Consider the following 48,703-nt stretch of genomic DNA (forward strand, 5'->3'; position numbering starts at 1 on the left):
GCGGTGGCGGCCGCCCGGATCGAAGGGGGAGGGGAAGCTTATCAAGCCGGCGACGGCCGGGCGCGAGCTACAGACGCTCTCGGCCGCGGTCGGTCACTGGCATCGCGAGTTCACGCTCCACGCCAAGCCCGTCATCACCCTGCCGACGAAGGCCAAGCCGCACGTCGACTGGCTGACCGAGGTCGAGTACGCGCGGCTCCTCAAGGTGACGCAGGGGTGGCGCTGGGTCTCGTCCGACCTGGCGACGCGCGAGCCGGTCTGGGAGCGGGCGCCGGACACGCCGTTCGTCGCCGCCTGGAAGGAGCGGGCAGGGGATGCCTACGTCCACGACGATCACCTGGAACGTGCCTGCGAGGTGGGCTTCTACTCGGGCACGCGGTCCGGCGCGATGCTGGGCCTGCGGTGGAAGCGGGACCGGATCGACGGCTGGATCGACTTCAACGGAGTGACGCTTTTCAGGGCCGGCCCGGAGGCACCGCCGAGCCGCAAGCGCCAGCCCCCGTGCCGGATCCACGACCGGCTGCTGCCCCGGCTCCTGGAATGGCGGAAGGCGGACATGGCCCTGGACCTGCGCGACGCGGAGGGCAAGCCGATGCCGGTGACCCACGTGATCCACGAGCGCGGCGTCCCGCTCGGCCGGATCGACGGCGCCTTCGGCCGGGCGGCTTGGCTCGCTGGGCTGGACCGCCGGGAGATCGACGGCTCGTGGCGGGTCGGGAACGAGGATCCGAACGACGACCTCGGCATGCCCACGCCGCACATCCTGCGGCACACCCGAGCGACGCTGATGCTCCGCGCCGGGGTGCCGCCGCACGAGGTCGGCGAGTACCTCGGAATGACCGTGAAGATGGTGCTGGAGGTGTACGGCCACACCCACGCGGAGTACCAGAAGCGGGCCGCGGCGGCGTAGCGGGATGTTTCCGACCCCGGGTCGGAAACCCCGGTTTCACGGGGCGCGATGGGATCGGACGGCGTTGCACGGGAACGCACCGCAAGCGACTGATCCGCCTCGGGAAACCGGCGGGTTCAGAGCTCAGCGCCGGGTCGACGTGAGTACGTTGACATGGTAGGGGTCACAGGTTCGATCCCTGTCGCGCCCACCATCCCAACATAATGTGGATGGTTCAAGTCTTCGAGGCCCCGGAAACGGGGCCTTTCTCGTTTCAAGCGGTACGGATCCGCCCGGAGCTTCGGCGACTCTGGGCGCGAGGACCGTGCCGGCCGACTGATCGGCCCGGCATCCCGCGCACGATACGGCACGAACCCGGACCCCGACAGATGCGCGTGCCGATCGCCTTCCTGGGCAGCCTCGAAGCCGCGGAGGAGGTCCGCTACCGCGCTGCCCTCACGGCGGCACTGCCCGATGAGATCATCCTTCCGTTCCGTGCGCTGACTGCTGCCGAACGGGCGGCGGTCGAGATCGCGATCGTCGCCAATCCTGATCCTGCCGAGGTCGCGCAGCTGCCAGGCCTCGTCTGGATCCAGAGCCTGTGGGCGGGGGTCGAGCGCCTCGTAGCGGATCTCGGTGCGGCGGCGGTGCCGATCGTGCGACTGGTCGATCCCGAACTGGCGCGCACCATGGCGGAAGCGGTGCTGGCCTGGACCTTCTATCTGCAGCGTGACATGCCGGCCTACCGGCGCCAGCAGGAGGCGGGCCTCTGGCGCCAGCGGCCCTATCGTGCCCCGGCCGATACGAGGGTCGGCCTGCTCGGACTCGGCGCGCTGGGCAGGGCGGCGGCCGACCGGCTCGTGCAGGCCGGCTTTCGTGTCGCGGCCTGGACCCGTTCGGCACCAGCCGGACGCGCCGAGAGTTCGGCCCCCACCGTCGAGACCTGCACGGGCTCCGGGGGACTCACCCGTCTTCTGGGGCAAAGCGACATCGTCGTCTGCCTGCTCCCGCTAACGGCGCAGACGCGCGGGCTCCTCGATGCGGTCCGCCTCGCCGAACTGAAGCCGGGCGCCGCCCTGATCAACGTCGCCCGCGGCGCGATCATCGACACCGAGGCCCTGCTGGCCGCCCTCGATGCCGGCCATCTCGACCATGCGGTACTCGACGTGTTCGAGACCGAGCCGCTGCCGGCCGCCTCACCGCTATGGCGGCACCCCGGCGTCACGATCCTGCCGCACATCACGGGCCCGACGAACCCCGTCACCGCGGCGGCGGTCGTGGCCGGCAACCTGCGCGCCTACCGGGCGACCGGGCGGATACCAGCAGCCGTCGACCTGGCGAGGGGGTACTGATCGGCCGTCGGGGCGCGGCCGCCGACGAGGTGGCGGTCGCGGCTGCTGCGAGAGCGGGCGAGCCGCGACGGCGCGTTCAGGTGTTGTAGGTCACCAGAGAGGCGGCCAGGGCGCCATGCTCCCGAACCGCGGCGCGCGCATCCGCATCGGTTGCCGAGGCTTGGCCGGAGCCGGCCGCGCCGATCTCGTAGACGTCGTACTGTGCGGCATCGCTGTCCGCCTTGACGTAGCCGAAACCGCGCGTGGCGCGCCCGACCTGCCGGTCGAACAGGCAGACCGCGTCAGCCGGCGAGACCACGTTGCCGTTGGAGCCGAAGCGGCCCGTATCGCCGTAAACGCGTCCGGTCTCGCGCTCGATCGCGATGAAGCGTGCCATCGTGGTCTCCTGGCTGGATCTTCGATGCCCATCAAGTGGGATCACGCACCCCGCACCGCAACATGCGGACCGGAACATCCTCAAGATGTCGAGCGCGGAAGCCGAGACTCACCCGGTCCCGGCTGTTACGGCAGCCATGGATCCTGGCAGCGGAACATTGGAAGTGTTCTGACTGGCGTGCAACGAGGTAATCAGGACCTAGAGCAGAATCGATCGGAAAAATAAATACCGAACGCAATAGATCTGTTGCCGCATTGAACCCCTATGCGTCAAGCTTGTTCCGTCATCAGAAGCCGCTACTCTCGGCCTACTACAGAATTGATCGACGGAATATCGGCCGCCCTGCCGCATGATTGTGACGATTTCCCAGATCCTTAATCTCGCCCCCGATGAAGCCAGCCGCAAGGGGGTCAGGATCAAGCCAGGCCGTCCAAGTGGTCCGGCCTCGGGCGGGCCGGGGCAGTGATCTGGGGCGAGATCAAGGGCAGCGGCGCGAGCCCGTACCGTACGGTGGCCGACCTTTCCGGGCCAGCCGCGAAATGCAGCTGCCCAAGCCGGAAGTTCCCCTGCAAACACGCGCTCGGGCTGAGGCTGGTCGATGCCGCCGCGCCGATCGACGAGGCCGCGGCGCCCGCCTGGGTCGAGGCCTGGGCCAAAGGCCGCGAGACCCGCGCCGCCGCGGCCGAGACGCGGGCGCAGGCCCCCACCAAGCCCGTGGACGAGCGCGCGCAGGCCAAGCGGCGGCAGGCCCGCGAGGGTCGGGTCGCGGCGGCCCTCGACGAGTTCGACCTTTGGCTGTGCGACTTGATGCGGCGCGGTCTCTCAAGCGCCAGAGCCGAGCCCTATGCCTTCTGGGATCGCATGGCCGGACGTCTCCTCGACGGGCAGGCGCCGGGTATGGCCCGCCGGGTCCGGGCGCTCCCTGGCCTCGTCGCAGCGGTGGCACAACCCGGGGCGCCCCGGCCCGAGGCGGCGCTCGGCCTCGGTCTCGGGCGCCTCGCACTGCTGGTCCGGGCCGCGCGCCGGCTCGACGCGCTGCAGCCCGAGCAGGCCGCGGGCGTGCGCACCGCGCTCGGATTCCCTGTCACCAACGAGGAGATGGCCGCTCGGCCAGACCACACCGACGACTGGGCGGTGCTCGCCCACAGCGTCGAGGAGGAGGACAAGCTCACCGTCCGCTCGGTCTGGCTCGTCGGTCGCGCCTCCTGCGTCGTGGCGCAGGTGCTCGACTACGGCACGGCCGCATCGCCGCTGCCGGCCGCCCCCACCGCCGGCCAGGATTTCTCCGGCGCGCTCGCCTTCCAGCCGGGCGACCCGCCGCTGCGCGCGGTCTTTCGCGACGGCCAAGCCGGCTGCGCCGCGAAGGTCGCCCTGCCGGGAGCGGCGAGCGTTGCGGCGGCGCGGGATGCCTTCGCAGCCGGAGTGCGAGCGCCCGCCTGGCTGCTGCAAGCGCTCGCCGGCCAGCGCGATACCCTGCCCGAGCCGATCGACCGTATCGCCGGGCCGGAATTCGCCTGGCTTGCCCGCGCCTGCGGAGAGGCTCCTGCCGAGACGGCCGACGCGTCGTCCGACTGGACCGTGGGTACGCTCGCCGAGCGCAGCGCCGCCTTCACGGCGCTGCGGGCACGCGACCCAGGGGCTGCGCGCGTCGCCCTGGAGCCGGTCTTCCGCAAGGAGAAGGCGGATCTGCGCAACACCCTGGTCAACGCCCTGGCGACCGGGCTGTCGGAGGCCGACGAGCCCTTCTCGGAATCCTGCCTCGACGACCGCGGCAGCGGCGTGCGACTGGCGGCGCAGCGCCTCCTGCCACTCCTGCCCGGCTCGCGTTACGCCAGCCGCATGTCGGGGTGGGCGCGGGCGGCGCTCACCGTCGAGAGCAAGAGGCGTCTGCTCGGCGGCACGACGCACGCCCTCGTCCTCACCCTACCGGAGGAGAGCCCCGAACTCGTCCGTGACAGCGTGGACGCGAACGCCTGGGAGAGCCGGAACGGCGGCGCCCGCTCGGCCCTGCTGCGCGCCATTCTGGCGCGCGCGCCGCTCGATGCCTTCGCAGACCATCCGCCGCGGCTCTGGATTGCGCTGGCGCTCGGTAGCGAGGGTCGGACCCGGTCTTCAACGGACTATACGCCACGGCCCGGCGCACCCGCGACCCGGACTGGACGGGCGCGATGGCCTAGGTTCTGGCCGATGCCTATGGCGAGACGATCAAGGGCGTGCGCCGGACCGCCCAGCTCCTCGGTCTCTGGGCGCAGGCTCTCGACCTCCTTCCCGATGCCGACTGGGAGGCGCGGGTCGCCGAGCTGATCCGGGGCCGCCGGATCGAGCCGGTGCTGGCTATGCTCGCCCAGGGGCCGGAGCGCTTCTCCGAGCCGTTCAGCGTCGCACTCCTCGACTGGCTTGCCGTCGTGAGCCGCAGCTCCGAGAGCCTGCGGAAGGAGCTGGGCAAGGGCTGGGTCGTCGAGCGTCTCGGCGAGCGTCTCTGGCCGAGCGAGAACGCCGCCGCCTCCGCCGCCGCCATCCTGGCGCGCCTCTCCGAGGAGGAGGGCGGGCGTTTGCGCAACCAGCTCACGACGCTCGCCGAGACGCTGAAGCTCCGCGCGGGTATGCGGCGGGATTTCGAGATCAGAACAGGGGAGGGCGTCCAGGCATGATCTCGAGCACCGGAGTGAAGGCCGCGCAGATGCGACAGGCTGCCGAGAACGCCTTCGCGGAGGAGATCGCGGCGCTGAAGGCCTCCGATGACCGGCCGCGCCCTTCGAATTGGCAGATGTCGCCGCAGGCAGTCGTCACCTATCTGCTCGGCGGAAAACTGGCCTCCGGCTTCGAGATCACGCCGTAATATATCGGCGACCGGCGCCTGATGGAGGTCGCGGTGGCGACGCAGGCTACCGACCGGGCCCTGCTGCTGCTGCTAGGGGTGCCCGGTACCGCCAAGAGCTGGGTCAGCGAGCATCTGACCGCCGCCATCTGCGGCACCTCGCGCCTTATCGTGCAGGGCACGGCCGGCACCAGCGAGGAGGCGATCCGCTACGGCTGGAACTACGCGCTACTCCTCGCCAAAGGCCCAAGTCGCGAGGCCGTGGTCGCCTCGCCCATCATACGGGCGATGGGGGAGGGCCGCATCGCCCGCGTCGAGGAACTGACCCGCATCCCCTCGGAGACGCAGGACAGCTTCATCACGATCCTGTCCGAAAAGACCCTGCCGATCCCGGAGCTGAACGAGGAGGTGGCGGCCCGGAAGGGCTTCAACCTCATCGCCACGGCCAACAACCGCGACCGCGGCGTCAACGAGTTGTCGAGCGCGCTCAAGCGCCGCTTCAACACCGTGGTTCTGCCGCCACCGGCCACGATCGAGGCCGAGATCGCGATCGTTGAGACCCGGGTGGCCGCGCTCGGCCGCGCCTTCGAGATTCCAGCCGAGCCGCCGGGCGCCGACGAGATCCGCCGCGTCGTCACGATCTTCCGTGAGCTGCGCGAGGGCGTCACGGTCGACGGCAAGAACAAGGTCAAGCAACCTTCCGGCACGCTCTCGACCGCGGAGGCGATCAGCGTGGTGGGCAGCGGGCTGGCGCTCGCCGCCCATTTCGGCGACGGCCGCCTCTCGGCCCACGACCTCGTCTCGGGGATCGGCGGCGCGGTGGTGAAGGATCCGGTGCAGGACGCCATCGTCTGGCGCGAGTACCTGGAGACGGTAGTGAAGGAGCGGGACGGCTGGAAGGACTTCTACAAGGCCGCCCGCGCCGGCGCCTGAGGGGCCTGCCATGCCTGAGATCCGCCTCTTCGGCATCCGCCATCACGGGCCGGGCTCGGCCCGCTCGCTCCAGGCGGCGCTCGACGCGTTCCGGCCCGACTGCCTGCTGATCGAGGGGCCGCCGGACGCGGACGGGCTGATCGAACTCGTCGCCCACGCGGAGATGGCGCCCCCGGTCGCACTCCTCGTCTACCGGCCGGACCGTCCCCAGACCTGCGCATTCTTCCCCTTTGCGGGCTTCTCGCCCGAATGGCTCGCGATGCGCCACGGGATCGCGGCCGGCGCGGTCGTGCGCTTCATCGACCTGCCGCAGGCGATCCAGTTCGCGGACGGGTTCGGCGCGCCGCGCGAGGGAGCGGAGGCGGAAGAGGCCGCACCGGACCCGCTCGCCGAGGGGGCCGAGACCCTGCTCAAGGACGGCCCCTGCCCAGTCCCCGCCGCGATCCGGCGCGACCCGCTGGGCGAGCTCGCCGAGGCCGCCGGCTACCCGGACGGAGAGCGCTGGTGGGACGCCCTGATCGAGAGCCGCACGGGCACGGACGGCGACGTCTTCGTCGCGATCGCCGACGCGATGGCGGCTTTGCGCGAGAAGGCCGAGCCCAACCCCGACGAGGCGTTTCGTGAGGAGGTCCGCGAGGCGCATATGCGCGCCGCCATCCGCAAGGCCGGCAAGGAGTTCGAGCGGGTCGCCGTGGTCTGCGGCGCGTGGCACGTCCCGGCGCTCGCCCGCTACGACGCGCGCGGCCAGTCGGGCGTCGACGACGCCCCGATGGCACTGATCCGGCGCCGCCTCGTCATCGGTGAGCGCCTGGGCGCCACACCGCCGGACAGCCCCGGTACCCCGGTCGAGGCCGATTTTGCTGTCCAGTGCAAACGCCTGCGCCTCAAGCCCGGCGGGGATGCGGGCGAGATCATGCTCGATCTGCGGAAAGATACGGACCTCGCCCGCAGCCACTTCCTCAACCGGCTGCAACTCTTGGGCATCCCCTGGGGCGAGCGGCGGCAGACGCGCGGGCGCGGCACCTTCAAGGAGGCGTGGTTTATCGCTTGGAAGCCCGAATGGGTGGTGGAGCTGGTGGCGGCCTCGGCGCAAGGAGGCACGGTGGCCGGGGCTGCGGCCGCCCGGGTGCGAGCCCTGGCCCATGCGGCCACCCGCGTCGCCGAGCTGTCCGGGCTGATCGGCACGCTCCTCGACGCCGAACTCGCCAGGGCGAGCACGGATGTGATCCGGGCCCTCAAGGATCGGGCGGCGGTCTCGGCCGACGTGTTCGACCTGATGGAGGCGTTGCCGGCCGCCTCGTCGTGACCTCCCGCGCAACCGGCGTGCGTGGTGAAGATCAGCGGAAGCGTCTGCCGCCCTCCATGAACTTGATCCGGAACGCCTCTGGACCGAGCGGATCGCCGTGGGGATCGATCACACTCACATCGGCGTAGCCGCGATCCTGCCAGGACCGAGCCAGGACGACTGCGCTCGCTGCCATCACCCGCGTCTGCTGAACGATGCCTTCGCGCGCCGTCGCAGTAATGACGTAGCGTGCGGCCGGGACTGGAACATGCGTCATGCAGCCCATCGTAGGCAGAATCGGCACGCGATCGCATTCTCCTGGATCAGCGAACCGGACGATACCGCCGTCCAAGCCCGCAGATCGGGTATCACTCCGAAGCCGATGTCAGGCTGAGCCATGTCGCTGCGGCGGCCGAGCTTGGCTGGCGGAGCAGGGCGGGCGCTCAGTCGGGCGTCCACCGCTCAGAGATCCTCGTGACCCGGTGCCGAGGAAGACAAGGGCTCGATCATCCAGGGCCACACAACGTTCTCGGCCCTCGATCACCGATCGGCCTTCGAAGCTCCGCGGTAGGCGGCCGGTGCCTCAGGCCGGGACGGCCTGGATCACGTTGCGCAGCGTCCCAATACCGGCGACCTCCGTCTCCATCACGTCGCCGGGCTTCAGGTACTCGGGCGGCTTGCGGGCGTTGCCGACGCCAGGGGGCGTGCCGGTGGCGATGATGTCTCCCGGCATCAGGGTCAGGCCGCGCGACAACTCGGCGATGATGCGAGGGAGCTTGAAGTACATCTGCTTGGTCGTGGCGTCCTGCTTGATCACGCCGTTGACCCGGGTCGTCAGACGGAGGTCCGAGGGATCGAGATCGGCCGCAGGCACGATCCAGGGACCGATTGGGCCATGCTTGTCCAGGCTCTTGCCCTTGAACCACTGTCCACCGTGAAGCTTGATCTGCATGTCGCGTGCGGTCGTGTCGTTGATGACGCTGTAGCCGAAGACGTGGCTCATGGCGTCGGCTTCCTGGATGTTGCGGCCCTGCTTGCCGATGATCACGGCGAGTTCCACCTCCCAGTCGATCGCCGTCGACACCGTCGCGTCGTAGGGGATCGGGTCGTAGGGTCCGTTGATCGTGTTGACACCCTTGGTGAAGAATACCGGATGGGCGGGGTACTCCGCCTGAGTGCCGCGGATCGCCTGTCCCTCCTCGAAGTGTTCGAGGTAGTTCCAGCCCACGGCGTAGATGTTGCGGGTAGGCTCCGGAATGGGCGCCAGAAGCCGCACCGTGTCGAGTTGTAGGCCCTCTCCGGCCGACGCCGCGCGCCGCACGGCGGCCAACGCCTCCGGTCCGGCCTCGATCAGCGAGACCATCCTGCGGGAATCGAAGCCCGGGAGCGCGGTACCCGTCAGGTCAACGACGCGCCCGTCCGAGCGCACGACGCCGAGTCGCGGAGAACCGTCTGCTCCAGATGTGAAGGTGACGAGGCGCAGGGCGTCGCCGCCAGCAGGGGGGATGGGCCGTCCCAGATCGGTCGAGGGCGCCTGCGCGGACGCAGGACCTGCCAGGACGCCGGCTGCCGTGGCCGCTGCGGACAGGTGCAGGAAATCGCGGCGTGTGCTCATGGATGCTCCTCCATTGCGCGCGTCCTTCGTTGGGGCGCGGCGCGCGGGAAGCTTTGGCCCAAGCCATCGCAAAGGCAATCGGGGCCGAGATCGGCGCCGCTCCGAAACGAGCCTGCGGGTCGCGCCCGAGCTGGAGAAATTCCTGGGACGAAGACAGCGCCAACGTCAGAGACAGAGCTGAACGCATCGGGCCGGACCGGATGCACGATCTATACATTGAACTGGCGAAAGGCTCAGAGCTGCGTCCGAACCTACTTCTCGAATACTGTAAGAAACCTCGGGATATTTGGTCGGAGTGGCAGGATTTGAACCTGCGACCCCCACGTCCCGAACGGTGCGTTCTCTTGCTAAGTCGTTGTAAAAACTAGTAGTGACGTCTCACCTGCCCACGCTTCGTTCGACGGGCGTACCCCTATTTCATGGGCCGAGCGCGCGGGGTGTCCGGCGGAGAATTGGCTAGGGCGAGACGCATTGATCGCATGGCCCAACGTATGACCATGATGACCACACCATTGCGGGCGCCGGGAAATGGGCCCAGACATGAGGCAGCCGGTCGCAATGGTGCCGGATCTCGAACGTGACGCCGCGCACATAGCGGCAGGGCATGGCGATCCGTATCCCGCGCTGATGCCCGTGCACCTCGCACCTACCGTGAGGGCAGCACGAGAAACGCGCCGGCACGGATGCCGGAGCGCTGAACCTGTGTTACAACGAGTGACATTCCGACAACCGATCGTGCGGCGAGACATTTCGGCGAACAAGATCCCTTTGATGCAGCCTCACTCCGCTGCCCTGTGCGCTTTTGGCGCAGCGTCCCGGAGCGCTCGAACATCTCGATAGTGAGCGTCGTGTCGACGGTTCGGTCGACGATTGCCGAGCTAGAAAAATCAATCGAAACAAGATCATGCCGCGATTTCTGAGCCGCTCGCCGCTTCCAAGAGGGCATGATGAACTCAAGTATGACTAAAAACAAACATAACATAGATCAATTATCGGAGCTTATATCCCTTATTTACTGAGAACTGGATCGGCTCTGCGAGGTTCAGACCGGGCAACAGCTACGTTGCTGGCCCTGATCAGGACCTGAACTATGGCGAATCTCAACGGAAACGACTTGCCCAACACCCTGGTGGGCACGGCCGCCGAGGACATCATCAACGGCGCTCCGGGTGACGATCTCATCCGCGGCGAGGACGGCTTCGATCGGCTGGACGGCCAAGCTGGCAACGACACGATCTACGGCGGCGGCGCGATCGATTTCATCGCAGGGGGCCCAGGCGAAGACCTGATCTACGGCAACGAAGGCAGCGATCAGATCATTGGCGAGATCGGTAACGACACCATCTACACTGGTGAAGGGGACGACTACGCCGCTGGCAATCCAGGCAATGACGTTCTGTATGGCGGCGCTGGCAACGACTTCTTGGTCGGCGAGCAGAATAACGACATCGTCTATGGCAACCAGGGCGACGATTTTGTAGCAGGCGGCGAAGACGATGACCTAGTATATGGCGGCCAAGGCAATGATCTTGTCGATGGCGACCTAGGCAATGACACTCTGTTCGGCAATCTCGGAGACGATGTTGTCAACGGTGACGTTGGCAACGACCTTGGCATAGCGGGTGCTGGAAACGACACCCTCCTCGGGGCCGCTGGCACGGATGTCCTCTATGGCGAGGAGGGGAGCGACGTCATCTACGGCAATCAGGACGCGGACATTCTCTTCGGCGGCGACGGCGCCGACATCCTCTTCGGCGGCCAGGGCGACGACTTCCTTGCGGGTGATAATGGCAGCGATACGCTGATCGGCGGCCTCGGAGCGGACACCTACGCGGCCGATCTGGATCCGGCCTCGGCGGATCTGGTCCTCGGCTTCGACCAAGCCCAGGGTGACCGGGTCAGGCTGGCGGCCGGTCAGACGTACTCGGTGAGTGGATCCGCTGACGGTAATGCGATTCTGACGCTGTCGACCGGCGGCACGATCGAACTCGCCGGCGTTCAGGCAGCGAGCGTGAACCAGAGCTTCTTCGCAACCTAACCTCACAGCTGGTCCGGCCTGCTCAACAGACTGGACGCAGGTCGGTCCAGCAAGGATCCGGTAAGGCTGCCGGGCCACAAGCCCGGCATGTCCGGGCACCTCGCCCCCGTCCCCACCTCCAACCTCTACACTTGGCGCTCCGGCGTCGAGAGCCTGAGCCCAGCGAAGAGCCCGTGCACCGGCCTCTACGGTGAGCAGTGGCAGAAGACGCACGCCGCGATGCTCGACTTCCTGGAGCGGTTCGGCGCGCAGGCGGTCGAGCTCGGCAGGACCGACCTCGAGCTGTTCGGGATCCATCCGGTGATCGGCACCGGTCGGGCCGACCACTGCGGCGCCCTGGTGCTGACCGGGCGACAGGTCGAGGCGATCGACGCGAAGACGGTGACCTACGGGAACCTGACCTACTACCGCCACGTGCCGGGCACGCCGCAGGGCATCCCAATCTGGGCGTTCAAGGGCTGAGCGCTACGTCCCCGCCATGGCCGATCAGAAGACCACCGGCGACCTCCGCAAGGCCGCCGAGACCACGGACGACGAGATCAACGCTGCGGTCGATGCGGTGCCCGCGAAGCCGGAGACCAAGCCCGGCTAGCGGCGCACGATAGCGCGGACCGCGATCCTGATGGCGCGGCCGGAGAAGGCATAGGGGCGATGGCCAAATCCGAGCACGACGAGGCAGCGGACGCGATGAACTGGGGGCCGCGATAGAAGTTAACATTTTCTTTCGGTAGACGAACTCTGCAGTCAGCGCCTCACCGGAGGGCAGATGAGCTCGGAAGCGCATTGCTATAATAAACCCGCATCCTGCTCCATCTCAGTGAGCGCTAGACGGTCAGTCAAATCGTGGCATGCGAGTGTGTTGGCAATGAATATATCGACTGCCGTAAGACCGCGCGGCGTCGGTGTGAAGCCTTGCCGATCCTGCTTGCTCTGGACTAAGAGATCCGCCGTCTCGGCCGCCTGCAGGATGTTGCGGATATGCGAGCGAGAGACGCCGAAGCTGTCCCGAAGGTGGGTTAGATCGCGTTCCCGTATGGGCTTTCCTGGGTCGGCTAATGCCAGATCTGTCAGTACCATCAGTATGTGGCAGCCCTGGTACATCTGATGGAACGGGAGCAGGTCGACGTTCCAGTGAAGGAACTTCCCGATCGCCGGAAAAACCACCAGGGCGCCTTTGCGGTGGGCTCGTTGGAACGTCAGATCGCATGCGACGGCCGGTCCGTATCCTGGTTCCGGGTAGAGCGCCTGCAGCACATCATAGTAGGATTTGAGCGTCTGCCGGTCCCAGGTCAAAAGCTTGTCCGTGGGGCGCAGTAGGCGAACGCGACCATCAGTTGCAACACGATCCAGAACGATGTCGCCCGTTCTGACGAGGCGACCGATGAAATCGTCGATCTGGCGAGTGCCTGCTAGGCTGAAGGCGGAAGCCAATTGTTTGAAACGAGCCACCGTAGGCCACGTCGTGCGATCGACTGGGTCGGAGGCCGACCAGAGGCAGACAAGCACGCCGATAGCTATCGTACGATAGGCCGCGGGCTGTATGTTGCCCGGAAAGCGTGCGAACTCGTAGTTGGCCATCGTGCCAACGACATAGCTTCGTCGCACAGTCGCGAAGGCCGGGTGCGAGAGCACCTCGCCGGCTGTGCGATGGTCGACATCGGGCATATATCGCCCGAACAGGTAATCCGGCAGCTGCGCGACCTGCCTGAACGTGCTGGCCTGCTGGAGCCGCAAACACTGACTCATGCGCTGAGGCCGGTGTTGCGACAGATCTGTTTTTCCATTGCCTACCCACACGCAACTGTCGGAAAGCAATTCACTCTGTCTTCGCAAGCAGTCAAGCAGTGCATCGCTTCAAGGCGTGACTTTTAGCATTGTATCTGTCTCACATTACAATCAAAGGTGGAACAAATCGTTGCATGCAACCTTAGGACAAAAACTTGCCGACGGATTAGATAAATGATCCACCTCGCCACGGCACTTCATGCCGCTATCAACGGGATCTCGCTCACCTGCGTCGGGTAGCGGGGGGCGCATCTCGAATTTCGTGCTCCAGCCCCGCTTCTCGAGCACGCCCGCGCGCGCCGGCACAACCATGATGACGGGCACGCCCGCGAGCTTGGGGTCGAACACCCGCTCGCACGAGCAGTAGAAGCTGTTGCCGTCGATCAGCGCCAGTGCCCGGCTCATCGGCCGGGCTGCCCGCGCACGAGGTGCCAGCGGATGGTGAAGCGGACCACGCCCCAGATCGCGGCCTCCTCCAGGTCCTCGACCGCGAAGGCGGGCAGATCCGGGTTGTCGAAGGCCAACCGCGCTTGGTTGCCCTTGATCACAAGCCGCTTGATCGACATCTGCCCGTTGACGACAGCCACCACTACGCAGTCGTGCCCGGCCTTCAGGCTGCGATCGACACAGGCGAGATCCCGGTCGAAGATGCCGGCGCCGCGCATCGACTCGCCGCTGATCTGCCAGAGGAAGGTGGCGGGTGGGTTCGGGACGAGCCAGCGCGGCAGCTCGGTCGCCGCCTCTAGGAAGTCGTCGGCCGGCGAGGGGAAGCCGGCGCAGAGCCGCTGTCCCAGCAGCGGCACGCGCACCGTGGACAACCCGTCATCCGGTAGTTCTGCGACCCGATGCAGACTCACCCCAGCGCCTCACCCCTGCTAGAACGTTTAGCGAACAAACACGGCGGGCGGTCCACGGGCAATCCGGCGCCCGGGGCGATCTTCGTCGCCTGTGCACGCCTGTGGATGGTGTCGGAAGCGCGAGCGGGAAGCGGGACTTACCGCCCTCGATCGCTGGGGAAAGAGGATCCAAGCATGGCACTGAAGACGAGCTTCATGGTGCAGACCTTCAGCATCCACCGGAAGCGGCTGAAGCCCGACCGGCCCGAACTCGCCTTGACCGAGAGTGGCGCGCTGAAGAAGGCCGAGGCTATGGCTGCGCGCATGCCCGGTACGGCGGCGATCCAGATCGTGGCAGACGACGAGACGGGGGAGTTGGAGAGCGCCACCATCCTCGGGCAGTTCGGCGAGGTGCCGGACGACTTCGCGGAGAGCCTGCAGGGCTGAGGGCGCCGTGGGGGAGGCGGATGAGGGCCGACGCGCGCTAGCCGCGGGTTACCTGCGCGGCCGTACGCTCGAGGAGGCTCTGGCCGCGTGGCGCTTGGACTATGAGGCGCCGACCTACCGCGAGCGCCGGCCGATGCTGACCCGGCTCGGCAACGTGATCCGCAGATTGGCTGCCGAGGGTGAGGCGCGAGAGGATGCCGCGACTGACGATCCGGGGCAGCGGAGACGAAGAGGCCCGCCACAGCGAACCGGGCGGTCCAAGTCTCGAGAGGAAACGCCATAAGGCGGCACCCTGCTACGCAAGTGGTATGCCAGAGGAAGCGGATTACTCCGGCGGCCGCCGCGCGGCTGTAGTGCAGGGTGTGCCACTGCAGGTGCCAGCATGCCGGTAGATCTGCCCGCCGTATGGTCGACGAGCGCCTGCCGCTACTCACAGCCTTCGGGCACCCCAACGCACCGCACGGGAAACATCATCGTGCGAGCTTGAGCGCCAGCCAGATACCGACTTAGAGTTGTGCCGTTAATCGGTTCGACCTGGACGCTTTGAGCCGCGTTCCAAAGGTGGGGAAGCGCACATGGTCACCTACGTCTCAAGCTCTCCGCTCGTCGCCAACGCGTCACCGACCGGCACCCAAACCGCGTCCGACATCGCTGCGCTGGCGTCGGGTGGGTATGTGGTGACGTGGGTCGATGGGCCTCCGTTTGGTGCGGGTTCCGTCTATGCGCGCGTCTACGATGCGAACGGAAACCCGACGACGCGCGAAATCCTGGTTGGGGCAGGAGGTCAGAGTTCCGTGACGGCTCTGCCCAACGGTGGCTTTGCTGTTGCCCTCACGCAGGGCTCAGTCGGGTCTAGCACGGGCTCGGGCATCAGCATGCGCTCGTTCAACGCTGGAGGGGTGGCCCAGACAGATCTAGTCTCGCTCGCGCGCGCACCGGAAGGTACCCCGACGCCTTCGTCGGTGGGGCTGCCTGAAATCACGGCTTTGGCTGACGGACGCTTGATCGCGGCTTGGCAGAGCAACGGCGGGGATGGTGGCAGCAGCAAGATCGTCGGCACGATCCTGTCATCGCACGGCAGAGTTTTGTCTGCCCCCCTACATCTAGGAACAGCAAGCCAGGGCTCCTTTGGGTTCAGCGAAATCTCGCTTTCGCCGCTCAATAATGGTGGGTTCGCAGTTGCCAGCGAAGAGCATACACGTTCGTCTATCGAGAGATTGGGTAAGATAAGGCCATATGGAAAGACATACTACCAGTTATTTGACAGCAGTGGCTCGACCTCTTCTAGCGTTTCTATCTTGAGCGAAGGCGAACTGACGCCTGTTTCCGCGGCGACCTTGATCGATGGCCGGGTTGCTGTTGGCTACAGGAACGGCTTCAACTTCGTTTTTCGACTAGTCTCGGCGGACGGGACCGTAGGCTCTGAACAGACGATCGGGGCATCTGCGCGGGTCGGCTTCACCTCCCGTCCAGATGTGGTTGGCGACCTCAACCTTTCATCTACAACTGATGGGAATATTTTAGCCCATTACGACAAAGATGTTACGCCATCTACGAGCTTTTTCGGTATAAGCTCTGAAGTATCTGAGCTTATCTCTCCAACTGGAGCTAAATTAAACAGCGTTTCGAGCTTAAATCCGGCCACGCTTTCTGGCTCAAGCCGCATCAGCTCTCAGCTCGCGGTAGCACTGATGACAGGCTCGGTCGGTACGGCACAGACGGTAAGCGTCTTTGGCGAGGACGACGTATTCACACGCGTGTATCAGCCGGCCGCATCAACAATTGACCCAGACGGCGCACCGCTCGTGAACGACGCGTTCTACAACGCGCACTACCCCGATGTGGCCGCCGCAGGAATCGACCCGGAACACCACTACGCAACCGCCGGCTGGATCGAGGGACGTGATCCCAACCCGCTCTTCAGCACGGCGGGCTATCGCTCGGCCAACGTCGACGTCGCCCGCGCTTCGGTTGATCCGCTGCAGCACTATGACAGCTCCGGCTGGCGCGAGGGGCGTGATCCCGCCATCGCCTTCGATACGCAGTTCTACCTCGCCCGTAACCCGGACGTGGCGGCTGCCGGAGTAGATCCGCTGGCGCACTACCTGCAGAGCGGTCAAGCCGAGGGGCGGGAGATCTTCCCCTCCATCGGGCGGCCCGGGAGCGTCATTCACGGCTCGTTCGACGCTGAGTACTACCTGCTGGCCAATCCGGATGTCGGGGAGGCGGCGCGCGGTCAGAGCGGCGACGTGTTCGAGACCGCCTACCGTCACTACAGCACCAGCGGCTGGCGCGAGGGGCGCAACCCAAACGCCTACTTCGATACCAACGCCTATCTGGCGGCCTACCAGGACGTGAAGGCCGCCAACGTCGATCCCCTGCTCCACTACGACACAGCCGGCTGGCGGGAGGGTCGGGATCCATCAGCTCGCTTCGACACCTCGAGCTATCTGACCGCCTTCCCCGACGTCGCAGCAGCGGGCGTTGATCCGTTGCGGCACTTCCTGACTGCTGGTGCGCTGGAGGGCCGGCCGCCCTTTGGTGATGGTACCTTCGACTGATGCTGTGAGCGGCCGACACGAAAAAGCCCCCCGGCGGGGTGGGCGGGCTGAGTTCCGTCTCTACGCTCGACGAGAATGGCGCGGTGCCGCCTTCCAGTCAGGCGCTCTTCCAGGGTATTCCGCACTGGCGCGCCACGTGCAGCGATTGCGCCGACGTGGTCGGTTCCGCCCGTCGGCAAGCTCTGGCTATGACGTGGCAGAAGCCCTGACCTCTGCGTCGAATATGCCACCGAGTGTGAGACCGCAGAGTGGTGCCTTCAGGGTCCGTAACCGTCGAAGCACAGGTACGAGGGCTCGAACTCGGCAAGCTCTTTCAGAGACTCGACGTCTGGGATCGTGACCCGGTGATTCGTCCAAGTGATCAGCCCCTCCGCACGAAGCGCCTGCAGAACACGGTTCACGTGAACGGCCGAGACACCCAGCGCGTCGCCTAGATCCGTCTGCGAGATCGGGAGCCCGAAGCTGTGCTCGTCCGCCAGTCCAATCACCTGCAGGCAAACGAACAACTCGCACAGGGTATGGGCGAGTCGCTGGTTGGCCGGGCGGGCGTCGTTGACGATCCATTCGCGTGCCCGGCTTAGCTCGCGCAGCGTCACCCACCAGATTGCCCGGCTGATGCCAGGGTAACGGGCGATCAACTCGATCAATCTGGATCGAGCGAGATCCGCGACGGTGCAGGGTGTCAGAGCGCCGACGCGGAGGTCGCGCCCGAAGGCGCCTGTGTCGTGCATGAAGCAGAGGTCGCCGGGCAGGACGAAGGAGACGATCCGACGGTTGCCGTTCTGCAGGGTCTTGTACCGGCAAGCGAACCCACCTGTGACAAGATAGACGCGATCGGAACTGCCGCTGATAGCGATGTCATCTCGCGCCAGCACGGTCCGACGACCCTTGATCAAAACCTGTAGCTCAACGCGCTCTTCGTCAGACAGCTTCCCTGCGCGTTCGAGCTTCTGCAGGAATGGATCGTCTGGCACGGCTCGGCCTCGGCCTCGTTTAACATTTGATAAGATACGTCATGGTCTACCGGTAACCCACCACAACCGTTGATTGAAAAGACGTCAACTCTTTTCGTGCGTGTGGGGTGTTCCTCGCCCCTGGAACGCTCCTCGCCCGGAAAGCGATCCTTCCTTTCTTGCAGCTTATGGTTGCTGCTCTCGAAATGGAGGTGCGAGCGGTCCGCCGGCAACCTTACGGTACGAGCCTGCAACTGCATAAGGCGGGCCGTTTGCAATACTGGCAAGCTCATGAGCGGGCGGATACTTTTGCAACCAGACCTGAGCCTTGCGTTCAAAGCGCCGCCGCCTCAGACAAGCGACCGCTTCGCAAAATATTGGCCAGACGAAGGCAGGGGCATGGATGGAAGCCGATGGTTGGCCTCTAACTGTTAGGAGCTTTATGCCGGTGTTCATCCAGGGTATGGCGCCTTCAAGTCAGCAGGAAGCTCGGCGCCCTGTTGGCGTGGGGGACTTCCGATGATACCACACTGTCTGGTGACGCTGCTTGGCGGCGTGATCACGTTCCTTTTCCTTCAGCCCCTCTGGGGCCTTGCTGCAGTACTCTGGGCTCCGCTCGGAGGAAGCCTTGCCTGTGTGTTTTTTGCCTTGATTTTATCCTGGCGCTTAGAAGCGTCGGACGAGAAGGCGCGCACGATTACTGATCTTCCGGCTGACAATTTAGGACAACCTCAGATGGATCATTGCTGACGATAAAAAAGCCCGCCCCGTTGGGCCGGGCGAGCTGAGGGTTCATGCTCTTGGGTATGAGCTGAACGCGCGGGCAGGGCCGGATCATGGCGGTCCGCGCGCGGCGACCACCCCGCCGACGATCAGCCCGACTAACAGGCAGGCCAGGGCGACGACGGCGCTGAGATCCTGATCGGGTGCCGGGCAGTTCACGGCATCCGCTCCCGCGGCAGGATCTCGAACTCTAGCGCCGGCAGCATCACCACGATCGACCAGCCACCAGCGGCGGGTGAGTTCGCACTGGCGCGTCCGCTCGCGGGCCGACCTGATCAGCAGCCGCTCGCCAATGCGGACCTGCCGGCCAGGGTTCGCGACCTCTCGCGCGATGACCCGCACCGGCGGCTCGCGGTCGATGACCATGCCGGCGACCCACGTCATGGCTGCCAGGATCACGGCCCAGTAGAGGTAGTTCAGCAGCCGCTCGTAGAGCGGGATCTGGCGCGGGGCGTGAGACAGGGCCAGGGCGCGCGCGTACAAGTCGATGTCCTCGGGCTTGGGCTTGAGGTGTGCGGGCGTCGGGACGTGCTTGATCATCGCGGGGCGATGCCTCCTTTCACGATGACGAGGCCGAGCAGCGCCACCACGACGGCTCCGATGATGATCTTCACCAGCCAGCCGATGTTGTTGTTGAGCTTTTCCACGTCGTCCCTGACGTTCTTCAGATCGGCCTTGCTCGCATAGTTGTTCTTTACCTCCTCGAAGAAGCGATCGAGCTTCTTGTCGAGCTGTGCGACCTGATAGGCGAGCAGGCGCACGTCGCTCTTGATGTCGCCCTGCCCGGACAGGACGGGCGTGTCGGTGGATTCCTCCGGCAGCGTTGGCATCGCGTTCCCGCTCGTGTTGTTGGGGTCGGCTCAGGGGCCATTCAGCGCCGCACCGGCTGCGGCGGGAGTGCGCCGGGCACGCCCGTCGTCCGCTCGTAGGTACGCTGGAAGCCCAGACCAAGCAGGCCGAGCAGCACCGGCCACAGGTCCGTCACCACGAGCGTGGGAGGGGCCGGGAAGGCGAAGGCGAACGCCACGCCGACGGGCGCCCCCAGCCACGTCACGATCGGCGCGAACAGGTACTGGTAGGCGAGTGCCGCCACGCAGACCCACGCCGCGGCCGGGCGCCAGCGGGACGAGAAGCGGTCGTTGCCCTGCGCCTCGGCAAGGTTGATCGCGTTCTGCGCCTCGTTCTGCTTCTGGATCGTCGTCTGGATCGCGGTCTCGCGGGCAGTCAGCACCGCCTCAAGTTCGCGCTAGGCCGCCGCCTTGTGGGCCGGGTCCGGGACGAGGCGGTCGACGAGGATTTTCGCCGATCCGCCACGGAGGGGAGCAGCCCGGGCAGGGCTGCGTTCACGATGGTGCCGATGATGCCGCCGGCCATGGGATCAGCCCTTCTGCCGCGGGGGATGAGCGGCGCGCAGCCGCGCGAGGACGCCAGCGCATAAGCCCGGCTTCTCGGCCTCGGGGTTGGTGGCGATCGGCGGCGGGGTGGCCGCGGGCGAGCCGCCGTTGCGCTGCGCGGGCGCGAACACGGGCCCGGCCGAGGGCGGCGGCAAGGGCTCTACGCCCACCGACACAGTCGGCGCCGCGAGTTGCGTCATTGCGAGCGCCTCGGCCCGCACGCCCTAAACCCGGCTCGACCAGCCCTTCCCGAAGATCGGCCAGGTCGAGAGCTTACGCAAGAAGGCGAGCCGGTCCGCGCAGATGCGTTCGATGGTCTGCAGCGCGGGCTTGCTGGTGGTCGCCTTCAGCGTGATCTCGCCGACCGCCCCGTGGTCGGCCACGCCGACGGCGCGCTGCAGGGACATGGCGCCCCGCTTCCGGCCTGAGTTTACGGCGATGTCGAAGACGCAGTAATCCACGCCGGAGGGCAGCCGGTCGGCCCGAACCGCGTCCCGGTAGTTCTTCTGGTAGATCAGCGCGACGGTCGCGCGGGTGAGCGCCCGGACCTCGGCCTTGGTCGCGGGCCGGCCCAGCCAGTCCGAGAGCGTGCCGATGGTGATGCCGAGGTTGGTTGCGCCGCCCGTATCCTTCGGATGGTCGACGTAGCCTCCTTCATGGACGAGCACGAGCGCAAGCGCCCGCTCGAAGTTGGCGGCTGCCATGGTCAATTCCTCTTATGTGATGGAGCTCACTGTCGGACCAGCATATTCGGCCCATGCCTCCATCCAGCTCGCGGCCGACTTACTGCTGGCCGGGGCCGGGAGGACGCCATGGACGGAGATTTACTGTTTGTCGGGCTGTCCGCGGTGGGCGGTACAGGTCTCGTCATTGCGCTCGGTCTTGCGATGCGGCCGAGGCGGTCGGGCGACTAGGCGGCGCACGCGGGGACGCAGCTGGATCTGGCAGCAGGCATCATCCGAAAGGATTACCCACCAACGCGATGTGGTGAGTGCTGCAAGCTTCGCTATTCAGTAGATCAGAACACGAAGCGGGGGTTGCGATGCGAAAGATCGGCAAGATTACGGCGGCGGCCGAGGTGTGGGGAGCATGGCGCGACCCGATCGAGGTATCGGTACTGCTATTTGGGGGGTGGCTGGCCGCTGGGCTGTTCGCCGGGTGGGCCGGCGCCGTCGTGTGAGGTTGCCAGGGTCAGCCCGCGCGGCTCAGTCGCCGGCTTTGCGGGGATCCGTGCCGGCCTTGCCCGGAGCGGCAGAGGCTGTGCGCCAGCTCCAGGCTCGACAGGCCGGCGATGGCGCGGCGGTTGAACGGGTGAAGCCTGCCCTTCAGGGACAGCTTTTCCTCGCCCTCGCCCGTGAACTCGCGGTCTGGGCGCCGCCCGAGCAGTTCCTTCTTCGCCCAGGACGCCGAGGCCTCCCGGGACCACTCCTCGATGTTGTACGGGCGCCGCGAGATGGTGAGCGGGCCAACCTGCCAGAGCATGGATCAGGCCTCCCCGGCCGAGGGCGAGTTCGCGAAGGCCTGCGCGACACGGCCGGTGCGCCCCATCGCGCCGCCCGCGTTCGCGGCCGCCGTGGCGAGCGAGTTGACATTCGCCGCTGCGCCGCCGGCGCCGCTGTTCACCTGCGAGATCAGCGCGAGGACGCGCCCGAGCTTCTCGATGATGCCGTCCACGGGTGCGCTGTTGACGCTCGGCGCGATGGTTTTCCGCCCAACCTCGTCAATCTTGGTCCCGACTTCGTCGAGCTTGGTCTGAGCGCCTTCGACCTGCGAGGTGTCGACCTTCGGCGCGATCGTCTGCCCCGGCCCAAGCGCGTCGTTCATGTCGCCGTAGATGTTCGGCAGGCTGGCCGGCCGGCGCGGTGGCAGCGGTGTCACGGAGGGCAGCGGCTTGCGGCCCGAGGTGTCGAGCGGGAAGGCCTCGCCGAACGCCGAGCCGAACCGCGAGCCGCCGCCCTGACCGATCGGGCCGGTCTGCCCCTGGATCGGCGCGGTCGGGTCCTGCAGCATGCTCGGCGGATCCTTCCGCAGGCCTGCTGTCTCCATGTCGAGGTCGCCCTGCGCGCGCTTGGCCGCCGCGAGCGCCGCCCGCTTCGACCGGAGCACGCCGTCGATCTGGTCCTGGGAGCGCCCGGTCTGCCGCATCCTTCGCTCGGTTGCCGTGATGTCGTCCTCGATCGCCTTGATCTGGCCGGCCTGCTCCTTCTTCCGCTCCGGCAGGGTCTCGGCGAGCTTCTCGCGCGCGGCGTCGCCGGGCAGATCCTTCAGGAACTTGCCGACGCCGAGCAGCCCTCCCTTGTTGTAGGCCTCGTTGATGCGCTCGATCGCTTGGGCCGTCGCCTCCAAGCCCGCCGCCGAGGCGGCGCTGGCTGTGGCCGACACCTTCGTAGAGTCGGACGAGCCGGAAGGCGACGAGGACGAACAACAGGACGAGGCGCTTGCCGCGCCCGCGATCAACCGCCAGAGCCCCGACTACCTCCTCGGCTACGAGGGCGGCATCCAGGGCATGCGGAAGGAGCTCACGGCCGACATCAAGGCCGACGTCGCGCGCCTCGCGCACTTCGAGGCCGGGCAGGCCGACGGCCGCGCCGAGGCCGCCCGCGAGCGCGAGGAGGCCTAACGGGTGGCCGCTCGCATCCCATGCCCGACTTGCGCTGGCAGCCTGTCCTTACTCGCTGTGGTCTCAGTCCGCCCGCTTACCCGCAGATGCCTGCTTGAGAGCAGCTGTCATGCGTTCGATGGCCTCAACCGTCTCTCTGTGAGGCTCATCGATGCCGAGCTCCTTCATCGATTTCAGCTGCAGCAGCGTCGATACCAGCCTTTGGGTATCGCCCGGATCGATGCCGGCCTCCTTCTTCAGGTCGAGAGATTGAGCGAGTTCTTGTATAGATCTTGCCAGATCTTCGATCTTTTCTTCGATTGCAATCTTTGGTTCCGTATCGCTTGTGTCCATAGAGAGATAGACCAAATATTTCTTACGAACGATCTAATTCAGTTCGCATGCTGCGATGCGGCGGCGCGCAACATCGCGTCATCTTTTGACCTCTCAAATTCTCATCGCAATCGCAAGCTCTGTATTACGAATTATCCTCGGCGCGCAGTGCGTATGAGGGTTGGCCGCAGTCGGTGCAGCACTCGGTTTGCACAGGCCGGCGCGGGTACAGAGGCGATAGCCGGACCTTTGGCTGCGCGCCTGCGAGCCGCAGCATGACCGCGCCCGTCCGCCCCTCCGCGTCGGCCGGCGGGCAGCGCGATCCGTACCGCATCACGGGGCCGGCCCAGATCGCGTTCAGCGGCGGCCGCACATCCGGCTATCTTCTCGCCCAAATCCTGGCCGCGCATGGCGGGACCCTACCGCCGGACGTCCGCTTGGTCTTCACGAACACCGGCCGCGAGCATCCTGGCACGCTCCGCTTCTTCCATGACGTCGAGTCACGCTGGGGTATCCGCGTCCCTGGGGTATCCGCGTCCCTGGATCGAGTGGCGGGCCACCCCGGCGCGGCTCGAGGCGCGCACAGGATTCCGGGAGTGACTGGAGGCAAACGACTCGCACGGCCTGAGGGTTGATCCAGCGGGGTTCGCCCATGTCGGCCTCAACTCGGCCTCCGGCAACGGTGAGCCCTTCGCCGCCCTGATCGCCATGAAGCGAGCCATACCGAACGGGCGGCAGCGCTTCTGCAGCGAGTTCCTGAAGATCCTGCCCGCGCAGGCGCTCGCCCGATCCTGGGGCTGCGAGAATGGCGCCTACACCGAGGTCGTCGGCCTGCGCGACGATGAGCCGCCCGGCCGCGTGTCCAAGGCCAAGGCCGACGCCGATCGCTTCGGCCGCCGCGTCGTCTACCGGCTGGTCGAGGCAGGCGTGACGAAGGCGATGGTCCGAGCCTTCTGGCGCAAGCAGCCCTTCGACCTCGACCTGCCGCCCGGCCATGGCAACTGCGACCTATGCTTCCGGAAGGGCCGCCAGATCCGCAAGCGCGTGATCCGGCAGGAGCCGTGGCGCGCGAACAGGTGGATCCGTGAGGAGGCCGAGTGGGGCCACACCTTCGACGGCCGCACGGCCGTCGCCGCCCTCGTAGCCGAGGTTCGCCGCTCACCCGAGCTGCCGACGCTGCCGGACAGCGATGACGATTTTGACGTCGAATGCGGCTTGGCGTGTCAATTGGAGGCGGCATGAGCGGCCGCTACTGGTTCCCCCGCGAGGCCTACGCCGTGGACACGCGGCCAGCAACCGCGCTGGCAGCTCGCAGGCCCAGCGCGGGTCCGACAAGGCCGCCGCCACGAGGCGCCGCCGCACCCGGCCTGTGACCCTCGCCCGGTCCGCTGCGGACGAGGCGCCCGTCGCCCTTCCGATTTCCGCCCGCCCTGTGAGGTAGCCGAGCCTCGGCCGAGAACAGCAGGTCAGAGGTTGATGTCAGCCGCACACTCGCTCGCGGCAACGTCGAACGCGTTTTCCAACCGCTTTACAGCTGCAAGCCGCTGTATGAACGGCGCCCTGCAACAGTGCAGCCGCTCCACGTGCTCCAAGCCCGCTGCGATGAAGTAGAGGGGATACCTGGAAAGGTCTTCAAATCCCGCTGCGTCTGCCATGTCATACGCACTGACAAGTTCGAGATGGGCACGCTTGAGAGCGTGGAACGAGTCAACGAAGGCAGCCTCGCAGCATTTCATGCACTCCTCCCATGATGCGCTGATAATCAGCTTATGATCTTCATGATCGCTGAAGAGCGCAGTAAAGCGCGAACAGAAGTTTTCAAGCCGAAAGGATCCAGGTTGCTGGATAACAGGTATTACCCCCTTGAGACACTCAGCGGCTCCTGCGCGCGGATTCCGCGCCGTGTAAAGACCGCCCTCAGCCCGGAAAAGCTCAGGGCGTCGGCCGCCTCAGCTCGGCAGTCCAGTTGTGGTCGGGCCCCGCATGCTCGGCCGTGCGATGACCGCTCACGTGAGCGTGGCGACCAACATACAGCGTGGCAGTGAGGCCGAGCAGCGAGATCAAGGTCAGAGCGATGGCGTCCGGATGCCGGCGCGCTCGATGAATGCCAAGGCACCCAAGCGTGAAGCCGGCCGCGAGGACGAGGGAGATCGGCAGTTCGTGCGGCATCGGGGAGCACACCGCGTAACTCGACTGAGCTTGCGCAGCGGGAAGGCTACTACTGCTGGACGCTCACAGCAAACGAGCGAGCGCGCGATCCAAGAGGATCATGCGTCCGGTCGAGCAAGGCGCTTCCCGGTCAGCCGAATCCTCAATGGCGTAGAGCACAACGGCATGGCTCGAGGAGCGTCATGGGTGAGCGTCGGCGATGCGATTTACTGGGCGGCCTCTCTGTTAGGCCACCCATGCTCACTGAGCTCAAGCGAAGTGAGCAGGCAAGGCAAGACTCTGCACGACTACCGCTATCGCGGCAGCTGTACCCAGAGCGCCAAGAGCACCAATGGCGAGTTCAGCCTTCAGGGTTGTCATGACTAGTCTCCATCGTGTCCGCTGCTGTGCTGGCGGGTTAACGAAGACTTATGGTCAAGGTTTGGGTCCTGACGTGTCGCAGCACACCCTTGACGCATTCCGCATGGTGCAGGGCGGCGTGAGTGCGCGCATTGCTAAGATGATGTCTTCAATAGGCGCCACTCATGCTCTGTCACCTCCGACGTCAGAGGTAGCTGTCAAGGGTGTCCTCGACATCGACGGTGAGAACACCAAGCCCGAGGGCATGGGCCACTTCGCGGAATAGCATCATCGGTCGTCCTGGATCGCGTTGTCGGGGGTCGAGCTCCTGGCGCTCGGTCTGACCGTCTACGGCTGGCAGCCCGGAGCGTTCCGGCGTCGCCCCGTGCCGCCTCATAAGCCCAGCGCATGGAACCACGTGCCGCCCACCCGTACGGCCCGAAGCGTCTCGGCCGGGGAGGGCGCTTAGATGCCGCGCGCGGCCATCCGAATCGCCCAGCGCCCGACGCCGGACCTCTGGTCCGACGACGAGCCCATGACCCTGTACAAGGCCGTCGCGGTGGTCTTCCCGCCGGGCCCGCTGACACTTTCCAGCCTGCGGACAGCGATCAAGGACGGCGATTTGGCCGTCCGTACGGTCGCGGGCAAGATGCTGACTACGCCGCGCGCGATACGGGAGATGACGACGCCATGCCGGGCCGCAAAGCCAAGCCGCCCCGCCTCTGGCTCAGGGAGCGCGCCGGCCGCGAACCTGTCTGGGTCGTCCTCCACCGAGGCGCTGAGGTCAGCGCAGAATGCGGGCCTGACGACCATGGCGGCGCTGCGCGTTTCCTTGCGACCTACATCGGGCGCCAGCACGTCTCGACGTCGGCACGCATTCTCCCGCCGAGCTCGCTGTCGCCGATGTCCTGAGATTCTACGCCCAGGCCGAGCGTCCGGGGGAGGAGGCCAGCGCCGGCGCCGTCACCCGGTACGACGAGATGCTCGCCTACGTGGCGAAGCTGCTGGAGTTCTGGGGCGACAAACCGGTTGCCGCGATCAAGGGCGCGTCCTGCCGCGACTACGTCACGTGGCGGACGAGCCAGCCTCTGAAAGCTGCACGGAAGGGGCCTGCGAAGGAAAAGCGCGTCAGCGTAGCGACTGACCGGCGGGATCTCGAGGTGCTCCGAGCCGCGGTGAACCTCTACCATGCCGAGTACACCCTGGCCGCGGTGCCGAAGGTGACGCTGCCCGAGAAGGCGGTGGCGCGCGAGAGATGGCTGACCCGGCATGAGGCTGCTCGCGGCCTCGCTCGGCTTCATCTGGGATCCGCTCGGCCGCCGGTGGAGGCGGGACGCGGACGGTCGCCTGATTCGGCGGGACCGGGTGACGCGCACGCGGCGCGCCCACATCCGCCGCTTCATCCTGATCGGGATCTACACCGGCACCCGGCACGAGGCGATCGAACCCCTGCAGTGTCACCCGAACACGACCGGCGGCTGGTTCGATCTCGAGCGAGGTCGGATCTACCGGCGAGGGGAGGGGGAGCGGGAGACGAGAAAGCGGCGCCAACCCGAGAAGGTGGCGCATCGCCTCGTCCCGCACCTCACTCGCTGGGCTGCAAGCGACGCTGAGCACGGGGTGCTGCACGTCATCCACACGTCAAGCGGCGATTCGCTCTCCACCCCTATCCGCACGGGTTGGCGCGGCTGTCTGCGCAACGCCGGGCTCGACGCGAAGGTGGTCCCGCACGTCATGCGGCACACGGCTGCGACGTGGCTGATGCAGGCGGGCGTGGATGTATGGGAGGCGGCCGACATGCTCGGCATGATGATGGAGACGCTTCATGGGACCTACGAGCGTCAGCATCCTGATTTCCAGGATGGGGCCGCAGGCGCGTTTCGGGGGGAAGCGTTAACGCCCATTTCGTGGGCCATTTCATGGGCCGAGAATTTCGGGATCGGCCCAAGCTATTGTATTAATGGTCGGAGTGGCAGGATTTGAACCTGCGACCCCCACGTCCCGAACGTGGTGCGCTACCAGACTGCGCTACACTCCGAAGGCCGGTCAGCGCCGGCGAGCGGGTGTATAGCTGCGGCCTCGTCGCGCCGCAAGCTGCCTTGGGCAATCTCGCGCGAGAATCTTTGCGGTCACGGGAGATGGTCGGGCCAACCCGTTGGCAGCGCTCGCAGAATGACCGGCACGTCGCCGCCCGTGACGGCAACGGTCGCGGCGTAGTCGCGGCCGAGTTCGAGGTCGCGGAGCGTCCAGGCAGCGGGGCCGCCCAGCATCCGCAGGAGGCGCGGTGCGGCGGGCGGGAGCGTCACGCTGAAGCGATCGAGGGGCATGGCGAGGCCGGCGCCGAGCGCCTTCACCACCGCCTCCTTGCGCGTCCACAAGCCGAAGAAGGCTGCCACGCGCTCACGCTCGGGCGTCGTCGCAAGAGTCTCGGTCTCGTCGGGTGAAAAATGACCGCGGGCGATGCGCAGCGCGTCGGGCAGCGGCCTGATCCTCTCGACGTCGACACCGATGGGATGGTGGGTCGAGAGGCCGATCAGGGCCAGCCCGCCCGAGTGCGAGAGGTTGAAGCCGGGTGCATCCGGCGCCGCGCCGGCGAGTTCCGGCTTGCCGTTCGGCCCGGTCGCGAAGGCGAGACCGCGCGGATCGGCACCGAGGGCGCGGCCGAGTACCAGCCGCAGGGCCGCGTGGCTGGCGCGGTAGCGGTCGCGATCCTCGGTCCTCAGGAAGCGGTCGGACCGGGCACGCTCCGCTTCCGACAGCACCGCGTCGCAAGCGGTCAGGGCCGGCGGCGACAGGGCGAGATCGACGAGCCAGACGCTGGCTCCGCTGCGCGCTGCGGGCTCCGCTGCCGTCCAGCCGGCCGCGGCGGCACCGATCGTGGTCGTCATGGCACCGGGCCATTCATGTCGCAGTCTTCCCGAGCCCGGACGGTGGAAAGGGCGCGGAGGCCGAGCGCCGCGGTCGCCATGCCCTGCCACCATGCGATAGAAGCGCCTGCCCACCGACAAGCCAGCCGCGATCATGCCGAACCCCGCCGCGAATGCCAGCGCGAACACCGCCGACGCTGACCTGCCCGAAACCGCGGAGGCGGCGCGTGCCGAGCACGCGGCGCTCTCGGAGCGGATCGCCGAGGCCGACCGCCTCTACTACCAAGAGGACGCGCCCGAGATCACGGACGCGGAATACGATCGGCTGCGCCGCCGGCTCGAGAGCATCGAGGCCCGCTTTCCGGATCTGGCCGGAACGGGCGTGGCGAGTGCGTCCGTCGGTGCCAAGCCGTCGGAGAAGTTCGGCAAGGTCCGGCACGCGGTGCCGATGCTCTCCCTTGGCAACGCCTTCGCGGACGCGGAGGTGGAGGAGTTCGCCGCGCGGGTGCGCCGCTTCCTGAACTGGCCGGAGTCCGAGCCGCTCGCCTTCACGGCCGAGCCGAAGATCGACGGGCTCTCCCTCTCCCTGCGCTACGAGGACGGCGTTCTCGTCACCGCAGCCACGCGCGGCGACGGCGAGGTCGGCGAGAACGTGACCGCCAACGCCCGCACCGTGCAGGACATCCCGGAGCGGCTGACGGGCGCGGGCGTCCCGCCGCTCTGCGAGGTGCGCGGCGAGGTGTATCTCAGCCACGCCGACTTCGCGGCGATCAACGCGCGCCAGGAAGCCCAGGGCAAGCCGCTCTTCGCCAATCCGCGCAACGCCGCCGCCGGGTCGCTGCGCCAGCTCGACCCCACGATCACCGCGTCCCGCCCCTTGCGCTTCTTCGCCTATGCCTGGGGCGCGGTGGAGCCCGCCTTCGAGGGCACCCAGTCCGGGGTGATGGAGCGCTTCCGCACCTGGGGCCTGCCGGTGAACCCGCTCACCGTGCGCTGCACCGACACGGCCGGGATGCTGGCCCACTACCGGCGGATCGAGGCCGACCGGGCGGATCTCGGCTACGACATCGACGGCGTCGTCTACAAGGTCGACGACCTCGCCCTGCAGCGCCGGCTCGGCTTCGTCTCGCGCTCGCCGCGCTGGGCACTCGCCCATAAGTTCGCCGCGCAGGAAGCGTTCACGGTCGTCGAGGAGATCGTGATCAATGTGGGCCGCACCGGCTCGCTCAACCCCTTGGCCAAGCTCCGGCCGGTGACGGTCGGCGGCGTGGTGGTGTCGAACGCGACGCTCCACAACGAAGGCTACGTGAAGGGCGTCGGCGGCGACGGCGAGCCCATCCGCGAGGGCCGCGACATCCGGGTCGGCGACACCGTGATCGTGCTGCGGGCAGGCGACGTCATCCCGAAGGTGATGGACGTGGTGCTCGACAAGCGGCCCACGGATTCGCGGCCCTACGCCTTCCCCGAGACCTGCCCGGCCTGCGGCAGCAAGGCGGTGCGCGCCTTTAATCCGCGCACCAAGAAGCCGGACTCCGTGCGCCGCTGCACCGGCGGCCTGATCTGCCCGGCGCAGGGGCTGGAGCGGCTGAAGCACTTCGTCTCGCGCAACGCCTTCGACATCGAGGGCTTCGGCGAGACCTATATCGAGACGCTCTACGAGGACGGGCTGATCCGCCAGCCGGCCGACATCTTCCGGCTCGATTTCGACGCGGTGAAGGACGCGCTCGCTGCACGCCGCCGGGCGCTCGCCGACGCGCGCGCCCGGCAGAAGGAGGAGGCGGCGCGCGCCGCCGGCGAGACGATCCGCCAGCCCAAGAAGGCGGCGCGCAAGGAGGAGCGGGCGCTCGCCATCGAGAACCTGTTCGCGGCGATCGCGGCCCGGCGCAGCGTCGGCCTGCCCCGCTTCATCTTCGGCCTCGGCATCCCGAATGTCGGCGAGGTGACGGCGAAGGAACTCGCCAAGGTGTTCGCGGACATGCCGGCGCTGATCGCGGCAGTCGACGCGGCCGGCGCCTGCCGCCCGGGCCTCGCCTGGCTCGAACTCGACGCGGTGGAGCGGATCGGCCCGGTGGTGCGCGAAGCGCTCCTCGACCGCGTCGCGGAACGCGAGGCGCAGGGCCTGCCCCCCGACGTGCTGGCAGCGGGCGCCGTGAAGGGCCTGGGCGCGGCCGCGCGGGAGAAGCTGATCGCCGCCTTCGGCGAGGGCGAGGCGTTCGACGCGGCCCTGCTGCGCGCGGCCCGCGAACGGCCCTGCGACGCCTATCTGCGCTTCGCCGAAGGCGCGAGCGATGTCGGCGACGTGGTGAAGGACGCGCTGATCGACTTCTTCGCCGAGGCGCACAACCGCGACGCGGTCGCCGCGCTCCTCGCCGAGGTGCGCACCGAGCGCCCCGAGATCGCGACGCCCACCGGTGACAGCGATCTCGCCGGCAAGATCGTGGTCTTCACCGGCAGCCTGGAGCGGATGACGCGCAACGAAGCCAAGGCCACGGCCGAGCGGCTCGGGGCCAAGGTCGCCTCGTCGGTCTCCGGAAACACAGACCTCGTCGTGGCGGGTCCGGGCGCCGGCTCGAAGCTGAAGGAGGCGGAGAAGCATGGCGTCACGGTCCTGACGGAGGCCGAGTGGCTCGAGCGCGTCGGCCAGACCTGACCACCCACGGCCCGCGCCTTCACCGCCCCCGATCGATGCCTGGAGGATCCATGACCCGGTCTCTGGACGAGCGCTCCCAGAAGCAGCGGATGCTCGCCGGCGAACTCTACATCGCCGACGATCCGGAACTTGCCGCTGACAACCGGCGGATCTCCGCCTGGATGGACCGCTACAACGCCACCCAGACCCTGAGCCAGCCCGAGCGACAGGCTCTGCTGGAGGCGATGTTCGCGCGCGTCGGAGCGGGGTGCAACATCCGGCCGCCCTTCCACTGCGACTACGGGTACAACATCAGTCTCGGACGGGGCGTGTTCATGAACCACAATTGCTGCATCCTGGACGTGGTCCAGGTCAGCATCGGCGACCTGACGCAGATCGGGCCCGGCGTGCAGATCCTGACGGCCGACCACCCGCGCAACCCGGCCCAGCGGCGGCAAATGCTGGAATTCGGCCGTCCGGTCACGATCGGGGCGAATGTCTGGATCGGCGGCGGCGCCATCCTGCTGCCGGGCGTGACGGTCGGCGACGACGCGATCATCGGGGCCGGCAGCGTGGTGACGCGCGATGTGCCGGCGGGCGGCGTCGCGGTCGGCAATCCCGCCCGGCTCCGCGACGCGCCGGGTGAGCGTTCGCCCTGAGGTGGAGGGCGCTTCGGCCGACCGGATCGGGAGTCGGCCGACCGAAGCGCCGCCGGGTCGTCGCGGCCGGCAGAGCCAACATGGGCGCGACGGGCCGTTCGGCGAGGCAGCGGAAGCGCATTCCGCCCGGTGTCGCGTTCGGGCAACAGCGGCGCGAACCGCCATCGCCGCTCGCTCGGCTCAGCGCAGGTGAAAGGCGAGCCAGGCCACAGCGGCGAGGGTCGCCACCAGAAGCAGTACCCGACGGAGCTTCGACCGGCGTCGCGCGCCGTCTCCGTCGGTCCGGGACAGGCCGGCAGGGGGTGCGCGCGGCGGTTCGGCCATGCCGAGCAGAACGGTCGCCCGGGCCCAACGTTCCCGCGCCCAGCGCGGCCCAGGTGAAGGCTCAACGCCGCCCGAGCACCCGCTTTGCCGCCGCGCGGGCGTGCTGAGCGAGCCGGGCGAGCCGGATCCGCTGCTCGAGCGATGGAATCGACGCGCCCGGCGGCAGCGCCACGATCTCGAACAGCGTGTCGCGCTCGGGATAGAGATCTTCCAGGACCGATCCGGGCAGCGCGGCCGAATCGAGCCGATCGGCAAAGCGGGTCTCGTGGCAGGCCCTGACGATCTCGGCTTCCAGGATGAGGCCGGGAGCCTGAGCGCGGCGCGCCTCGTCATAGGCCGTCTTCAGAAGCGTGGCGGTGCACCCGTCCGTCAGCGCGAGGCTGATCGCGACCGGCACGCCATCGAGGGTCAGGCAGTCGGCCCGGGCGCGAACAGGGCCGTCCACCGCGGCGAACAGGGCGCGGGCGAGCCGCGCCGTCTCGGGACGGCAGGCCATGGCGGTTCCGGCCGCGCCCTTCCAGCCGCGCCGCTCCAGCGTCAGGAAGGCCTCGACCGCGGCCGCCAGTTCCGGACCCTCGGTCGCCGTCCGGAGGGCGAGTGCGCCGTCCCCGGCGAGCCGGCGGGCGCGCCGGCGCAGATCCTTCAGGCGGCCGCTCCTGGGGTGATCGGCCAGGAAGGCCGCGTGGCTCTCGCGCCGGTCGAGCACGGGCCGGGCGAACGCCGACACCGCGCCGTGCGACCAGCCGGCCCGGTCGAGGGCCGCGCCCAGCGGCTCGGCCTCGGCGCGGGGCAGCAGCGGCCAGCGCCACGCGCGGCCCGGGGCCGCGACGGCGAGCCCCCGGACCAGGGCGTCCAGTGCGTTCGACGCCTCCGCGGCGACGAGCGGGCCCGTCGCCGTCACGAATGGCGAGTGGAACGGGCCCGCGACAGGCCCGCCGAGGCCGACGGGATCGCGCCGCAGCCGGAACGGCAGGAGCGCGTCGAGCCGACTGCCGCGACCGACGGCGAGAACCGCGAGATCGTCGCCGACGAGCCCCGCGGCCCGATGTGCCGTCATGACGTGTCGGCTGTAATGCGGGTGGGGGGCGCGAGCGCGGCCGTACAGGTCGTCCCAGGCTCGCCCGTCGAGGGTAGCGAGCGGTCGGATCGCGACCTCCGGCCCCCCGTCGCTCATCGGCCCGCGGCATCCGCGCGGTCGGTTCGAAGTTCCGACCAGATCGGCGTCGCGAGGCCGTGGACGGCGCGGGCGGCCCAGGCCAGGGCCAGGGCGCGCAGAACGGTGGCGGCGGACATGGACGCCGCCGCGCCCAGGAGGCCGAGGGCCGGGATCAGCAGAAGGCCGAGCAGGATCGCCACGCCGAGGGCGGCCAGGGTGAGCCCGGCGCAGAGCCGCTCGCCGCCCAGCATGGTCAGGAGGTCCTCGCCCGGTCCGAACAGGCTGGCGGCGACGCTGCCCATGACCAGCACGGCCAGCGCCGGCACGCCCGCGCCGAAGCCCTCACCGAACACGGCCAGCAGCGGCGGCCCGGCGGCGAGGACCGCGAGCCCGGTCACGAGCGTGGCGGCGGCGGTGGCCCGCGCCTGAAGGCGGATGAGCCGCGCAAGCCCGGCTCGGTCGCCGCGGCCCTGGGCGGCACTGAAGCGCTGGGCGGTGGCGGCGCTGGCGGCGAACTGCACGAAGGGCACGAATTGCTGCACGCGGGTTACCGCGAAGTAGAGGCCGACCGCGGAAGGGGGCATCAGGAGGCCGAGCAGCAGGACGTCGACGAACCCGAAGGCGGTGGTGGCGAGATCGACGAGGGCGATGGGCAGAGAGGCCTTGAGCCAGACCCGTGGACGGAAGCGGCGCGGCCCCGGCGGCAACACCCGTCGCAGCCGGTGGGCGAGGACGAGCGCCTGAAGCGCCGTAGAGACGCCCGCCGCCAGCAGCATGCAGGCCATCGCGACTTCGGGCCGGGCCGAGGCGCCGGCGAGGACGGCGGCGGCCAGCCCTGCGACCATCACGAGCTGCCGCAGCAAGTAGGGCGGCAGGATCGCGAGTACGACCCAGTTCTGGCTGCGCGCCACTCCTTCGAGGTAGTCCTGCAGCGCCAGAAGCGGCAGCAGGCAGGCCGCTAGCAGAAGGGGTGTCCGGTAGGCCTCGGGAAGGAGATCGGGCGACAATCGGAGCAGGCCGAGGCCGAGGAGGACGAGGCCGCTGGAGACGCCGAGCGTGACGAGCGTGCCGGCCGCGAGATAGCCGCGGGCATGGTCGAGATCGCCTCGCGCCTGCTCGACGGGCAGGAAGCGGCAGGCGCCCTGCGAGAGACCGAGCGTCAGGGTGTGGCCGAGCATGACGGTCCAGACCCAGAGGCTCGCGTAGATGCCGTAGCCGTCCCAGCCCATCAGCCGCGCCGCGACGACCTGGGCGCCGTAGGCGAGGCCCGCCGCCGCGACGCGGATCGCGAAGACGCTGAGCGCGGCGCCCGCGGCGCCGTCCCGCAGGCGCAGCCAGGTCGCGCCCGCAACAGCCGAGACCGCCATGCCCGCTCCGCGCGAAGACCGAAGCCTCCTCTATGGGGCGGCGGCGTTGCCGGGCCCTTAACGCGGGGCGGCGGGCTTCTCGGCCTGCTGGGCCGGCGCGTCGCGGGCGCCACCGTCCTGCTGGAGAAGCGAGAGCGTGATCGCCCGGGTGACGTGCTCGGCCATGCAGCGCAGGCCGAGGTCGTTCAAGCGGAACTGCCGCCCGAGCATATGGCCCTCGCCCTTGTCGGTCCGGCCCGCGAGATAGCGCATCGCCTCGTAGCGCTGGACCAGCGGTACCTGCTCGCGGGCGGCCACCGTGCGCACGGTGCGCACCACGTCGTTGTAGTAGGCGTCGTCGGCGAGGCTCGCCGTGTATTGCGGATCGACCAGCACCACGTCGATGTCGTGCGACTTGATCCAGCGGACCGCGTCGTCGAGGGCATCCGCGAAGGCCGAGAGCTCGACGCGCGAGAGTGCGTCGTGGGTGCCGACCTGCCAGACGACGAGGTCGGGCTCCAGTTCCGCCACCATGCTGCGCAGGCGCTCGGCCGCGCCCGAGGCGATCTCACCCTGCAGGCCGCGGGCCTCGACCTCGATATCGACGTCCGGCAGCGAGCGCTCCAGCGCCGTCTCGAGCTTGACCGGGTAGGTGGCCGAGGCCCCCAGCCCCGCCGAGGTCCCGCCGATCGAGAGCACCCGCACCGGCCGCTTCTCCTTCAGGGCGGCCTTCACGGCCCTGAGCTTGGCGAGGGTGTAGAGCTGCGAGCCCGGCACCCGGCACTCGGGCGAGAGACTGGCGTCGCCGGGCTCGGCAGTGGTCGGCGGCGAGATCACGGTCGGGGCCGGCCGCGCCGCGGACGGCTGCAGCGCGGGCGCCTGCGCGGCATCCTGCGCCTCGGCGGCCGCCGCGCCGAGGAGCAGCGCCGCCGCCAGCAGGGCCGGTCTCAAACCCGGGGGCGCGGTTTGCGGGAGCGCCATTCGACGAACCATGCGGTGTAGCCCATCGCGAGCAGGCCGAGGCAGAGGATGGCCAGGTCGACCAGCAGGCCGCCACCCGTCCAGAAACGCAGGAGCTGCCCGCCCAGGCTCAGGAGCGACCCCATCGAGAACACGGCCAGGGAATTCCGGCCGAGGCGCGCCAGATAGCCCGCGACCGGCCCGATCCGGGGCGCGACGAGCCCGTAGACCGCGCGGAACGCCAGCAACACGCCGAGGAAGTGTAGCAGTCGCGCGGGCGTCAGGTAAGTTTTGTCGAAGGTGAAGAGCAGCCGCGGTTCCGGGACGCGTAACGGATCGGGCCGAATCTCAAGCACCGCGGACGCGATGCCCAGAAGAACCAGAGCGATTCCCGCCGGCATCAGCCTGCGCGACCAGCGCGCGAGGGTGTCCGATTCGCGGTTCCAGTCCTGGAGTACGAAGCCGAGCACGAGGAGGAACTGCCAGCACAGGGGATTGAAGAACCAGTCTCCCTCGCCGGGCCAGGAAGGCAGGTTCCACTCCTCGATCAGGCTGAGGAGATAGAGGCCGCCCGAGAGGATCAGCGCCGCCGGCCGGCTCAGCCGGGCCAGCAGGATGAAGACCGGCGCGATCCCGAGCAGCACCACGTAGAGCGGCAGGATGTTGAAGAAGCCGAGCTGGTGCGTGAGCAGGGCGATGCCGACGATGGTCTGGATCGGGTCGGCGAAGAAGGTGCCGGCATTGTGCCATTCGAGGATCAGCGGGTTGTCGAGCACCAGCGCGGTGCCGGCGATCGTCGCCAGCGCCAGCAGCATCACGGTGAGCTGCGCGCGATAGACCTCGATCGTGCGCGAGAGCAGGCGGACCACGGTGCGCCCGCGCGGCTCGGGCGCGCCGTCGCGGCCGCGGGTGGCGATGCCGATCGACCAGCCGGCCAGGAACACGAACAGCTCCGCCGCGTCCGAGATGCCGTACTGCGAGTAGGTGTAGCGCTCGAACGTGTTGCCCGGCACGTGGTTGATGAAGATCGTCACCAGGGCGAGGCCGCGCCAGAAGTCGATCGCGTTCGGGTCCCGCATCGCGGTGGCGGCTCCGGGTGGTGTCAGGGGGCACGGGCACGGACGGCGCGTCCTGATACGGTGGCTGAGCGGTTCTGCAAAGGCCGCCGAGAAAGGCCGCCGAGCAAGGCCGCCGGGACCGAGACCGCCTCCTGAGGGAGCGGGCCTACGCGATCCGGCGAACCGGGGCCGTTCTGCCGCGTTGGGGGCGCGAAAGGAGGATCTTCCGATGGCTCAGTCTATCCTGTTCGGCGGGCGACGCGCCCGCACCGGTGGGCAACGCGCCCGCACCCTCTTGATCCTGGCCGCGCTCGCCGCGCCGACCGGCGCCTGGGCGCAGTCCCAGACCGGCACCGGCGGCGGCCCGACCTCGACGGTCACGGCACCCAACGCCTCCTCGGTCGGCCGCGTGATGCCGCGCCCCGGCGCGGGCGGTGTGGGCGCCGACGCACAGCTCGACCGCACAGATCGGACGCCGCAGATGAAGGCCGACGACAAGATCCAGAAGGGCATCTGCATCGGCTGCGGTGCCAAGTAGGCCGCTCCGTTCACATCTGCGCGGCGACGGGTTGCGCCGGGCAGGTGCCTTCGGGCTAGTGGCGGCATGAGTCTTCGCACCCCGACGAGCCGCATCGAAGCATGCGCGATCCACCGCCCGGTCAGCCGGAGCCTCCGGGCGCCCCTCGTCCTCCTGCTCGCCGCGCTCGCCAACGGCGGCGCGCGGGCCGAGGAGGCGCGCCCGCCCGGGATCAGCCTGCACCTCCCGCTCGCCTGCGAGCCGGGCCGCACCTGCTTCGTGCAGCACTACGTCGACCGCGACCCGGGCCCGGGGGCGCGCGACTACGCCTGCGGCAGCCGCACCTACGACAAGCACAACGGCACGGATTTCCGTGTGCGCACCGGCGCCGAGGCCGGGGGAGAGGTCGGGCGCGTCCTCGCCGTGGCGGCGGGCCGGGTCCTGCGGACCCGCTCCGACATGGCGGACGGGCGGGTGCGCGGCGGCGATGCGGCCGTGATCAAGGGCGCGGAGTGCGGCAACGGGCTCGTCATCGCCCACGCGGACGGCTGGGAGAGCCAGTACTGCCACATGGCCCGGGGCAGCCTCGTGGTGCGCCCCGGCGACACGGTCGCGGCGGGCCAGCCGCTCGGGCAGGTCGGCCTGTCGGGCATGACGGAGTTCCCCCACCTCCACCTCACGCTGCGGCACGGCGGGCAGGTGGTCGATCCCTTCGCGCCGGGAAGCCCGCCCGATTCCTGCGATCCGGCCGCGCCCGGCCGCGGCGGCACCCTGTGGGAACCGAAGGCGGCCGGCGCCCTCGGCTACCAGGCGGGCAGCGTGCTCAACGCGGGCTTCGCCGACGCGCCGGTGAGCATGGAGAGCCTTGAGGCCGGCGCGCCGCGGGTGCCGGGCGCGGAATCCGGAGCGCTCGTCGCCTACGTGCGGGCGATCGGGCTGGAGACGGGCGACGTGCAGAGCCTCGTCCTCACCGATCCCACCGGCACGGTGGTCGCGCAGAGCGTCCAGCCCGCCCTGGAGCGCCCGCGGGCGCAGTCGCTGCTCTTCGTCGGGCGCAAGCGCCCGGCCGAGGGCTGGTCCGCCGGCGCCTACGCGGCCCGCTTCCGCGTCGAGCGCGCCGGCCGCGTCGCCCTGGAGAAGACGTTCAGTCTCGCACCTCGCGCTCCGTAGTCCGCCACGGATTTGACTTCGTATCGGGAAAGAGGACTGAGTGAGCCCGGTCCCGAACGAGCCCGACCTTGGACGACACCCCGGAAATCCGCGAGCAGCTGTCCCACGCGTGGCGCTCGACCCTCGACGCCGCGGTCGCGAACGGCGCGCCGCCCCAGGCGGTGATCGAGACGATGGTCGAGGTGGCGCATGCCTGCTTCGCCGAGGCGTTCGGCGCGACGGCAGCCGCGAGCTACCTCCAACTCCTGGCCGAGCAGCTGCGGGCGGGCGAGCGCTGCGAGACCGACGAGCTGGTGCGCGGGGCGCCCGACGAGCGCCCGTCCCGCAGCTTCATGCCCGCCGATGCCGAGGCGCTGATCGACCCGGACTGGCTGACCCGGAAAGACCTGTTCGGCTGACGCACGCAGAGGCTGCGCGGACCGGCCGCGCTCCGCGCCAGGACCGGGTCCCTCGGCAAACTCAATATTCGCCGCGCTTCGCCGTCACCGCACCTGACGCGCGCGAGATCCCGTCCTTATCACAACTTGAACGATCATGCGGATCGCGAGGCGCGATTCTGCTCCCGGTAGTCGGAAGGCTGAGTCGACCTTTGCTCCAGCGCAAAGCGGGCCGATCAGGCTATCGTTTGTTTATTTTCCGCCCTCCCTTTCGTGAGCGTCCGACATCCTACAGAGACTAGGGGCCAGAAAATCACAATTTATGGTCAAATCACCATGTTTAGATGGTTGCAATTTCAATAACATGGATTACCGTTCCCTGACGTGACGCCTTTGGGCGGGACGGAAGTCAGAAGTGGGGGAACTCCTCAGGGTCTGCGCGCCGGAGCGGGCGCGCACCGGCTCATCGACCACGCATGCCAATTCGGAGTGGGATGGATGCCAGGCACGATTGATTTTCAGTACGGGGCCGGACAGGGCACGACCCGCGTTCCGATGCCGGTTCGGCCGCTCCCCGGTGGGGCGACCATCGCGACGCTCCTCCTCGGATCGGCGGGCCTGTCCCGCGACGGACTGATCCGGATCCTCGACGCGCACGGCTACGCTGTCCTCGACAGTTTCGAGACGATCGCGGAGATCGAACCGGGCAGCGACCCGGCCCTGGTCCTGCTCAGCGATTTCGGGCCCCCTCAGGTGGCGGACGGCACGATCGGCCTCCTGCGCTCGATGTTCCCGCAGGCCCGCATCGTCGTGCTCACCGACATGCGCGACCCGACGACCTTCCGCTACGCGCTGGAGATGGGCGCCCAGGCCTGCCTCGACCACGTCACGCGGCCGGCGGCCCTGATCAAGTCGCTCAACGTGGTGATGCGCGGCAACATCGTGATGCCGATGGATGCGGTGCCCCATCTCGGCGGCGACGGCGCGCAGGCCGTGCGTCTCTCCGTGCAGAACGCGGGCTCCGAGCTGCCTCCGGGGGCCCGCGCGCTCTCGAACCGGGAGATCGAGATTCTGTCCTGCCTCGCCGACGGCCAGTCGAACAAGCTGATCGCCCGTCGCTTCGCCATCGCGGAGGCGACCGTGAAGATCCACGTGAAGGGTATCTTGCGCAAGATCAACGTTCAGAACCGGACTCAGGCCGCGGTGTGGGTCCTGAAGCACGGCATCCCGCGTCTGCCGGGCCGAGCTGCGCAGTAAGGCGCAGGTCCGACGCAGTCAGGGGCAAGAGAAAGGCGGCGCGAAGGCGCCGCCTTTCTCTTGTAGTCGGGGACGATCATCTCCGGTCGATCCTTTGGGTCGCGGAAACCCGAACCGGCAGCGTTGAGAGGCGGACCGAGCCACGGGGCGGAAAACCGGATTGGTCGGTAAGTCACATCGGCAGCGAGCCCTGGGCGCGACCGGTCTCCCGCGTCGTCCTCCGCGTCGCTCCGGGCCTCCGTAAACCGGCGCGTCGGTCAGGGGAGGCACCGGCCGGGCGCTGCGCCGGAACGGATGCCGGTGCCTCGCACCGGGGCGCTCCACACGAGCAACCTGGAGCCGTTCCCGACGCCGACGCGATCGGGAAGGCGCTAGCGCGCGCCTCGGGCGCAGAGCACGGCGGGAATCGTCGCCAGCAGGATGTAGAGGTCGAGCCAGAGCGACCAGTTGCGGATGTAGTAGCCGTCCTGGCTGCGCTGGACCGCGAGGTCGCCGTCGCTGCGGGCCGAGATCTGCCAGAGGCCGGTCAGACCCGGGGGGACGCTGGTGCGCAGGGCCCGGAAATCCGGCTCGAACCCGTCCATGTGGTAGGCCGGGAAGGGCCGCGGACCGACGAGGCTCATGTCGCCCCTCAGGACGTTCCAGAGCTGGGGCAGCTCGTCGAGGCTGGTGCGGCGCAGGAAGCGGCCGAGGCCGGGCAGCACCCGCGGATCGTCCCTGAGCTTGAAGTAACGCGCCCACTCGGCCGCGGCAGCCGGATCGGCGGCGAGATGCGCGGCGATCCGCGTCTCCGCGTCCCGGTACATGGTGCGCAGCTTCCAGACCCGGATCGGGCGGCCGTGCCGGCCGACCCGGGTCTGGGCATAGAACGGACTGCCCGGGTCGATCCGGCGGATCGCCAGGGCAAGAACGCCGATCAGCGGCAGGAGCAGCAGCAGCCCGATCCCGGCCAGCAGGCCGTCGAGCAGCCGCTTCATCAGGAGGTTGCGCGGCCGGTAGAGCTCGCGCCGGATCTCCAGGCCGATCGCGTCGCCCAATGGACGCACCTGCATCCACATGTTCTGCAGATCCTGGATCTGCTGGGCGAGCACGACGCGGCCGAAGGGCAGGCGGCCGAGCCGGCTGTCATACTGCGCGAGATCGGCGCAGGAGGCGAAGATCGCGACCTCGGCTCCCCCGATCCCGGCGGCGCCGTCGAGGCGGCCGAGATGCGGCAGGTCGGGATGGGCATGGATCGCCGCGGCGGCCTCAGCGGGGCGTGCCGGATCGGTGAGATAGCCGATCGGCCGCAGGCCGAGCTCGGGCTGGGCCAGCAGGGTCCGGGCGAGCGCGTGTGCGTGGGCGTCGGCCCCGACGATCACCGTCGGCGCCCCCCAGGCGGCGCGCCGGATCAGCACGGCGCGCACCGCCGCCTCCCCGTAGAAGCCGATGAGGACGAGGAGGAGGGACGCCGCCGCGATCTGACCGAGGAGTGGCGCCTGGCCCAGGAGCGAGGCTTGGCCCAGAAGCGGCGCGGCGGGCGCCGCCCCCGTCGCCAGCAGGCAGGCGGTCGCGTAGATCGCGACGCCGAGTGCCCGCAGACGCAGCCGCTCCGGCGGGCTCGGGCCGTAGACCGCGTAGAGCCCCAGCGCGGCGAAGATCGGCAGCACGCAGAAGACCGGCAGCGACAAGGGGCCAGCGAGCAGCGTGGCCGGGCCGGGATGGGACGCGCTCGCCAGCGCGAGGGCGCCGCCGGTGACCAGCGCCGCCAGCGCATCGCCCAGGATCAGCGCCGCCGCGACCGCAGCGCCGCGGCTGCGCGCCCGCCGGGCGGCGCGGTCGGGCGGGGCGCGCCCGGTCAGCTCGATCGCGGTGGCGACGGTCTCGGTCGTGTCCATGACGAACCCTCGGGCGATCAATCGCGGTCTTGGTCCGGGGCGGCGGCCCGGGTGTCAGCCCCGCGCGGGATCGCGGGCGGGCACCGACCCGCCGCGCCGGGACCGGCCGAGCGCGTCGCGGGCGAGCTGGAGGCCCGCCAGGACGAGGAAGCGGGGCACGATGCTGGCGTAGCGGCCAGCCAGACGCCGCGGCTCGGTCGCGAGCCGGAACAGCCATTCGAGCCCGCTGCGCTGCATCCAGCCCGGCGCCTGCCGCTTGGTGCCGGCGAGAAAATCGAAGGCGGCCCCGACGCCGACCATCACGGGCGCCTCGATCCGCCCCAGATGGGCGGCCATCCAGCGCTCCTGCTTCGGCGTGCTCAGGCCGACCCAGACGATGTCGGGCTTGGCCGCGTTGATCTCCGCAACGACCGCCGCGTCCTCGTCGTCGGTCAGCGGGCGGAAGGGCGGGCAGTGCGTGCCCACAACCGCGATGCCGGCGTAGCTTCGGCGCAGGGTCTCGGCGAGGCCCTCGGCCACGCCCGGCGCGCCGCCGTAGAGGAAGTGGCGGTAGCCGCGCCGGTCCGAGTCCCGGCAGACCGCCCGCATCAGGTCCGGTCCGTAGACTCGCTCAACCGGGCCGAAGCCGAGCCGGTTGGCCATGAAGACCAGCGGCATCCCGTCCGGCGTGACGAGGGCCGCCGCCTCGTGGATCGCCCGGAGCTGCGGGTCGGACCGGCTCTCCATCACGCCGTGGACGCCCGTGATGCAGACGTAGTGCGGCAGGCCGGCCCGCACGAAGGCGTCGAGCGCGTCGAGCGCGTCCCGGAAGGTGATCGCGCTGACGCCGAGCCCGAGAACCGGTGCCCTTGGACCGAGCCAGCGCTGGAAGCCTTGCGCGCTCATGCGGGGATCGTCCGACGGCCCTCTCCGAGCGGCAGGACCGCGCCGCCCTGCCGCGCCAGCAGCCCCTCGAAATACGCGATGGTGCGGGCGAGCCCGGTGTCGAGATCGATCCGGGGCGACCAGTGCAGCGCCGCGCGGGCCCGGGCGATATCGGGGCAGCGCCGCCGCGGGTCGTCCTGCGGCAGGGGATGGCAGGTGATGGTTGAGGGCGAGCCGCAGAGCTCGACCACCCGCTGGGCGAGCGCCAGAACGGTCGTCTCGACAGGGTTGCCGAGATTGACCACGTCGCCCGGATGGTCGTCGGCCGCCATCAGCCGCATCAGGCCCTCGACGAGGTCGTCCACGTAGCAGAACGAGCGCGTCTGCGAGCCGTCGCCGTAGATGGTGATGGGCTCGCCCCTGAGCGCCTGGATGATGAAGTTCGAGACGACGCGCCCGTCCTGCGGGTGCATGTTCGGGCCGTAGGTGTTGAAGATGCGCGCGACCCGCACCGACATGCCGTGCTGGCGCCGGTAATCGTGGAACAGGGTCTCGGCGCAGCGCTTGCCCTCGTCGTAGCAGGCGCGCGGACCCGCGATGTTGACGGAGCCGCAGTAGGATTCCGGCTGCGGGTGCACGTCCGGGTCGCCGTAGACCTCCGAGGTCGAGGCCTGGAGTACGCGGACCTTCAGGCGCTTGGCGAGGCCCAGCATGTTGATCGCGCCCATCACGCTGGTCTTCGTGGTCTGGACGGGGTCGCGCTGATAGTGGATCGGTGAGGCGGGGCAGGCGAGATTGTAGATCTCGTCGACCTCCACGTAGAGCGGGAAGGTCACGTCGTGGCGCATCAGCTCGAAGCGCGGGTTGCCGAGCATCGGCTCGCAATTCGCCCGCGAGCCGGTGAAGAAGTTGTCGACGCAGAGCACCTCGTGCCCTTGCCCGAGCAGGCGCTCGCAGAGGTGCGAGCCGATAAAACCAGCTCCGCCCGTCACCAAGATCCGCTTCATGCCGGCCGTCCTCGTCCTGATCGCGTTCGGATGTCGGGCCCACGTCTGCCGGCCCACGTCCCTTGCCACGTCCCTCGGTCCACGCCCCCCGGGGGGCGCTTCCCGGGCATTCCGGACGTGCCGGGACAATGGAGCGGGGCCGCGCGCGACGACAACGGAGCATCCGGTGGAGGGCGAAGAGGTACGGACAGCTTCCGCAGTAATACTGACGAACGCGCCGATTTGACCGAAATTTTGGAACGAAGAAGCGGCTTTTGACCCGGCTTGACTGTTCCGACACCGGAGGTAATCCGATCGAGACACTTCCCTCGTCCGAAGGGCGCGGGCGCCGCGTCGTCGGCGCCTACTAGGATCCGCCTCGGTCCGGGCCTGCCGGACCCGGTCCACGGCTCTGCCGGGCCGCAGCTTTGGCCCGGAGAGCTGAGGCGCATGAACCGCACGGCCACCCGACACCGTATTGCCCCGCCGCGGGGCGACGCCCCGCCGCCGGCCAACGCCCCGTCGCGGCGTCGCTCCCGGGGCGCACTCGCGCTCCTGCTCGTCCTCGGGCTCACGGCGGGCGCGGGCGCGCAGGACGCCAGCTACAGGCTGGGCCCAGGAGACCGGATCAACGTCGCGGTCTACGGGCAGACGGAGCTGACCGGCGAGTACACGGTCGGCGGCGGCGGCAACCTGTTCCTGCCGCTGGTCGGCGAGGTCGCGGTCGGCGGCCTCACCCTGCCGGAGGCGCAGGGCCGCGTGGTCGAGCGGCTCGCCGACGGCTTCCTGCAGCAGCCCGTGGTGAGCCTGCGGGTCACCGAGATGCGACCCTTCTACGTGCTCGGCGACGTGCGCTCGCCCGGCAGCTTCGCGTTCCGCTACGGCGCCTCGGTCCTGAGCGGCATCGCGCTCGCGGGTGGCTTCGCCGAGCCGCAGCAGGTGCAGCTCGGCCAGCGCACCGACTTCCTGGGCGCGGACGAGCGGGTGCGGGTCCTCGAGGCCAACCGCCGGCTCCTCACGGTCCGCCGCGCCCGCCTGGAGGCGCAGCGGCGCGACAAGGACGCGTTCGAGGCGCCGCCCGGCGCCGAGGCCGATCCGCGGCTCGCCGGGGTGCTCGCCGAGGAGCGCGAGATCCTCAAGAGCCAGCGGGCCGCGCTCGACCAGTCGCTCGACCTCCTGCGGGCGCAGAAGCCACGGCTCGAGAGCGAGATCACCGGCGTCCAGGCCCAGCGCGCCTCGGAGGAGACTCAGCTCCGCCTGATCCAGGCGCACATGGAGGATTACGAGCGGCTGATGGCGAACGGCCTGGCCCGGCGCTATCAGGGTATCGAGTTCCAGCGCGAGGAGGCCCGCAACAAGGCCAACATCGCCCGGCTCGGCGCGGATCTCGCACGGCTCGACCTCGCCATCGGCGACCTCGCGCTGCGCATCCAGGACACGATCGAGGCCTATCGCCGCCGGGTGATGTCCGACCTGCAGGACGCGACGACCCGCCTCAACGAGATCGAGACGCAGTTGCCGAGCGCCCGCGAGATCCGCGAGGCGCGGCTTCAGGCCGGGGGTGCCCTCGGCACGCAGGCGCAGGGCGGCCTCGCCCGCAAGGTCTTCATCACCCGCGCCCGGGACGGCAGACTCGAGACCTTCGAGGCCGACGAGCGCGCGGCCCTGATGCCCGGCGACATCGTCGAGGTGCGGCGCGAGCTGCCCGCCCGCGCGACCCAGGCGGCGCAGGAAGCCGCAAGCCAGGTCGCGGCGGCCGACACGCGCTGAGAGGCGCGGGCCAGGCCCCGGAACACGATCCGAGAGCGATCTTCGTCAACAGCGATCACCGGAGAGGCATCATGACCGAGATCAGGCCGCTCATCCTCTGCGGCGGCAATGGCACCCGGCTCTGGCCGGTCTCGCGCGCGGCGCTGCCGAAGCAGTTCGCCGTCCTGATCGGCGAGCGCTCGACCTTCCAGCAGAGCGTGCTGCGGGTGGCGCGGCCGGGCTTCAGTCTGCGCCCCCTCGTCGTCACGAACGCGCTGCACCGCTACCTCGTGGAGGAGCAGCTCGCCGAGATCGGCGTCGAGGCTGACATCCTGATCGAGCCGGAGGGGCGCGACTCCGGGCCGGCGATCCTGGCCGGTGCTCACGAGATCGCCCGGGAGGATCCCGACACGCCGGTCCTCGTACTGGCCTCCGATCAGGCGATCCAGGGCGAAGCCCTGTTCCACGAAGCCGTGCAGGCCGGGCTCGGCGCCCTCGCGGGCGGCCACCTCGTCACCTTCGGGGTGGTGCCGACGCACCCCTCCACGGCCTACGGCTACATCCAGGCCGGGCCGGAGATCGTGCAGGGCGCCCGCGCGGTCCTGCGCTTCGCCGAGAAGCCGCAGGCCGCGCTCGCCACCCGCTACATCCGCGAGGGGTACCTCTGGAATGCCGGCAACTTCCTGTTCCGCGCGGGCGCGCTGATCGGGGAATACGAGCGGCACGATCCGGCGACCTGCGCGGCGGTCGCCGCCGCGGTCGCGGGCGCGCATCGCGAGATCGGGGCGGCGACGCTGGAGCCCGAAGCCTTCGGCCGCGCCCGCGCGCAGTCGATCGACTACGCGGTCTTCGAGCACACCAGCCTCGCCGCTCTGGTGCCGCTCGCCTGCGGCTGGTCGGATGTCGGCAGCTGGGACGCCCTCTGGGCCCTGGGCGAGAGCGACCCGGACGGCAACGTCGCCCGGGGTCCCACCGAGCTGCGCGACGCCCGCGGCTGCTACGTCGCCAGCGACGGGCCGCTCACCTCCGTGCTGGGGCTTCAGGACGTGGTCGTGGTGTCGAGCGGCGATGCGATCCTGGTGGCGGACCGGCGCCGGACGGGCGAGGTCAAGGAGATCGTCGCCGCCCTGCGCGAGCGCGGACGCCCAGAGGCCGAGCACCATCCGCGGGTCAACCGCCCCTGGGGCTGGTACGAGGTGATCGAGGCGGGCGCGAGCTTCCAAGTCAAGCGGATCTGCGTGCGCCCGAGCGGACGCCTCTCGCTCCAGAAGCACCGGCACCGGGCCGAGCACTGGGTCGTGATCGCTGGCCATGCCCGCGTCACCGTAGGCGACGAGGTGCGCGAGCTCGGACCGAACCAGCACGCGCACATCCCCCTGGGTGCCGTCCACCGGCTGGAGAATTTCGGCAACATCCCGGTCGAGATCATCGAGGTGCAGCACGGCAGCTACCTCGGCGAGGACGACATCGTGCGCATCGAGGACGTCTACGCGCGGGTTTGAGCGGGGGTCGCGCGGCGGGGTCCGGCCCGACCGGCTCTCCTCGATGAGACGCCGCCCTTTCCCGGACGTCCGGAGCGTGAGCGGGCGGTGATCCGGGATCTGGGGAACGAAGGGCCGCGGAGCGGCGCGATCTTCGGCCTCGGTGCGAGAGGCGGACGCTTCGCGTCGTCCCGTGCCGGGTCCCGGGTGACATTCCGCCCGCGCTCCTGGCGCCCGGGACACGCTGGTGCCGAGACCTCGAGCGCATCGCCGGCTTGGCGGCACCCGCGGCACCAACAACGGCTCGACCAACACATCAAACACGAGGAAACGCCCGATGATCCGCGTCCTCTCGGCGATCGTGGTGCCGCCCCACATGTCCGTCAGCGGCGGGGCGCGGGCGGGGGAGGCGCTGAGCGCGGCGCTGTGCACGCACTGCCGGGTCGACGTCGCCAGCATGATGGGGAGCCCGGAGGATCCCGGCCCCTGCGGGCGGCTGCCGGTCCGCACGTACCTGCCGCCGGGCCTGCCCTGGTCGCGCCTGCCGAACCGCTACCGCTCGCTGTTCTACCGCTCGGACATTCCCGGGCGGGTCGCCGGGTACGACCTCGTGCACCTGCACAACCCGATGCCGGCCCTGGAGATGGCCCGGATCGCCCGCGCGGCCCGGGCGGCCGGCGTGCCCTACGTGATCTCGACCCATGGCTTCAACGAGGTCGCCAACGGCGGCAGCATCTACGGGTTCGGGCCGGTGCGCCGCGCGGTGTGGCGCGGCCTCGTCTACGCGCCGGTGGCCGCGGCCGTCCGGGGGGCGGCCGGGATCCTCGCCCTGTCGCCCGCGGATTTCGACATCGTGCGCGCCATGGGTTTTCGCGACCGGCCCGTCGAGGGGCAGATGAGCGGGCTCATGGAGGTGGTGCCGAACGGCGTCGCCATCCCCGAACCCGCCGATCCCGCCGAGGATGCCGCCCTCCTCGCCCGCTTCGCGCTGCCGGAGCCCGATCCGGACGGTCCCCTGACCCTGATGTTCCTGGCCAACCACACCCCAAACAAGGGGCTGCCGGTGCTGCTCAGGAGCCTGCATGCGCTGCGCCGCCCCATCCACCTCGTCGTCGGGGGCGAGAAGAGGGCCGAGATCGACTATGCGGGCCTCGTCGAGGGGTTGCCCGCCGACCAGCGCGTCGTGGTGACCGGCCGGCTCTCCGACGCGGAGGTCGGGGCGCTGATGCGCCGGGCGGATCTCTTCGTCTTCCCGACGCTCGCCGACACCCTGCCGCTCGTCGTGTTCGAGGCGATGGCGCAGGGCCTGCCGGTGCTGGCGTCAGCGGTCGGGGGCATCCCCTATCAGATCGACCCGCGCTGCGGACAGCTCGTCCCGCCGAACGAGCCCGCTGCGCTCGCCGCGGCGATCGAGCGCCTCGCACAGGACCGCGCGCGGCTGCGCGAGATGGGTCGCCACGCCCGCGCGCGGGTGGCGGAGAGCTTCACCTGGGCGGCTGCGGCGTCCAAGGCCCACGGTGCCTACCGGCGCGTCCTGGCGGCGCCCGACAGGGCCGCGGAGCGGACGGCTGGGCATCGCAAGATCCCTGCGGCCGCGCCGCTCGGATCGGCGCGGCCGCCCGCCACCGGTCGGTGATGGCCCGGCCTCGACAGCCCGACCTCGCGCGGTGCCGGAACGATCAGGTTTTACGCGCCTCGCTACGGTCGTCGCCGGGTCGTTTTTTGGTGCAACCAGGAGGTCCGGCTATTTCCAAAGTTAGTTCACGGATGAAGATAGGGTATTAGTCCGTCCGTACGGATATTTCTAACTGCAAAGTCGTGCGAGATCGTGAGATGCTTCCGCATTCGCACCGCCGAATGCTCGACCCTTGTCGATCCGAAGCGCGCGCCTGACCTGGAGGGCCGACGATGACCACGCCGA

General features: G+C 69.0%; 46 protein-coding genes, 1 tRNA gene and 2 pseudogenes. 22 read left to right on the plus strand and 27 right to left on the minus strand.

From position 1 onward, the window contains the following. Both MFF54_RS01005 and MFF54_RS01010 read left to right on the plus strand, forming a co-directional pair. Nucleotides 1–910 (plus strand): site-specific integrase (locus MFF54_RS01005; RefSeq protein WP_238300593.1); only part of this gene is annotated, 910 nt, incomplete at its 5' end. A 368-nt stretch (nt 911–1,278) separates the two neighbouring features. After that, on the plus strand, nt 1,279–2,241 hold the full coding sequence (locus tag MFF54_RS01010) for a 2-hydroxyacid dehydrogenase (RefSeq protein ID WP_238300594.1): 963 nt from the start codon (nt 1,279–1,281) through the stop codon (nt 2,239–2,241). Nucleotides 2,242–2,317: 76 nt separating this feature from the next. Here MFF54_RS01010 and MFF54_RS01015 read toward each other — a convergent pair whose 3' ends face one another. Further along, nucleotides 2,318–2,617, minus strand: a complete 300-nt coding sequence (locus MFF54_RS01015; protein ID WP_238300595.1) for a hypothetical protein — start codon at nt 2,615–2,617, stop codon at nt 2,318–2,320. 462 nt (nt 2,618–3,079) lie between these two features. On the opposite strand from MFF54_RS01015, the gene MFF54_RS01020 reads away from it, so the two are divergent. The 4 genes and pseudogenes from MFF54_RS01020 to MFF54_RS01035 all read left to right on the plus strand — a co-directional run. Continuing rightward, nucleotides 3,080–4,921 (plus strand): DUF5691 domain-containing protein, encoded by a 1,842-nt coding sequence (locus tag MFF54_RS01020; RefSeq protein ID WP_238300596.1) that lies wholly within the window; start codon nt 3,080–3,082, stop codon nt 4,919–4,921. After that, nucleotides 4,831–5,268 (plus strand): DUF5691 domain-containing protein, encoded by a 438-nt coding sequence (locus tag MFF54_RS01025; RefSeq protein WP_238300597.1) that lies wholly within the window; start codon nt 4,831–4,833, stop codon nt 5,266–5,268. Before MFF54_RS01020 ends, MFF54_RS01025 begins: the two co-directional genes overlap by 91 nt. Continuing rightward, nucleotides 5,265–6,368 (plus strand): annotated as a pseudogene (locus tag MFF54_RS01030) (ATP-binding protein). The gene MFF54_RS01025 and the pseudogene MFF54_RS01030 overlap by 4 nt, the downstream one beginning before the upstream one ends. Before the next feature lie 10 nt (nt 6,369–6,378). Further along, a pseudogene (locus tag MFF54_RS01035) lies at nt 6,379–7,659 on the plus strand (DUF5682 family protein); the annotation flags it as partial. 46 nt (nt 7,660–7,705) lie between these two features. On the opposite strand, the gene MFF54_RS01040 reads toward MFF54_RS01035, so the two are convergent. Both MFF54_RS01040 and MFF54_RS01045 read right to left on the minus strand, forming a co-directional pair. Further along, nucleotides 7,706–8,005: a hypothetical protein gene (locus tag MFF54_RS01040; RefSeq protein ID WP_238300598.1), complete on the minus strand. Its 300-nt coding sequence runs from the start codon at nt 8,003–8,005 to the stop codon at nt 7,706–7,708. A 231-nt stretch (nt 8,006–8,236) separates the two neighbouring features. Further along, nucleotides 8,237–9,268 (minus strand): fumarylacetoacetate hydrolase family protein, encoded by a 1,032-nt coding sequence (locus MFF54_RS01045; RefSeq protein WP_238300599.1) that lies wholly within the window; start codon nt 9,266–9,268, stop codon nt 8,237–8,239. A 1,090-nt stretch (nt 9,269–10,358) separates the two neighbouring features. Between MFF54_RS01045 and MFF54_RS01050 the strand changes: the two genes are divergently transcribed. Further along, nucleotides 10,359–11,306: a calcium-binding protein gene (locus MFF54_RS01050; protein WP_238300600.1), complete on the plus strand. Its 948-nt coding sequence runs from the start codon at nt 10,359–10,361 to the stop codon at nt 11,304–11,306. A gap of 87 nt (nt 11,307–11,393) precedes the next feature. Further along, the gene (locus tag MFF54_RS01055; RefSeq protein ID WP_238300601.1) at nt 11,394–11,768 is read left to right on the plus strand and encodes a hypothetical protein; all 375 of its coding nucleotides are present in this window, start codon (nt 11,394–11,396) and stop codon (nt 11,766–11,768) included. Between the two features lie 324 nt (nt 11,769–12,092). Here the strand turns inward: MFF54_RS01055 and MFF54_RS01060 are convergent, their stop codons facing one another. The 3 genes from MFF54_RS01060 to MFF54_RS01070 form a co-directional block, all read right to left on the minus strand. Continuing rightward, nucleotides 12,093–13,040 (minus strand): hypothetical protein, encoded by a 948-nt coding sequence (locus MFF54_RS01060; RefSeq protein WP_238300602.1) that lies wholly within the window; start codon nt 13,038–13,040, stop codon nt 12,093–12,095. A 162-nt stretch (nt 13,041–13,202) separates the two neighbouring features. After that, nucleotides 13,203–13,496, minus strand: coding sequence for a hypothetical protein (locus MFF54_RS01065; RefSeq protein ID WP_238300642.1), 294 nt, complete (start codon nt 13,494–13,496; stop codon nt 13,203–13,205). After that, nucleotides 13,493–13,948 (minus strand): LexA family protein, encoded by a 456-nt coding sequence (locus tag MFF54_RS01070; protein ID WP_238300603.1) that lies wholly within the window; start codon nt 13,946–13,948, stop codon nt 13,493–13,495. Before MFF54_RS01070 ends, MFF54_RS01065 begins: the two co-directional genes overlap by 4 nt. Before the next feature lie 174 nt (nt 13,949–14,122). Here MFF54_RS01070 and MFF54_RS01075 point away from each other — a divergent pair, with 174 nt between their 5' ends. Next, nucleotides 14,123–14,374, plus strand: a complete 252-nt coding sequence (locus MFF54_RS01075; RefSeq protein ID WP_238300604.1) for a hypothetical protein — start codon at nt 14,123–14,125, stop codon at nt 14,372–14,374. Between the two features lie 575 nt (nt 14,375–14,949). After that, on the plus strand, nt 14,950–16,935 hold the full coding sequence (locus MFF54_RS01080) for a hypothetical protein (protein ID WP_238300605.1): 1,986 nt from the start codon (nt 14,950–14,952) through the stop codon (nt 16,933–16,935). 257 nt (nt 16,936–17,192) lie between these two features. Here MFF54_RS01080 and MFF54_RS01085 read toward each other — a convergent pair whose 3' ends face one another. The 8 genes from MFF54_RS01085 to MFF54_RS01120 all read right to left on the minus strand — a co-directional run bounded on the left by MFF54_RS01085 (nt 17,193) and on the right by MFF54_RS01120 (nt 22,411). Beyond that, nucleotides 17,193–17,909 carry a Crp/Fnr family transcriptional regulator gene (locus MFF54_RS01085; protein WP_238300606.1) on the minus strand — a complete coding sequence of 239 codons (717 nt, stop codon included), beginning with the start codon at nt 17,907–17,909 and terminating at the stop codon, nt 17,193–17,195. 813 nt (nt 17,910–18,722) lie between these two features. After that, a complete protein-coding gene (locus MFF54_RS01090; RefSeq protein ID WP_238300607.1) occupies nt 18,723–19,211 on the minus strand; it encodes a hypothetical protein in 489 nt (162 codons plus the stop codon). Continuing rightward, nucleotides 19,208–19,501, minus strand: a complete 294-nt coding sequence (locus MFF54_RS01095) for a hemolysin XhlA family protein (RefSeq protein ID WP_238300608.1) — start codon at nt 19,499–19,501, stop codon at nt 19,208–19,210. Before MFF54_RS01095 ends, MFF54_RS01090 begins: the two co-directional genes overlap by 4 nt. 41 nt (nt 19,502–19,542) lie before the next feature. Further along, nucleotides 19,543–19,902 (minus strand): 3TM-type holin, encoded by a 360-nt coding sequence (locus tag MFF54_RS01100; RefSeq protein WP_238300609.1) that lies wholly within the window; start codon nt 19,900–19,902, stop codon nt 19,543–19,545. Nucleotides 19,903–20,049: 147 nt separating this feature from the next. Beyond that, nucleotides 20,050–20,265, minus strand: coding sequence for a hypothetical protein (locus tag MFF54_RS01105; RefSeq protein WP_238300610.1), 216 nt, complete (start codon nt 20,263–20,265; stop codon nt 20,050–20,052). A 24-nt stretch (nt 20,266–20,289) separates the two neighbouring features. Further along, complete coding sequence (locus tag MFF54_RS01110) at nt 20,290–20,769, minus strand: glycoside hydrolase family 108 protein (protein WP_306423940.1); 480 nt, start codon at nt 20,767–20,769, stop codon at nt 20,290–20,292. 487 nt (nt 20,770–21,256) lie between these two features. Beyond that, entirely contained in the window at nt 21,257–21,547 is a 291-nt protein-coding gene (locus tag MFF54_RS01115; protein WP_238300611.1) for a phage tail protein, read from the minus strand. A gap of 3 nt (nt 21,548–21,550) precedes the next feature. Continuing rightward, nucleotides 21,551–22,411 carry a hypothetical protein gene (locus MFF54_RS01120; RefSeq protein WP_238300612.1) on the minus strand — a complete coding sequence of 287 codons (861 nt, stop codon included), beginning with the start codon at nt 22,409–22,411 and terminating at the stop codon, nt 21,551–21,553. Here MFF54_RS01120 and MFF54_RS01125 point away from each other — a divergent pair. Continuing rightward, the gene (locus MFF54_RS01125) at nt 22,380–22,685 is read left to right on the plus strand and encodes a hypothetical protein (RefSeq protein WP_238300613.1); all 306 of its coding nucleotides are present in this window, start codon (nt 22,380–22,382) and stop codon (nt 22,683–22,685) included. The genes MFF54_RS01120 and MFF54_RS01125 overlap by 32 nt on opposite strands. Nucleotides 22,686–22,748: 63 nt before the next feature. Here MFF54_RS01125 and MFF54_RS01130 read toward each other — a convergent pair whose 3' ends face one another. Beyond that, complete coding sequence (locus tag MFF54_RS01130; RefSeq protein WP_238300614.1) at nt 22,749–23,033, minus strand: hypothetical protein; 285 nt, start codon at nt 23,031–23,033, stop codon at nt 22,749–22,751. A gap of 672 nt (nt 23,034–23,705) precedes the next feature. On the opposite strand from MFF54_RS01130, the gene MFF54_RS01135 reads away from it, so the two are divergent. Further along, nucleotides 23,706–24,239 carry a hypothetical protein gene (locus MFF54_RS01135; RefSeq protein ID WP_238300615.1) on the plus strand — a complete coding sequence of 178 codons (534 nt, stop codon included), beginning with the start codon at nt 23,706–23,708 and terminating at the stop codon, nt 24,237–24,239. A 224-nt stretch (nt 24,240–24,463) separates the two neighbouring features. Here MFF54_RS01135 and MFF54_RS01140 read toward each other — a convergent pair whose 3' ends face one another. From MFF54_RS01140 to MFF54_RS01150, 3 genes are all read right to left on the minus strand, one after another. Continuing rightward, complete coding sequence (locus tag MFF54_RS01140; RefSeq protein ID WP_238300616.1) at nt 24,464–24,733, minus strand: hypothetical protein; 270 nt, start codon at nt 24,731–24,733, stop codon at nt 24,464–24,466. A gap of 196 nt (nt 24,734–24,929) precedes the next feature. Further along, the gene (locus tag MFF54_RS01145) at nt 24,930–25,166 is read right to left on the minus strand and encodes a hypothetical protein (protein ID WP_238300617.1); all 237 of its coding nucleotides are present in this window, start codon (nt 25,164–25,166) and stop codon (nt 24,930–24,932) included. Between the two features lie 804 nt (nt 25,167–25,970). Continuing rightward, nucleotides 25,971–26,363: a hypothetical protein gene (locus tag MFF54_RS01150; RefSeq protein ID WP_238300618.1), complete on the minus strand. Its 393-nt coding sequence runs from the start codon at nt 26,361–26,363 to the stop codon at nt 25,971–25,973. Between the two features lie 411 nt (nt 26,364–26,774). Between MFF54_RS01150 and MFF54_RS01155 the strand changes: the two genes are divergently transcribed. Then, the gene (locus MFF54_RS01155; RefSeq protein WP_238300619.1) at nt 26,775–27,488 is read left to right on the plus strand and encodes a tyrosine-type recombinase/integrase; all 714 of its coding nucleotides are present in this window, start codon (nt 26,775–26,777) and stop codon (nt 27,486–27,488) included. On the opposite strand, the gene MFF54_RS01160 is transcribed toward MFF54_RS01155, so the two are convergent. Together MFF54_RS01160 and MFF54_RS01165 are read right to left on the minus strand one after the other, a co-directional pair. Then, nucleotides 27,467–27,543: transfer RNA gene (locus MFF54_RS01160), tRNA-Pro, on the minus strand. The genes MFF54_RS01155 and MFF54_RS01160 overlap by 22 nt on opposite strands. 91 nt (nt 27,544–27,634) lie before the next feature. Continuing rightward, nucleotides 27,635–28,393: a 4'-phosphopantetheinyl transferase family protein gene (locus MFF54_RS01165; RefSeq protein WP_238300620.1), complete on the minus strand. Its 759-nt coding sequence runs from the start codon at nt 28,391–28,393 to the stop codon at nt 27,635–27,637. A gap of 133 nt (nt 28,394–28,526) precedes the next feature. On the opposite strand from MFF54_RS01165, the gene ligA reads away from it, so the two are divergent. Beyond that, nucleotides 28,527–31,022 carry an NAD-dependent DNA ligase LigA gene (gene ligA, locus MFF54_RS01170; RefSeq protein ID WP_238300621.1) on the plus strand — a complete coding sequence of 832 codons (2,496 nt, stop codon included), beginning with the start codon at nt 28,527–28,529 and terminating at the stop codon, nt 31,020–31,022. Nucleotides 31,023–31,072: 50 nt separating this feature from the next. Continuing rightward, nucleotides 31,073–31,660 carry a sugar O-acetyltransferase gene (locus tag MFF54_RS01175; protein ID WP_238300622.1) on the plus strand — a complete coding sequence of 196 codons (588 nt, stop codon included), beginning with the start codon at nt 31,073–31,075 and terminating at the stop codon, nt 31,658–31,660. A 385-nt stretch (nt 31,661–32,045) separates the two neighbouring features. Here MFF54_RS01175 and MFF54_RS01180 read toward each other — a convergent pair whose 3' ends face one another. The 4 genes from MFF54_RS01180 to MFF54_RS01195 are packed head-to-tail and all read right to left on the minus strand — an operon-like array spanning nt 32,046 to nt 36,525. Continuing rightward, a complete protein-coding gene (locus MFF54_RS01180; RefSeq protein WP_238300623.1) occupies nt 32,046–33,158 on the minus strand; it encodes a GNAT family N-acetyltransferase in 1,113 nt (370 codons plus the stop codon). Continuing rightward, nucleotides 33,155–34,507, minus strand: a complete 1,353-nt coding sequence (locus tag MFF54_RS01185) for a lipopolysaccharide biosynthesis protein (protein WP_238300624.1) — start codon at nt 34,505–34,507, stop codon at nt 33,155–33,157. Before MFF54_RS01185 ends, MFF54_RS01180 begins: the two co-directional genes overlap by 4 nt. A gap of 57 nt (nt 34,508–34,564) precedes the next feature. Next, nucleotides 34,565–35,467, minus strand: a complete 903-nt coding sequence (locus MFF54_RS01190) for an SGNH/GDSL hydrolase family protein (RefSeq protein WP_238300625.1) — start codon at nt 35,465–35,467, stop codon at nt 34,565–34,567. Then, nucleotides 35,434–36,525, minus strand: a complete 1,092-nt coding sequence (locus MFF54_RS01195; protein WP_238300626.1) for an OpgC family protein — start codon at nt 36,523–36,525, stop codon at nt 35,434–35,436. Before MFF54_RS01195 ends, MFF54_RS01190 begins: the two co-directional genes overlap by 34 nt. Nucleotides 36,526–36,733: 208 nt before the next feature. On the opposite strand from MFF54_RS01195, the gene MFF54_RS01200 reads away from it, so the two are divergent. From MFF54_RS01200 to MFF54_RS01215, 4 genes are all read left to right on the plus strand, one after another. Next, nucleotides 36,734–37,042 carry a hypothetical protein gene (locus tag MFF54_RS01200; RefSeq protein ID WP_238300627.1) on the plus strand — a complete coding sequence of 103 codons (309 nt, stop codon included), beginning with the start codon at nt 36,734–36,736 and terminating at the stop codon, nt 37,040–37,042. A 66-nt stretch (nt 37,043–37,108) separates the two neighbouring features. Then, the gene (locus MFF54_RS01205; protein WP_238300628.1) at nt 37,109–38,191 is read left to right on the plus strand and encodes a M23 family metallopeptidase; all 1,083 of its coding nucleotides are present in this window, start codon (nt 37,109–37,111) and stop codon (nt 38,189–38,191) included. A 68-nt stretch (nt 38,192–38,259) separates the two neighbouring features. Next, nucleotides 38,260–38,589, plus strand: a complete 330-nt coding sequence (locus MFF54_RS01210) for a hypothetical protein (protein WP_238300629.1) — start codon at nt 38,260–38,262, stop codon at nt 38,587–38,589. A gap of 477 nt (nt 38,590–39,066) precedes the next feature. Further along, the gene (locus MFF54_RS01215) at nt 39,067–39,825 is read left to right on the plus strand and encodes a LuxR C-terminal-related transcriptional regulator (protein WP_238300630.1); all 759 of its coding nucleotides are present in this window, start codon (nt 39,067–39,069) and stop codon (nt 39,823–39,825) included. A 371-nt stretch (nt 39,826–40,196) separates the two neighbouring features. Here MFF54_RS01215 and MFF54_RS01220 read toward each other — a convergent pair whose 3' ends face one another. The 3 genes from MFF54_RS01220 to MFF54_RS01230 are packed head-to-tail and all read right to left on the minus strand — an operon-like array spanning nt 40,197 to nt 43,573. Further along, entirely contained in the window at nt 40,197–41,702 is a 1,506-nt protein-coding gene (locus MFF54_RS01220; RefSeq protein ID WP_238300631.1) for an exopolysaccharide biosynthesis polyprenyl glycosylphosphotransferase, read from the minus strand. Nucleotides 41,703–41,756: 54 nt separating this feature from the next. After that, on the minus strand, nt 41,757–42,587 hold the full coding sequence (locus tag MFF54_RS01225; protein WP_238300633.1) for a WecB/TagA/CpsF family glycosyltransferase: 831 nt from the start codon (nt 42,585–42,587) through the stop codon (nt 41,757–41,759). Next, the gene (locus MFF54_RS01230) at nt 42,584–43,573 is read right to left on the minus strand and encodes a UDP-glucuronic acid decarboxylase family protein (RefSeq protein WP_238300635.1); all 990 of its coding nucleotides are present in this window, start codon (nt 43,571–43,573) and stop codon (nt 42,584–42,586) included. Before MFF54_RS01230 ends, MFF54_RS01225 begins: the two co-directional genes overlap by 4 nt. Nucleotides 43,574–44,002: 429 nt before the next feature. On the opposite strand from MFF54_RS01230, the gene MFF54_RS01235 reads away from it, so the two are divergent. The 3 genes from MFF54_RS01235 (at nt 44,003) to MFF54_RS01245 (ending at nt 48,418) form a co-directional block, all read left to right on the plus strand. Next, nucleotides 44,003–45,322, plus strand: coding sequence for a polysaccharide biosynthesis/export family protein (locus MFF54_RS01235; protein ID WP_238300637.1), 1,320 nt, complete (start codon nt 44,003–44,005; stop codon nt 45,320–45,322). A gap of 71 nt (nt 45,323–45,393) precedes the next feature. After that, nucleotides 45,394–46,803, plus strand: a complete 1,410-nt coding sequence (locus MFF54_RS01240; protein ID WP_238300638.1) for a mannose-1-phosphate guanylyltransferase/mannose-6-phosphate isomerase — start codon at nt 45,394–45,396, stop codon at nt 46,801–46,803. A 316-nt stretch (nt 46,804–47,119) separates the two neighbouring features. Continuing rightward, nucleotides 47,120–48,418 carry a glycosyltransferase family 4 protein gene (locus MFF54_RS01245; protein ID WP_238300640.1) on the plus strand — a complete coding sequence of 433 codons (1,299 nt, stop codon included), beginning with the start codon at nt 47,120–47,122 and terminating at the stop codon, nt 48,416–48,418. Nucleotides 48,419–48,703: the final 285 nt, after the last annotated feature.

The sequence above is a fragment of the Methylobacterium gregans genome, from assembly GCF_022179245.1.
GTDB lineage: Bacteria > Pseudomonadota > Alphaproteobacteria > Rhizobiales > Beijerinckiaceae > Methylobacterium > Methylobacterium gregans.

Excerpts from the sequence above, each read along its gene's own strand:
- MFF54_RS01010 (WP_238300594.1), top strand. The coding sequence starts at position 1,279 with ATGCGCGTGCCGATCGCCTTCCTGGGCAGCCTCGAAGCCGCGGAGGAG.
- MFF54_RS01015 (WP_238300595.1), bottom strand. The coding sequence starts at position 2,617 with ATGGCACGCTTCATCGCGATCGAGCGCGAGACCGGACGCGTTTACGGC.
- MFF54_RS01045 (WP_238300599.1), bottom strand. The coding sequence starts at position 9,268 with ATGAGCACACGCCGCGATTTCCTGCACCTGTCCGCAGCGGCCACGGCA.
- MFF54_RS01050 (WP_238300600.1), top strand. The coding sequence starts at position 10,359 with ATGGCGAATCTCAACGGAAACGACTTGCCCAACACCCTGGTGGGCACG.
- MFF54_RS01055 (WP_238300601.1), top strand. The coding sequence starts at position 11,394 with ATGTCCGGGCACCTCGCCCCCGTCCCCACCTCCAACCTCTACACTTGG.
- MFF54_RS01065 (WP_238300642.1), bottom strand. The coding sequence starts at position 13,496 with ATGAGCCGGGCACTGGCGCTGATCGACGGCAACAGCTTCTACTGCTCG.
- MFF54_RS01075 (WP_238300604.1), top strand. The coding sequence starts at position 14,123 with ATGGCACTGAAGACGAGCTTCATGGTGCAGACCTTCAGCATCCACCGG.
- MFF54_RS01080 (WP_238300605.1), top strand. The coding sequence starts at position 14,950 with ATGGTCACCTACGTCTCAAGCTCTCCGCTCGTCGCCAACGCGTCACCG.
- MFF54_RS01090 (WP_238300607.1), bottom strand. The coding sequence starts at position 19,211 with ATGATCAAGCACGTCCCGACGCCCGCACACCTCAAGCCCAAGCCCGAG.
- MFF54_RS01095 (WP_238300608.1), bottom strand. The coding sequence starts at position 19,501 with ATGCCAACGCTGCCGGAGGAATCCACCGACACGCCCGTCCTGTCCGGG.
- MFF54_RS01105 (WP_238300610.1), bottom strand. The coding sequence starts at position 20,265 with ATGACGCAACTCGCGGCGCCGACTGTGTCGGTGGGCGTAGAGCCCTTG.
- MFF54_RS01110 (WP_306423940.1), bottom strand. The coding sequence starts at position 20,769 with ATGGCAGCCGCCAACTTCGAGCGGGCGCTTGCGCTCGTGCTCGTCCAT.
- MFF54_RS01115 (WP_238300611.1), bottom strand. The coding sequence starts at position 21,547 with ATGCTCTGGCAGGTTGGCCCGCTCACCATCTCGCGGCGCCCGTACAAC.
- MFF54_RS01125 (WP_238300613.1), top strand. The coding sequence starts at position 22,380 with ATGCGCTCGATCGCTTGGGCCGTCGCCTCCAAGCCCGCCGCCGAGGCG.
- MFF54_RS01135 (WP_238300615.1), top strand. The coding sequence starts at position 23,706 with ATGAAGCGAGCCATACCGAACGGGCGGCAGCGCTTCTGCAGCGAGTTC.
- MFF54_RS01140 (WP_238300616.1), bottom strand. The coding sequence starts at position 24,733 with ATGAAATGCTGCGAGGCTGCCTTCGTTGACTCGTTCCACGCTCTCAAG.
- MFF54_RS01145 (WP_238300617.1), bottom strand. The coding sequence starts at position 25,166 with ATGCCGCACGAACTGCCGATCTCCCTCGTCCTCGCGGCCGGCTTCACG.
- MFF54_RS01155 (WP_238300619.1), top strand. The coding sequence starts at position 26,775 with ATGAGGCTGCTCGCGGCCTCGCTCGGCTTCATCTGGGATCCGCTCGGC.
- MFF54_RS01165 (WP_238300620.1), bottom strand. The coding sequence starts at position 28,393 with ATGACGACCACGATCGGTGCCGCCGCGGCCGGCTGGACGGCAGCGGAG.
- ligA (WP_238300621.1), top strand. The coding sequence starts at position 28,527 with ATGCCGAACCCCGCCGCGAATGCCAGCGCGAACACCGCCGACGCTGAC.
- MFF54_RS01175 (WP_238300622.1), top strand. The coding sequence starts at position 31,073 with ATGACCCGGTCTCTGGACGAGCGCTCCCAGAAGCAGCGGATGCTCGCC.
- MFF54_RS01180 (WP_238300623.1), bottom strand. The coding sequence starts at position 33,158 with ATGAGCGACGGGGGGCCGGAGGTCGCGATCCGACCGCTCGCTACCCTC.
- MFF54_RS01185 (WP_238300624.1), bottom strand. The coding sequence starts at position 34,507 with ATGGCGGTCTCGGCTGTTGCGGGCGCGACCTGGCTGCGCCTGCGGGAC.
- MFF54_RS01190 (WP_238300625.1), bottom strand. The coding sequence starts at position 35,467 with ATGGCGCTCCCGCAAACCGCGCCCCCGGGTTTGAGACCGGCCCTGCTG.
- MFF54_RS01195 (WP_238300626.1), bottom strand. The coding sequence starts at position 36,525 with ATGCGGGACCCGAACGCGATCGACTTCTGGCGCGGCCTCGCCCTGGTG.
- MFF54_RS01200 (WP_238300627.1), top strand. The coding sequence starts at position 36,734 with ATGGCTCAGTCTATCCTGTTCGGCGGGCGACGCGCCCGCACCGGTGGG.
- MFF54_RS01205 (WP_238300628.1), top strand. The coding sequence starts at position 37,109 with ATGAGTCTTCGCACCCCGACGAGCCGCATCGAAGCATGCGCGATCCAC.
- MFF54_RS01215 (WP_238300630.1), top strand. The coding sequence starts at position 39,067 with ATGCCAGGCACGATTGATTTTCAGTACGGGGCCGGACAGGGCACGACC.
- MFF54_RS01220 (WP_238300631.1), bottom strand. The coding sequence starts at position 41,702 with ATGGACACGACCGAGACCGTCGCCACCGCGATCGAGCTGACCGGGCGC.
- MFF54_RS01225 (WP_238300633.1), bottom strand. The coding sequence starts at position 42,587 with ATGAGCGCGCAAGGCTTCCAGCGCTGGCTCGGTCCAAGGGCACCGGTT.
- MFF54_RS01230 (WP_238300635.1), bottom strand. The coding sequence starts at position 43,573 with ATGAAGCGGATCTTGGTGACGGGCGGAGCTGGTTTTATCGGCTCGCAC.
- MFF54_RS01235 (WP_238300637.1), top strand. The coding sequence starts at position 44,003 with ATGAACCGCACGGCCACCCGACACCGTATTGCCCCGCCGCGGGGCGAC.
- MFF54_RS01240 (WP_238300638.1), top strand. The coding sequence starts at position 45,394 with ATGACCGAGATCAGGCCGCTCATCCTCTGCGGCGGCAATGGCACCCGG.
- MFF54_RS01245 (WP_238300640.1), top strand. The coding sequence starts at position 47,120 with ATGATCCGCGTCCTCTCGGCGATCGTGGTGCCGCCCCACATGTCCGTC.